40 protein-coding genes, 1 tRNA gene and 2 pseudogenes (1 of these 43 running past the window's edge) are annotated in these 57671 nt (G+C 50.9%); 9 read left to right on the forward strand and 34 right to left on the reverse strand.

Annotated features, from left to right (window positions below):
- Positions 1-133: 133 nt before the first annotated feature.
- From GCWU000342_RS02870 to GCWU000342_RS02880, 3 genes and pseudogenes are all read left to right on the forward strand, one after another.
- Entirely contained in the window at positions 134-1963 is a 1830-nt protein-coding gene (locus GCWU000342_RS02870; protein WP_006905730.1) for an ABC transporter ATP-binding protein, read from the forward strand.
- Complete coding sequence (locus tag GCWU000342_RS02875; RefSeq protein ID WP_242649966.1) at positions 1875-3812, forward strand: ABC transporter ATP-binding protein; 1938 nt, start codon at positions 1875-1877, stop codon at positions 3810-3812. Before GCWU000342_RS02870 ends, GCWU000342_RS02875 begins: the two co-directional genes overlap by 89 nt.
- Positions 3813-3928: 116 nt before the next feature.
- Positions 3929-5133, forward strand: a pseudogene (locus GCWU000342_RS02880) (IS256 family transposase).
- Between the two features lie 193 nt (positions 5134-5326).
- Here GCWU000342_RS02880 and GCWU000342_RS02885 read toward each other — a convergent pair.
- The 7 genes from GCWU000342_RS02885 to GCWU000342_RS02915 form a co-directional block, all read right to left on the reverse strand.
- Complete coding sequence (locus tag GCWU000342_RS02885; RefSeq protein ID WP_156784474.1) at positions 5327-5845, reverse strand: hypothetical protein; 519 nt, start codon at positions 5843-5845, stop codon at positions 5327-5329.
- A 151-nt stretch (positions 5846-5996) separates the two neighbouring features.
- Complete coding sequence (locus GCWU000342_RS02890) at positions 5997-7508, reverse strand: Y-family DNA polymerase (RefSeq protein WP_045000195.1); 1512 nt, start codon at positions 7506-7508, stop codon at positions 5997-5999.
- Positions 7509-7664: 156 nt separating this feature from the next.
- Positions 7665-8798: a tryptophan--tRNA ligase gene (gene trpS / locus GCWU000342_RS02895; protein WP_006905736.1), complete on the reverse strand. Its 1134-nt coding sequence runs from the start codon at positions 8796-8798 to the stop codon at positions 7665-7667.
- 88 nt (positions 8799-8886) lie between these two features.
- On the reverse strand, positions 8887-9618 hold the full coding sequence (locus GCWU000342_RS02900; protein WP_045000197.1) for an HAD family hydrolase: 732 nt from the start codon (positions 9616-9618) through the stop codon (positions 8887-8889).
- 225 nt (positions 9619-9843) lie between these two features.
- The gene (ttdB, locus tag GCWU000342_RS02905) at positions 9844-10473 is read right to left on the reverse strand and encodes a L(+)-tartrate dehydratase subunit beta (RefSeq protein ID WP_045000199.1); all 630 of its coding nucleotides are present in this window, start codon (positions 10471-10473) and stop codon (positions 9844-9846) included.
- 20 nt (positions 10474-10493) lie between these two features.
- The gene (gene ttdA, locus GCWU000342_RS02910; protein WP_045000599.1) at positions 10494-11402 is read right to left on the reverse strand and encodes a L(+)-tartrate dehydratase subunit alpha; all 909 of its coding nucleotides are present in this window, start codon (positions 11400-11402) and stop codon (positions 10494-10496) included.
- Positions 11403-11509: 107 nt separating this feature from the next.
- Positions 11510-12781: an SLC13 family permease gene (locus GCWU000342_RS02915; protein WP_006905741.1), complete on the reverse strand. Its 1272-nt coding sequence runs from the start codon at positions 12779-12781 to the stop codon at positions 11510-11512.
- Positions 12782-13033: 252 nt separating this feature from the next.
- On the opposite strand from GCWU000342_RS02915, the gene GCWU000342_RS02920 reads away from it, so the two are divergent.
- Positions 13034-13903 (forward strand): LysR family transcriptional regulator, encoded by an 870-nt coding sequence (locus tag GCWU000342_RS02920; RefSeq protein WP_006905742.1) that lies wholly within the window; start codon positions 13034-13036, stop codon positions 13901-13903.
- A gap of 9 nt (positions 13904-13912) precedes the next feature.
- Here the strand turns inward: GCWU000342_RS02920 and GCWU000342_RS02925 are convergent, their stop codons facing one another.
- From GCWU000342_RS02925 to GCWU000342_RS02965, 8 genes and pseudogenes are all read right to left on the reverse strand, one after another.
- A complete protein-coding gene (locus tag GCWU000342_RS02925) occupies positions 13913-15511 on the reverse strand; it encodes a DUF438 domain-containing protein (RefSeq protein WP_045000201.1) in 1599 nt (532 codons plus the stop codon).
- 332 nt (positions 15512-15843) lie between these two features.
- A pseudogene (lon, locus tag GCWU000342_RS02930) lies at positions 15844-18131 on the reverse strand (endopeptidase La).
- 662 nt (positions 18132-18793) lie between these two features.
- Complete coding sequence (locus GCWU000342_RS02935) at positions 18794-19033, reverse strand: glutaredoxin family protein (RefSeq protein WP_006905748.1); 240 nt, start codon at positions 19031-19033, stop codon at positions 18794-18796.
- Between the two features lie 155 nt (positions 19034-19188).
- A complete protein-coding gene (gene serS, locus GCWU000342_RS02940) occupies positions 19189-20493 on the reverse strand; it encodes a serine--tRNA ligase (protein ID WP_006905749.1) in 1305 nt (434 codons plus the stop codon).
- Between the two features lie 268 nt (positions 20494-20761).
- Entirely contained in the window at positions 20762-22009 is a 1248-nt protein-coding gene (locus GCWU000342_RS02945) for a serine hydroxymethyltransferase (protein WP_006905751.1), read from the reverse strand.
- A 192-nt stretch (positions 22010-22201) separates the two neighbouring features.
- Positions 22202-23293 carry an aspartate-semialdehyde dehydrogenase gene (gene asd / locus GCWU000342_RS02950; protein WP_006905752.1) on the reverse strand — a complete coding sequence of 364 codons (1092 nt, stop codon included), beginning with the start codon at positions 23291-23293 and terminating at the stop codon, positions 22202-22204.
- 236 nt (positions 23294-23529) lie between these two features.
- The gene (gene argH / locus GCWU000342_RS02960; protein ID WP_006905754.1) at positions 23530-24936 is read right to left on the reverse strand and encodes an argininosuccinate lyase; all 1407 of its coding nucleotides are present in this window, start codon (positions 24934-24936) and stop codon (positions 23530-23532) included.
- 167 nt (positions 24937-25103) lie between these two features.
- Entirely contained in the window at positions 25104-25796 is a 693-nt protein-coding gene (locus GCWU000342_RS02965; RefSeq protein WP_045000203.1) for an epoxyqueuosine reductase QueH, read from the reverse strand.
- An 81-nt stretch (positions 25797-25877) separates the two neighbouring features.
- Between GCWU000342_RS02965 and GCWU000342_RS02970 the strand changes: the two genes are divergently transcribed.
- The 3 genes from GCWU000342_RS02970 to GCWU000342_RS02985 all read left to right on the forward strand — a co-directional run bounded on the left by GCWU000342_RS02970 (position 25878) and on the right by GCWU000342_RS02985 (position 28329).
- Positions 25878-25950, forward strand: a tRNA-Thr gene (locus GCWU000342_RS02970).
- 413 nt (positions 25951-26363) lie between these two features.
- Positions 26364-26810 (forward strand): Hsp20/alpha crystallin family protein, encoded by a 447-nt coding sequence (locus tag GCWU000342_RS02975; RefSeq protein ID WP_045000205.1) that lies wholly within the window; start codon positions 26364-26366, stop codon positions 26808-26810.
- Between the two features lie 478 nt (positions 26811-27288).
- On the forward strand, positions 27289-28329 hold the full coding sequence (locus GCWU000342_RS02985) for a DUF5688 family protein (protein WP_006905758.1): 1041 nt from the start codon (positions 27289-27291) through the stop codon (positions 28327-28329).
- Positions 28330-28592: 263 nt separating this feature from the next.
- Here GCWU000342_RS02985 and GCWU000342_RS02990 read toward each other — a convergent pair whose 3' ends face one another.
- The 4 genes from GCWU000342_RS02990 to GCWU000342_RS09895 form a co-directional block, all read right to left on the reverse strand.
- Positions 28593-30935 (reverse strand): protein translocase subunit SecDF, encoded by a 2343-nt coding sequence (locus GCWU000342_RS02990; RefSeq protein ID WP_045000603.1) that lies wholly within the window; start codon positions 30933-30935, stop codon positions 28593-28595.
- A 184-nt stretch (positions 30936-31119) separates the two neighbouring features.
- Positions 31120-32550 (reverse strand): thioether cross-link-forming SCIFF peptide maturase, encoded by a 1431-nt coding sequence (gene scfB, locus GCWU000342_RS02995; RefSeq protein WP_006905760.1) that lies wholly within the window; start codon positions 32548-32550, stop codon positions 31120-31122.
- A 353-nt stretch (positions 32551-32903) separates the two neighbouring features.
- Positions 32904-33044, reverse strand: coding sequence for a six-cysteine ranthipeptide SCIFF (gene scfA, locus GCWU000342_RS03000; RefSeq protein WP_006905761.1), 141 nt, complete (start codon positions 33042-33044; stop codon positions 32904-32906).
- A 267-nt stretch (positions 33045-33311) separates the two neighbouring features.
- Complete coding sequence (locus tag GCWU000342_RS09895) at positions 33312-37283, reverse strand: Cna B-type domain-containing protein (RefSeq protein ID WP_169304662.1); 3972 nt, start codon at positions 37281-37283, stop codon at positions 33312-33314.
- A 443-nt stretch (positions 37284-37726) separates the two neighbouring features.
- Between GCWU000342_RS09895 and GCWU000342_RS03010 the strand changes: the two genes are divergently transcribed.
- The gene (locus tag GCWU000342_RS03010; RefSeq protein ID WP_006905763.1) at positions 37727-38197 is read left to right on the forward strand and encodes a hypothetical protein; all 471 of its coding nucleotides are present in this window, start codon (positions 37727-37729) and stop codon (positions 38195-38197) included.
- Positions 38198-39357: 1160 nt separating this feature from the next.
- Here GCWU000342_RS03010 and GCWU000342_RS03015 read toward each other — a convergent pair.
- The 4 genes from GCWU000342_RS03015 to GCWU000342_RS03030 all read right to left on the reverse strand — a co-directional run bounded on the left by GCWU000342_RS03015 (position 39358) and on the right by GCWU000342_RS03030 (position 44294).
- Complete coding sequence (locus tag GCWU000342_RS03015) at positions 39358-41235, reverse strand: InlB B-repeat-containing protein (RefSeq protein WP_006905767.1); 1878 nt, start codon at positions 41233-41235, stop codon at positions 39358-39360.
- A 244-nt stretch (positions 41236-41479) separates the two neighbouring features.
- A complete protein-coding gene (gene sdaAA, locus GCWU000342_RS03020) occupies positions 41480-42367 on the reverse strand; it encodes an L-serine ammonia-lyase, iron-sulfur-dependent, subunit alpha (RefSeq protein WP_045000211.1) in 888 nt (295 codons plus the stop codon).
- 11 nt (positions 42368-42378) lie between these two features.
- On the reverse strand, positions 42379-43047 hold the full coding sequence (gene sdaAB / locus GCWU000342_RS03025) for an L-serine ammonia-lyase, iron-sulfur-dependent subunit beta (protein WP_006905769.1): 669 nt from the start codon (positions 43045-43047) through the stop codon (positions 42379-42381).
- A gap of 17 nt (positions 43048-43064) precedes the next feature.
- Complete coding sequence (locus GCWU000342_RS03030) at positions 43065-44294, reverse strand: dicarboxylate/amino acid:cation symporter (RefSeq protein ID WP_006905770.1); 1230 nt, start codon at positions 44292-44294, stop codon at positions 43065-43067.
- A 410-nt stretch (positions 44295-44704) separates the two neighbouring features.
- On the opposite strand from GCWU000342_RS03030, the gene GCWU000342_RS03035 reads away from it, so the two are divergent.
- A complete protein-coding gene (locus GCWU000342_RS03035) occupies positions 44705-45577 on the forward strand; it encodes a LysR family transcriptional regulator (RefSeq protein WP_044959424.1) in 873 nt (290 codons plus the stop codon).
- 237 nt (positions 45578-45814) lie between these two features.
- Here the strand turns inward: GCWU000342_RS03035 and GCWU000342_RS03040 are convergent, their stop codons facing one another.
- The 11 genes from GCWU000342_RS03040 to GCWU000342_RS03090 form a co-directional block, all read right to left on the reverse strand.
- Positions 45815-46243, reverse strand: a complete 429-nt coding sequence (locus tag GCWU000342_RS03040) for a DUF1934 domain-containing protein (RefSeq protein WP_006905773.1) — start codon at positions 46241-46243, stop codon at positions 45815-45817.
- Positions 46243-46935 (reverse strand): GntR family transcriptional regulator, encoded by a 693-nt coding sequence (locus GCWU000342_RS03045; RefSeq protein WP_006905774.1) that lies wholly within the window; start codon positions 46933-46935, stop codon positions 46243-46245. The genes GCWU000342_RS03040 and GCWU000342_RS03045 overlap by 1 nt, the downstream gene beginning before the upstream one ends.
- 70 nt (positions 46936-47005) lie before the next feature.
- Entirely contained in the window at positions 47006-47902 is an 897-nt protein-coding gene (gene ispE, locus GCWU000342_RS03050) for a 4-(cytidine 5'-diphospho)-2-C-methyl-D-erythritol kinase (RefSeq protein WP_045000213.1), read from the reverse strand.
- A gap of 294 nt (positions 47903-48196) precedes the next feature.
- Complete coding sequence (locus GCWU000342_RS03055) at positions 48197-48451, reverse strand: Txe/YoeB family addiction module toxin (protein ID WP_006905776.1); 255 nt, start codon at positions 48449-48451, stop codon at positions 48197-48199.
- A gap of 3 nt (positions 48452-48454) precedes the next feature.
- Entirely contained in the window at positions 48455-48700 is a 246-nt protein-coding gene (locus GCWU000342_RS03060; protein ID WP_045000215.1) for a type II toxin-antitoxin system Phd/YefM family antitoxin, read from the reverse strand.
- Between the two features lie 213 nt (positions 48701-48913).
- Complete coding sequence (gene ileS / locus GCWU000342_RS03065; RefSeq protein WP_006905778.1) at positions 48914-52111, reverse strand: isoleucine--tRNA ligase; 3198 nt, start codon at positions 52109-52111, stop codon at positions 48914-48916.
- 642 nt (positions 52112-52753) lie between these two features.
- Positions 52754-53275 carry a DUF308 domain-containing protein gene (locus GCWU000342_RS03070; protein ID WP_006905780.1) on the reverse strand — a complete coding sequence of 174 codons (522 nt, stop codon included), beginning with the start codon at positions 53273-53275 and terminating at the stop codon, positions 52754-52756.
- Positions 53276-53309: 34 nt separating this feature from the next.
- Positions 53310-54326: a glycosyltransferase family 2 protein gene (locus GCWU000342_RS03075; protein ID WP_006905781.1), complete on the reverse strand. Its 1017-nt coding sequence runs from the start codon at positions 54324-54326 to the stop codon at positions 53310-53312.
- A 286-nt stretch (positions 54327-54612) separates the two neighbouring features.
- The gene (mutY, locus tag GCWU000342_RS03080) at positions 54613-55737 is read right to left on the reverse strand and encodes an A/G-specific adenine glycosylase (protein WP_006905783.1); all 1125 of its coding nucleotides are present in this window, start codon (positions 55735-55737) and stop codon (positions 54613-54615) included.
- Between the two features lie 373 nt (positions 55738-56110).
- Complete coding sequence (locus GCWU000342_RS03085; protein ID WP_045000217.1) at positions 56111-57199, reverse strand: PTS transporter subunit IIC; 1089 nt, start codon at positions 57197-57199, stop codon at positions 56111-56113.
- Positions 57200-57429: 230 nt separating this feature from the next.
- On the reverse strand, positions 57430-57671 hold the end of the coding sequence (locus GCWU000342_RS03090; protein ID WP_156784475.1) for a transcription repressor NadR. Its footprint extends 268 nt past the window's final position; only the last 242 of its 510 coding nucleotides appear in the window; its start codon lies off the right edge, out of view — the gene reads right to left on this strand; the stop codon is at positions 57430-57432.

Below are 57671 nucleotides of genomic sequence, written 5' to 3' on the forward strand. Positions count from 1 at the left end.
GCTTTGTTCAACTAGGAAAAATCGAAATTGATGCAAACAAAGGGCAGATATTAGAAGTTCAAATCTGCTTTTTCGTTTGCACCATCTTCGATTCTTTCCTTAAGGATTTTTTTAGGAAGGAAAATATACTCAGGTGAAAGATAAAAAGTATTCAATAATAGAAAATCTACAATACTGTATTAAAGCAACGATTGATAACTATCCCAGACTAATTGTACTTTGTATATTGGTAATAGTGTTGAATGCACTACTTCCGGTAGTCACAACTTTTCTGCCGAAAGTAGTTATTGATGAATTAACAAATGGAAAGACAATACGGCATTTGATGATCAGTACAGGAGCTTTTACTGGTGTTATTGCTCTGGGAACAGGATTACAGAAATTTTTGGGCAGACTAATATATTGGCACAAGTATAAAATGAATACTTATTTTTTGAAAATAGTTACACATAAATCACTTACAACTGATTATTGCAATCAGGAGGATGAACATTTTCGAAATCTTCAAAGTGAAGGATTTGTAAGTTGCAGTGGAAATTTTTCATATTATGCTCAAATTTATGATGCAACTGTTAAATTTTTTTCTAATTTAATTGGGTTTATTACCTTTTTGGGACTTTTGATAGGACTAAATCCAATACTAATTGTATTCTTGGTTATAACGACAATCATAAGCTTCATCCTAAATAAACAAATAATAAAATGGGAAGAAGAAAATAATGAACAAAAAATAAGATATGAGCAGAAAATGCAGTATATAACGAGAATGGCTGGTGATATAAAAGCCGCTAAAGACATAAGAGTTTACCATATGGCTGATTGGCTTAATCAGGTATATCAGAAGAATATTAACGGCTTAAATAAATGGTACAAAAGATACGCATCTAAACTATTTAAAGTATCTACGTCTGACAGTGTGTTTTCATTACTTCGTGAAAGCATTACATACTCATATCTGTTGTATCTAGTATTAAATGAAAATATGAGTGTCGCAGATTTTGTCTTGTATTTTAATGTGGTAACAGGATTTACTGTATTGCTCAATAGTATTCTGGGACAGGTGAATACAATGAATAGATTGAATATGTCTATTAACAGATTCAGAGCTTTTGTGGAATATCCGGAAAGTTATTGTAATCATAGTGATGTAGATATAAAAAATCCTACTATACCACATACTATTGAGCTTAGGGATGTAAGCTATAGATATAATAATGAAACAGAGAATATTTTAAATGATATAAATCTTGTTATTAATCCAGAGAGCCATCTCGCAGTTGTTGGATTAAATGGGGCAGGAAAGACAACTCTGGTAAAACTTATTTGCGGGCTTGTCGATCCAACTGAAGGAAGGGTTCTTTATGATGGTGTTGATATAAAAAAATATAATCGAAAAGAAGTATATAAATTATTTGGTGCAGTTTTCCAACAGTTTTCAATTTTGCCAGTGACAATTAGTGAGATAGTTGCTGAGGATACGATAGATCAAGTTGATTATGACAGATTGAATACATCCCTTGAACAGGCTGGATTAATGGACAAAGTCAACAGCTTAAGAGAAGGAGTAAATACTAAATATGACAAGACAATGTGGGATGATGGAATAGATTTGTCTGGAGGCGAAAAACAAAAATTGCTTTTAGCAAGAGCTCTTTATAAAAATTCACCAATTGTAATTTTAGATGAACCGACCGCGGCATTGGATCCTATTGCAGAACGGAATATGTACGAAATTTATAACGAGGTAATGAGGGATAAAACAACATTGTTTATTTCACACAGATTGGCATCCACTCGATTCTGTGACCGGATAATTCTTCTGGAGAATGGAAAAATTATTGAGGAGGGAAACCATGATGAGTTATTAAATAAACATGGCAGATATTATGATTTGTTTGAGACTCAGGCAAAATACTATAGGGAAGAAAAAAAATATGAAAATGACAATAAAACAACGGTATAAAATAACATTCCGTGGATATCGAATTCTTGGAAAATATTGTCCAGGCCTAATTGGCTTTAAGATAATTGGTTCAATTATAGAATCCATATCTCCTTTTATTAATATTTGGGTTTCAGCACAAATCATTAATGTGATTGCTAATGATAAAAGCATTAATAAGCTTTTTATGTACGTATTGTTAGCAGTTATAACCAATTTTATATTTGCAATAATTAAAAATGTTGTGGATAGGATAAGTGGAGTGAAAGAGGCAAGTATGTGGGACTGTTTTTCAAAAATTTTTTGTGATAAGCAGATGAGTGTGGATTTTGTCGATCTGGAAAATGTAGAATATCAACATCTTAAGCAGAAGGCAGAAGAGAATTTATTTATGTTTGGAAATGGTCTTGCCCAGCTAGTGTGGGACACACCAGGAATGATTAATGTCATAGTAAGTATATTAGCGTCAACAGCTTTGTCTATTTCTCTTTTTTTAGCTGATTCTAGCATTAAGTGGTTGAATTCTCCAGCCTGGATATTGGTAGTCTTTTTATTGATAGTAATTGAGGGGTATATTCTTGATAAGTCAAAGAAGAAAGAACAGGTAATATTTAGCAAGTGGAGTGATGGTTCGGTATGGTTCAATAGAGCTTTTGATTTTTATGGCCAGAATCTAGATCTGGATCTTCAGAGAGCTAAGGATGTAAGAATTTATAGACAAGATAAAATAGCAGAAAATGAAATCAATAAAATGATTATTCATAACATGCGAGAAGATGGATTAATTACAAAGATGAGCTATTATCAGGGCATTAGTTCGTTTTCAGCAGGTGTAATAAATGCCCTTTGTTACCTCTTTATTGTTCTGAAAACATATTTTGGCGCGTTTCCAGTTGGCAATATGGTTCAGTATGTGGGTACATTGGTGAAAATGACTGAAAATTTCGGAAATTTAACCAGCGCATTAGCTGAAAACAAAATATATTGTCAGCATCTTCAAAAGTTATATGAGTTTTTAGATATGTCTGGACAGGATGTAGCAGAGCATAAAACAAAGCTATTTGATAGTATGAATAATCCAATAAAAAAAGAATTACATATTGAGTTTAGAAATGTGTCTTTTAAATATCCGGGAAGTGATATATATGTTTTAAAAAATGTTAGCGCTAAATTTGATGAAGGTAATAAATATGCCATTGTAGGGCAGAATGGATCAGGTAAGACAACATTTGTCAAGCTATTGTGTAGGTTATATGAACCGACCGAGGGTGAAATTTTACTTAACGGGTATAACATTAATGAGTTTGACTTTAAAGAGTATCTAAGATATTTGGCAGTTGTGTTCCAAGATTTTCAACTGTTTTCATTTGGAATTGGGCAGAATGTTGCAGCTGGTATTGATTATGATCCTGAAAAGGTCGAGCTAAGCATTAGAAAAGCAGGAATATCTGATAGGGTAAAGAACATGCCTGAAGGACTTGAAACATGTCTGTATAGAGATTTTTCTGAGAACGGAGTGGAGATTTCAGGTGGTGAAGCACAGAAGATTGCTTTGGCAAGAGCTATTTATAAAAATGCTCCACTGATGATTTTAGATGAACCAACTTCAGCACTCGATCCTATTGCAGAGGCTGAAGTTTATTCTAGTTTTGATAATATCGCTAATAGTTTAATTACAATATATATAAGTCATAGATTATCATCGTGCAAATTCTGTGATGTTGTGACAGTGTTTGATAAAGGTATGATTGTACAAAGGGGCGCACATAATGATTTGCTCCTAGATGTTGAAGGAAAGTACTATGAGCTTTGGAACGCCCAAGCGAAGTATTACCATACAAAACATAAAAAATCCTTAAGGAAAGAATGAGAGTATGAAAAAAAGTCTGTAAATAGCATATGATCCTATGCGGGGTCTCCTGTGATACACTAATCCACAGGAGGCCTTTACTATGGCAAGAAAAGCAACCAATCCACAAGGTAGTGATGACCGACGGGAAACGTCAGATCATCCAGCAACTGCTCCAAGAGTATGACATCGAATCCTTGAGGACATCCAGGATGCCCTCAAGGATCTGCTCGGCGGAACTATTAAGGAGATGATGGAAGCCGAAATGGATCACCATCTTGGCTACGAGAAGTCCGAGCGCTCCGACTCCGACGACTACCGCAACGGCTACAAAGAAAAAACTGTCAACTCCAGCTACGGTTCTATGCGGATCGATGTCCCACAGGACCGCAAGTCCACATTTGATCCCAAAGTTGTCAAAAAGCGACAGAAAAACATCTCTGACATTGACCAGAAAATTATCTCCATGTATGCCAAGGGGATGACCACCCGCCAGATTTCCGACACACTCATAGATATCTATGGGTTTGAAACCTCTGAGGGTTTCATATCGGACGTAACGGATAAGATCCTGCCCCAGATTGAGGACTGGCAGAACCGGCCTCTCGATGACGTCTATCCGGTTCTCTACATCGACGCGATCCACTACTCCGTCCGGGACAATGGGGCCATTCGGAAGATGGCGGCTTACGTCATCCTTGGAATCAGCTGCGAAGGAAAGAAAGAGGTCCTGACAATCGAGGTCGGCGATAACGAGAGCGCCAAGTACTGGCTGGCCGTTCTCAACAGCCTTAAGAATCGCGGGGTCAAGGACATCCTGATCATCTGCGCTGACGGGCTGACCGGGATCCGGGAGGCGATTCAGGCGGCTTTCCCGAAGACAGAATACCAGCGCTGCATCGTCCACCAGGTCCGGAACACCTTAAAATACGTGGCAGACAAAGACCGCAAAGCCTTCGCCAACGACCTCAAGACAATCTACAATGCGCCCAACGAAGAGCAGGGCCGAGCTAACCGGGACAGGATCACGGAGAAATGGTCAGAGAAATATCCGAACGCCATGAAACGGTGGGAACGCGACTGGGATGTCATCACTCCAATCTTCAAGTTTTCCGCAAATGTGAGGATCGTCATCTACACGACGAACGCGATCGAGAGTTTGAACGCCACATACCGCAAGCTGAACCGCCAGAGAAGCGTCTTTCCGAGCGATCGGGCACTTCTGAAAGCCTTATACCTGGCCACCTTCGAAGCCACGAAAAAATGGAGCATGGCGATCCGGAACTGGGGGCAGGTGTACGGCGAGTTGTCGATCATGTACGAAGACCGGCTTCCTCTGTAAGGCTGAGAGCAGCAAAAACGGGCGGAAAGGTCCGCCCGCTGTTGACATGCCAACTGGCATCCGTTATAAAATAAGCAACCATCTGATAGCCGATAGCACTGCTTTTTCGGACTGTCAGGCATAAATCTTATCACAGGAAATCTTATTTACAGAAATCTTTTCACACGCTCGCCGCCAATCGGATTTTCACCGATTATAAGATCTCTACTCGTCGAATTTCTCCCATGGAAATCCGCAGACCATCCTCCATGCAGAGGCTTCTTTCATTCAAATCCAATTCCTTCAGATACCCCCGGTATTTCCGATATGTCCCTCCCTTCTTACAGGGATCTGCCTGGAAATATTCGATTTCTATCTCTTCCTGTCCCGGGCTTTCCAGGATCATACGAAGCTTCTGATCCAGCTCCAGACGGGCACTCTCTGTCAGATCCGTCCTCTCTTCTACCGGACGGGCTGTCCTGGCAAGCTCATCATCATAGCCTGACAGGGCGGAAAAGGGGGCGAATTGCGCCGCCCGGATTCTGTAGTCCGCATGTGGATGTCTGCGCACCCCCTTCCAGTCCGTGTGAATGATATCTCCATATTTCTCCAGGACAATCTGATCTTCTCTCATCTCAGATTCCAGGGGATCAATCCCATCGGTGTGGCAGCGGGACTTCCCGGAATTTGCTCTTATTTTTGGGCCACTGTCCCCTGCTCCTTCTCTTGCCATCTCCATCCCCTCTCTTGTCGGAATTTGCTCTTATTTTTGGGCCTATATCCCCTGTTCCTTCTCTTGTCATCTCCTGACTGGCCCTTGTCCTTTCAGCCCGGCGGGGTTTGGGATCTGCTGTTGGATCCGTGGAGGAGGCCGACTCTGTGCTTTAAGCCCGGTGTCCCCCGATCTGCGCATTGCGCTCTCTTGCGTTAGCTCCTTCCTGCAGATCTGTCCCCCGCAGAACGGCATTCTTGCCAAAGCGCTTCTTTAAGGCGAGAACCGCCTCCTGCGCTTTCTTTTCCCTTGCCTCCTCTTCCCTGTCCGTATCCCTCCTGTCCTCTTCGCTTCCCATACCCGCGAAAAGCTCCAGCTGCTCATACTCCATCTGCCTCTCCTGCCCCTCCGGCAGGATGTGGGCCGCCTCCAAAGTCAGCCTGCGTATCAAGAGTCCGGGATCTGTGATCTGATCATACAGGTCTAAGAGGTAACGACTGATCAGGCGCTGAGAGGACGTATGGCGGGGCAGACAGCTGGAAGCGTGAGCGGACTTGGGCACCTTGCGCCCATAAAAATCCGTCTGAACCTCTCCCCGATAGCGGTCTCTGATGAAGGAGGACTCCAGATTGCTGCGGTCATAGCCCACCGTCAGAACTATCTGATCCGTCAGGCATTTCCTGTCGATCAGGTCTAAGACCAGACTGTCACACATCTCCCGCAGCAGAACGCGGGCCCTTTCATTCGATGTCGCCTCCTGGAGAATCTGCCCGATTCCCAGGGACTTGCTCTTGGGATGATAGGCGCGGTAATCCGCGATGGTGACCGGCTCCCTGCCCCAGGCATGGTCGATCAGATACTCCGCATTGACGCCAAAAGCCCGAAATAATACGTCCTCATCAGACAGGGAGAGGCGGGCGATGTCTCCCTGGGTGTAAATGCCCATGGAGGCCAGCCTGCGCGCCGTCCCCCTCCCAATCCTCCAGAAATCTGTGAGAGGAGTGTGATTCCAGAGCATGCGCCGGTAACTGAGCTCATCCAATTCGGCGACCCGAACCCCGTCCCCATCCGCGGGCACGTGCTTGGCCACAATGTCCATAGCCACCTTGCAGAGATACATGTTAGGAGCAATGCCTGCCGTCGCCGTAATTCCCGTCTTGGCAAGAACATTCCGGATGATTTTCGTCGCCAGCTGATGCGCCGTCAGCCCATAGGCCCTCAGATAATGGGTCACATCTAAAAAGACCTCGTCGATGGAATAGACATGAATATCCTCCGCCGCCAGGTAGTTCAGATAAATCTGATAAATATCGGCAGAGACCTCCTCATACCGTCTCATCTGCGGCCTGGCTACAATATAATCCAGCTCCAGTCCCGGATTGGCCGCGAGCTCCGGGGCCAGACAGGAACTCCCCTCGAAGGCTCTGCCGCCGATTGCGTGGCGTCTGGCCGCATTGACCTGCTCTACCGCCTGTATCACTTCAAAAAGTCTGGCCCTGCCGGCAATGCCACAGGCCTTGAGGGAGGGGGAAACCGCGAGGCAGATGGTCTTTTGGCTGCGGCAGAGATCTGCGACCACCAGATTCGTCGTCAGAGGATCCAGCCCCCGCTCCCAGCACTCCACAGAGGCATAGAAGCTTTTCAGGTCGATCGCGATGTAGGTGTGCTCCTGTCCTTCTGACATCTCTTTTCCCCTCTTAACAACTCCTGCCAACCTTATCCGCCAATGATCCATGGATCAGAAGAGGGCGACCTTCGGCCGCCCTCTTTCTTCTCTTTTCCTCTTGTTCGCTTATCATACAATTGAATAGGCGCTCCGCGCATATTCAATTGTCATGAATCACTGCCGAATCCACTTCTCCCAGTCCTGAATGATCGACCTGTCATCAAAGTAATTGATCCGCATGGCGTCCCTCACCTGGGCCAGGGTCTCATTGGTGCATGCGACTGCATTGGCCGTGCCCCGGGCCAGGATGTCATAGACCGCGGGAATGTCCGCTTCCCATCTGGCGCGCTCGGCGCGGATGGGAGCCAGGCGCTCCTCCATCACCTTGATCAGGAACTTCTTGCACTTGACGTCTCCCAGTCCGCCCCTGGCATAGTGATCTTTCATCTCCTGCAGATTCTTATAGTCGGGCAGATACTCCGCAAAGTGGTCGTCATGGCAGAAGGCGTCCAGATAGGTAAATACCATGTTGCCCTCAATGTGACCGGGATCCTCGATGTTCACATGCTCCGGATCGGTGTACATGCTCATGATCTTCTTCTTGACGGTTCCCGCGTCATCCGACAGATAGATACAGTTACCGAGGGACTTGGACATCTTGGCCTTGCCGTCGATCCCGGGCAGGCGGCGCTGGGCCTCCGTCTCCGGGAGAAGAATATCCGGCTCTACCAGGACATCCCTCTGATAGGTCTGATTGAAGCGGCGGACAATCTCTCTGGTCTGCTCGATCATGGGTTCCTGATCCTCTCCGACCGGGACCATCGTCGCCTTAAAGGCAGTGATATCCGCCGCCTGAGAGACGGGGTAGGTAAAGAAACCGACCGGCAGGCCCTGGGCATTATCATTCTCCCCCTCCGCGGAGGAGAAACCCCGCATCCCCATCTCCGCCTTGACCGTCGGATTCCTGGACAGGCGCTGGGTGGTAACCAGATTCATATAATAAAAGGTCAAAGCGTGCAGGGCGGGGATCCCGGACTGCACACAGATATTGGACTTGTCCGGATCAATTCCAATGGACAGATAATCCAGCGTCACCTCGATGATATTATCCCGGATCTTCTGGGGATTGTCCCAGTTGTCTGTCAGGGCCTGGTCATCGGCGATCAGAATATAAATCTGATCAAAGGCGCCGGAATTCTGCAGCTCGACCCTCCGCTGCAGAGATCCCACATAGTGACCCAGGTGAAGCTTCCCGGTCGGTCTGTCCCCGGTCAGGATGATTTTCTTCTCGCTGTCTTTCGCTAACATCGCTCTCTCCTATCGAATCTATGTTCTATATACTAACATTTTCTTTCCATCTCCGCCAGAGAAATCTGTGCTCAAGTCCGATATGGTATCAGGAGATCTCCAGCAGCTCCAGGACCATCGGATCCCGATAATCCCTGATAACGGGAATCTGCTCTCTGACTACCTGCTCGGCCACCTCCTCTGACATGCGCCTGCGATCCGGTGCATAGAGAACTCCCTTCATTCCAAGAGCCCGGGATCCCGTCACATCGTGAAGGAAATTGTCCCCAATGAAGACGCAGTCCCTGGGATCCACATCCGCCTCCCTGGCACAGTAGGCAAAAAACCCTGCTGACGGCTTCTCGAAGCCGGCCAGCTCCGACGGAATGATCTGGCTGATCAGGTCGGACAGACCCAGACGGGCGATTTTCTGGTACTGGGGAAAGGCGGTCAGATTCGTCCCGATCCCCACATAGACGCCCGCCTTCTTCAGCTCCTTTAGAAGCCCAATGATCCCCGGCTCCGGCGCTAAATATCGGAAGGTCACCTCCCAGTAGATCTCCTCCAGACGTCCGGCGTGCGGACTGGCGGAATACCCCTCTTCCTCTAAAAACATGGCGTTGCGCAAGGTCCTGGAATGGCAGGCCAGGTTATCGCTGCCCAGACGCTCCTGGATGGCGTCCATATAGCGGTAAATGCTCTTATGATAGGCTCTCCTGTCCCCCTGATAGCCCAGCTGCTCCCGCAAATATGCCACAGAGGCTTCTTCTGCCGCCTGATTACAGACGCCAAAATCATACAGGGTATCATCCAGGTCGAAAAATACGGCGCGATCTCGCATGGCCTCTCCCTTCATTCATGACTGCATCGCAATGAATCCCTGCCATTATAACGCAAGAAGCTGTGAAAAAACGAATGGAGCCATCATATTCTCCCGCGCGCAAAAGCAGGCGCGCGATTTGTGATGGCTGTCTTCGTATTTCACAGCTGATGGACTCTTTTCCTATCCCCGAAAGGGGCCTCTTTTCTCCCGCTCACAGGTCGGCGACAATCAAACCCCTGCCCGTCACTTTATGAAGCCAACCTGCTTGCTGATGAGGGCGACCTGGTCATCCTTCTTCCTGTTATACTCCACCTTCTTCTCTTCAAAGTAATTCCTTCCATAGGAATCAATGGAGACAATCAGGGGGCCAAACTCCTTGACATGACAGTGCCAGAGCGTCTCCGGCATGCCAAGATCCTTCCACTGAGCCTCCACGATTTCCTCAACCTCCGTCGCCGCGACAACCGCGTTCCCCGCGGGAAAGACACAGTGAATCGCTCCGAATTCCTCACAGGCCCTCTGCGTGTTCTCTTTCATTCCTCCCTTTCCCAGAATGACGCGAACACCGGTCCTCTTTACAAATTCATACTCAAACTTCTCCATCCGCATTGAAGTCGTCGGTCCCACCGATACCATCTGGTAATGGTCTTCGTCCAGGGGACGAATGATAGGTCCGGCATGAAGAATCGCGGCGTCCCGGACATCTACCGGAATCTCTCTTCCCTCTTCTACGACACGGCGGTGAGCCACATCCCTGCAGGTCGTGAGATCGCCTGTGAGATAAATGATATCGCCGATATGAATGTCCTTCAGGTCCTCCGCGCTGACCGGAGTCCGAAGAATCTTTTTCCCATCTCTTATTTCAACAGCCATGATCCTGTTCTCCTTTCTGATCAATTCTCTCTGTATTCAAATCCCGTATGCGTATCAATTGAGAAATTCAGATCCCTGTCAAAGACAATGTGACCTCTCCTGTGGCTCCAGCATCCCACATTGACGGCCACTCCGATCGCGGACGGATGACGGGCTGTATTTTCAATGTTCACACCCATCACAGAATAATTGCCTCCCATTCCCTGGGGTCCGAGGCCGATCGCGTTAATGCCGTCTTCCAGAAGTCTCTCCATCTTGGCTGCGTTCGCGTTATCATTGTGGGTGCCGATCGGGCGCATCAGGGCCTTCTTGGAGTTCATCGCCGCCGTCTCGACAGATGTCGCAACGCCAACGCCGACCAAAAGCGGCGGGCAGGCATTCAGACCATAGGAGGTCATCCGGTCAAGAACGAATCTGGTGACGCCCTCGTATCCCTCTCCGGGCATCAGAACCGTCGCGTTTCCCGGGAGCGTACAGCCGCCCCCCGCCATATAGGTGTATATTTCGCACTGATCAGAATAGGGTACAATGTCCCACCACACGGTCGGCGTCCCCTTTCCTACATTTTTCCCGGTATTATACTCGTCAAAGGTCTCTACGGAGTTATGACGAAGGGGGGTATTGACCGTCGCCTGGATGACGGCCTGCTTCAAAAGCCCTTCCAGCTCGTCGATCAGAGGGAACTTGCTTCCGCATTTCACCCAGAACTGAAGGACGCCCGTGTCCTGGCAGGATGGCCTGTCTAAAGCCACCGCGAGCTCCTGATTCCGAAACATGGTGTCGTAAATCACCCTTGCCATCGGACTGTCTTCCTTGTCCCGAAGCTCCTCAAGCTTGCCGATCACATCATCCGGCAATTTCTTGGCGGTGAAGCCCACAAACTGCGCCATGATATCAGTCAATTTTCTAACCTGTAATTCATTCGACATTTTTTCCTCCTCTGTATTGAAAATCACTCGGATGCCATGAACCGTCTTCCGCATGTCATCCATAAGGTCATCCTGTTGTCAACCGCGATCCGTCTTTGCGGCCCTTCTCATGGGAAGAAGGGGAAGGCGATCGGAAGAATGATCATGCTGACCACCGTCGCAATCGCAATCAGCGGAAGTCCTGCCTTCACATAATCGTTAAAGCGATATCCACCCGCGCCTAGGACCATCGTATTCGCCGGCATTCCGATCGGCGTCGCGTACGCGCAGGAACCGCCGATGACGCACGCCATCAGTACGGCCTTCGGATCCGCCCCCATCCCCTGGGCGATGGAGAGACAAATCGGAGCCATCAGGGCAGTTGTGGCCGTATTGGACATAAAATTGGTCAGCGCGCAGCAGATGATGAAGACGACAAAGGTGAGCAGATAGGGCGAGGGATTGGATCCCAAAAGGCCGATCACACGGTCCGCCAGCATCTCGCCGGCTCCGCTTTTCTGAAGGGCGGACGCAAGGGACAGGGTGCCGCCGAAGAGGAAAATCGTCTTCAGATCAATGGATTTCAATGCGTCCTTCTCGGAAATCACTCTCGTTACCATCAGAAGAATCGCCCCGATGCAGCCCGTAATACAGAGCTTGATCCCAATCTGATCCTCAAATATCATTCCGAGCAAGGTCGCGAGCAAAATGACCAGAGACAGGACCTTCTTCCACTTGGGGACATGGTCAAAATCCCTCTTGTCATCAAACAGCGACCCCTCATCCGTCACATCGTGATTCGGCAGGAGCTTGTAACCGATGGTCGCATAGAAGATAATTCCCGCCGCAAGAATCGGAATCCCCGCGATCGCGTACTCGAAAAAGCCGAATTTCGTGCCCAGCGATTTCTCGAGAACGCTCTGGGCGATCATATTCCCCGGCGCCCCGATCAGAGAAAGATTGCCTCCCATGGCCGCCGCAAAGACCAAGGGCATCAGAAGCCTAGACCTCTTAAAGCCGGATTTCGCGGCAATTCCGATCACGACCGGTATCAGAATGGCGGCTGTTCCTGTATTGGAGAGAAAACCGCTCATCAGGCCGACAATCACCATAATTGCGACGATCAAGCTTCTCTCTGTCCTGGCGAACTTTGTGACCACCCCTCCGATGGCATTTGCCATTCCCGTCTCGAACAGAGCGCCTCCGACAATAAACATCGCCACAAACAAAATCACGTTGCTGTCGATAAAACCCGAAAAAGCGGTTTTTACATCGAGGACGCCCGTCACCGTAAGGCCGATGCATACGATCATCGACGTCAGCCCGAGCGGGATGACCTCTGTGACAAACATGATGATCGCAAAGGCCAAAAAAAGTAGCGTAATAACTGCTGGACTCATAGATCCCCTCCCTGAAACCTGTTTGATGCCTCAAAAGCTCTTTGATGGTCCCATCTTAAGCCGCGTGTATTCTTTTGTATATTTGCTTAAAATGAGCCTGGTATAAAGAAATTTAATGTTGTCAAAAACAGAGCGTGAAATTTGTGCACACCTCATAAAAAACAGGCTATACTGTCTGTAAGACCCAGCTGCCACTTGCGCAATCCGGGCCAAGACAAGCGCTTTCCTATACCGGAGAACAGGAGCCCTGCCATGACCTTAAATCAACTGGAATATTTCTGCGCTGTGTGCCGTTATCACAGTATCACCAGAGCCGCAAATGAGCTCTACGTCTCCCAGCCGACCATTTCTGTCGCGATCCGAAATCTGGAAAACGAATTTCATATCCGTCTCTTTAACCACGGAAAAAATCAGCTCGCTCTCACTCCCGAGGGCGAGGCCTTCTACAAAAAGGCCGACCAGCTCCTGCACTACAGTCAGGACCTCTATTCTGAGTTTTCTCTGACCGCAAGAGGAAATGAATCCATCCGGCTGGGGATTCCGCCAATCCTGAGTACGGTCTTTTTCCCAGAGATCATGCTTGCCTTTCAGGAGAAGACTCACATTCCCCTGCAGCTCTTCGAATACGGTTCGGTCCGTGCCTGCAAAATGGTTGAGAGCGAGGAATTAGACCTCGCCATCGCCAATCTCGATTTCTATAACGTGGACAAATTTCATTACCAGGTCATGAAGACGGACAGTCATGTATACTGCGTCTCCAAAACAAATCCTCTGGCCAAAAGAGACTCGATTACTTTTGAAATGTTGGCGGACCAGCCCAGCATTCTCTTCAATACCGACTCCGTACAAAACCGCACGATCATGTCCCGCTTTCACGCCGCGGAGATAACCCCCAATATCATCATGTACAGCAGTCAGATCAGCACTGCCAGAAAATACATCCTGGAAGACATTGCCGGGGCCTTCTTCTACTCCTCTGTCCCCCTCTCCTGTGACGACATCATAAAAATTCCTATCGAGCCTGAAATCACAAGCAGGATAGGAATCATATGGAAAAAAGGGGTCTATGTGAGAGACAGCGTGACCCGTTTTATTGAATTCGCGAAAACATATCAGCTCTAGTCCGCCTGCTCAGCGAAAATGCCTGAGCTCCTTCTTGATCTTGCTAAAATCCTGAACAAGCTCCAGGGTCCCCAGGAATTTTCCCTCCCGGTCACGGACTGCCAGGTACTGGATCTTGACCGGCTTGAGGGGGTTTGGAATCCAGCGCTCATAGGAGTCTCTGCTTCCCTCCTTGAACTCACTGATCAGCTGCTCGACAACGGGACGGATGCGGACCGGATGGCAGTCATAGACCTTGCGACCCAGAGCGGACCTGGGTCTGGCAAAAACCTTGCCCTGGTTCGAGAAGAACTGATTAACATCATCGGCGTCGATGAAGGTGATGTCAATGGGAAGCAGGTCAAACATGGCCTGCAGCTGAGCGAGAGACATCTTTCCCTGCTCGAACATAATCATGCCCTCAGAGTCAATCGAGGCTCTGGCAGCGGCTCTCTTCTCCTCCAGGAGCCTGTCTCCCTCCTCCCAGTGGGGGATGGAATCAATGAAAACCGGACCCATTTCAAAGAGATCTTCATAGACCAGAAGCCACTCCTCCCGGGTGAAGTGCTCCATAGCCATGGGCAGAAGGATCTTCTCCTCCTTGTAGATCATCTCCTCCATGCGCTGGTAGACAGCGGCAATGTCCTCTTTGACGGCATCAAACATGGCCTGGACGCGGTCATTTTCCAGAGCGGAGGCAAGAGAGGAAGACAGACGCCCCAGCTCCGCCTTGATCTCATCGTCCACTCCCCACATGACGTTGCTGGGGCCGGAAATCCCGTATCGCTCCAGGGGGGGCATGATGGATTCTTCCTTTTTGCCATAGAGGACGCGCACCCGCTTTAAGTCGGCCAGCTCCTCCTGGATCTTCTTTAAATCTGTCCCGAAGCCCAGATCCAGCCTGGCCCTCTTGAGCTTCTTCTCCAGGGCGGCGTTCTCCCTGTGGAAGTAGTCCACCGGATGTCCCTGAGGGATTTCATGTCCGGCCTCAGCGCTCTTAGCCTCCTCTTCCGCCCAGACCTCCGCCTCGGTCTTGCCGTGGAAGAGGGCGGAGTGGAGATCACAGAGCTTCTGTACCTCTCTGGGATCCATCCCGTCACTGATCAGTGACTGCTCCGCCTCCGCGATCTCGTGGACAGAGACGGACTCAAAATTCCGGATGAAATCTCTGCGGACTGACTCCAGATCCTCTCCCTGTCCCACACGACTGATATAGTCCTTGAGGAGGCTGACCCTCTCCTCTTCTTTCCGCTCTTCGGGCATCTTCCCGTCGGCGGCCGGACCGGACACAGTCTGCGCTTCCTCTGAGACCTGATCCCCGCGACGCTTGTCCCCGGGATCCGCGGCTTTTTGGCTGGCTGACTCTTTCCCCTTTTCCCGCTCTCTCGAGAAAGTCTCCGGCAGGCCGATCACACGAAATCCGGCCTCTTCAAAGCGGTTTACAATCCGCTCCAGGGGAATCCCCTTGACTGCCGCCCCCTTGGGCACCGTCATCACCTTCCCCATCAGCTTTAGGGCCGTCGGAGAGGTGATCTCCTTAAAGCCTAAATCTGCCATGATCTCAATAAAATCCGGATCCTCTTTTGCCAGATCAGCCACCTTCTTGTTGAAATCCAATACGCGAACCATATGCACACCTCCCGGCTCTTCTCTCTTGATTCGTTCGTGGTTACTTTCTGTTGACGGTCCAATCATAGCCTGGCAGATTTTCTATTTCTGTTGTAACTCCAACGATTATAATTTTTATACAACTATTTGCTCCATCCTACATGATCCAAGCGGATTCCACTATCGCAAACCGTAGCATATGCCCTCCATGGCACTCCATATCCGTAAAAATGCCGCGGCCCGAGCGCATCCGCCCTGCCGCAGCATTCTGATTCATGACAGGAAAAAGCATGCTTAACACATGCTTTCCTGTCTCTTTATAACGATAAATCCCCTGTGAAAGATCATATCAGTCAAGCGGATTCCACGAGCAGATCCAGCTGTCTGAGCACATCCGAGATCTTCTCCACAGGAATGATCTGAAGCTGGTCTTTGACCTCATCGGCCACATCACGCAGGTCCTGCTCATTATCCCTGGGGATAAAGACCGTTTCCACACCCGCCCTTTGGGCTGCCATCAGCTTCTCCGGCAGTCCTCCGATCGGATTGACATTCCCCTGCAGAGATACCTCCCCTGTCATAGCATAGTGGGGAGAGACTGATCTTCCGGTCAAAAGAGAAGACAGGGCCGTCACCAGGGTAATACCTGCGGAGGGACCATCCTTTGGCGTCGCTCCGTCGGGAACATGAATGTGAAGATCATTTTCCTCAAAGAGCCTGGACTGCTTGGGATAGAGGTTTTTGACCAGGCTGACGGCGATCTGGGCGGACTCCTTCATAACGTCCCCAAGCTGCCCGGTCACCTGTACCTTGCCGCTGCCCTTGGTAAACATGGTCTCAATGTAGAGAATGGTTCCGCCCACCGGTGTCCAGGCCAGGCCTGTAATAACGCCTGGATTGGCCGAATCCCTGACCCTGTTATGAATCATGGGGTTCATGTCCAGAAAATCAGGCAGATTCTCTCCCGTCACCTCAACCAGCTGATCCGGCTCCTCCAGATGCCTGACCGCCGCCGCCCGGCATATGGTATCCATATGCTTCTTGAGACCGCGGACGCCCCCTCTCTGGTATAGTCCTCAATCAGAGCATGGATGGCATCGTCACTGATCGAAATCTGGTCGCAGCTCAGTCCCACCTTATCCAGGCTCTTGGCGAAGAGATGCTCTCTGGCAATCGCGTACTTCTCGATGGGCGTATAGCCCTGAAAAGAGATCACTTCCATGCGGTTTAAGAGGGGACCCGGAATCGTATCAAGGGAGTTGGCTGTGCAGATGAAGAAGACGTCCGACAGGTCATAGGGGACATTCATGTAATGGTCGGTGAAGGTATTGTTCTGCTCCGGATCCAGCACCTCCAAAAGAGCGCTGGCGGGGTCTCCGTTGTAGGACTGGCCCAGCTTGTCAATCTCATCTAAGACCATGACCGGATTGGAGACGCCGGACTTGCTGATCCCGTCCATAATGCGGCCCGGCATGGCTCCCAGATAAGTTCTCCTGTGACCGCGGATATCCGCCTCATCGCGAACCCCTCCCAGAGAGACACGCACATATTCCCGATCCAGCGCCCTGGCGATCGATTTGCCGATGGAGGTCTTACCGGTCCCGGGAGCGCCGACAAAGAGAAGGATCGAACCGGCCTGCTGCTTCTTTAGGTTCATGACCGCGATCTGCTGGATGATACGCTCCTTGACCTTCTTTAGGCCATAGTGATCCTCGTCCAGAATCCTTCTCGCCTTGTTCAGGTCAATGTCAGCCGCCTTCTCCCTCTTCCACGAGAGCGAAGTAACAAAATCCAGGTAATCATAGAGCATACCGGATTCCTGAGAGTTCTGTCCCTCCTGCTTCAGGCGATTTAAGACCTTTTTCGCCTCCTTTTGGGCATCTCCCTGCATTCCGGACCGATCAATGGCAAGCTCCAGGCGGCGAAGATCAGACACACTGTCCGGGTGCATCTGATCCAGCTCCTTCTGCAGATAGTCGATCTGCTTCTTGATGGCCTGCTCCCGGTAAAGCTTCTGATAGTCCTCCTCCTGGGCATTTTTCGCCTCGGTGTTGATCCGGTTCATCTCCACATTCTGGTAGGCGATCTTCTCCGCCAGCTCCATGCGTTCCCGGTTGGAGTCGGCTGCCAGGAGCTCATAGCGCTCCTTAGCCCCCTCCATAATCCAGGGGCTCATCATGGCGATGGCCTCATTCATACTATTGATCTGCGCCAGATAGGTGCGGATTCCGCTCTCCCAGGGCTGGCCGGCCGCGGCGCGAATCATCTCCTGCTTGAGCTTCATCAGATGTTCCTTCTCCAGCTCCGGATCAAGATCATCGATCGCTTCCCGCCTACTGACCCCCAGTTCAATGCTGTGATCGCTGTAGACGGTCACCTGGTCCAGATTGCGGCGCTCGCCGGTGTGGATCACCAGAAAACCGTTCTCCGGGCTGTGCTCAATCACCTCTCCGGTCACCCCGATAGGGTAGAAGGAATCCTCCGCAAACTGGTCCCGGGTCTTTCTCTCCCTCAGGGCGATCATCATCACCCGCTCCCCGATCTTAGGAGATTTGCCGGTCATATTCTGATAGGTCTCGGTGCGCAGGTACATGTTGGCATCCGGCACCAGGACGATATTATATACTGGAACAACTGTCATTCTATTCTCCTATCTCTCACAGATCCGATACTCTTCGTCAGAGACTGATATGTGAGGCCGTTTGATTTTATTGTTCAAAATGTAATTAGCACTCTGTCTGTTCTGTTGCTAATTTATTGCTCCATCATACGCCCTTGGAAAAAACAAGTCAAGAGCGCTCTTTGTCTCGAGTCCTACTTTTCTGCAAAATGACTTGTTCAATTCGAAATTTAGTAATTTTGAACAATAAATCTCTTTTATCAGTTTATACCCTTATGTTTTTTCTCTGTTTTCTATAATTGAATAGTAACTTCGATTTATTTATTATAAAAGTGTGAGATATTGTCTCTTATTAATCTTTAAGTTAATAGACAGTATGTCTGTTTTGTATAAAAACTGAACTTTCCCTTTGGAGGTGATGCTCTATGAAGAAACTTCTCCCCTTGCTCCTCGCAGCTGCCTGCATCCTCTCCTCCTGCAGCTTCCTTCCACCTGGCAAGGGCTGGACGAAAGAGCTCGCGGATGGTTTTTGTCCTGTACGCCTGAGCTAAGACTGATATAGCAAATCCCCCTCCTCGCGGATGGCGAGAAGGGGGATTTGTCAACACTCTTTATTCAATCATTCGATTTGGCATAAACCCTTTATTCTACAATTCGATTTGGATACATAAGCCGGTTTGAATTCAGGCCTGAGGATGCTCCTTCAAGAACCTGATGATCTCAGCGCTCTCATAGAGGGGTTTGTCATCAACAAAGAGACAGGGGCACTGCTCCTTACCGCCAACAGTAATCAGGCGATTGTAGGCCTCGTCATCCTTATAGATATCATACTCTGTGACATCGGTGCGTCCCTGGGCGGCAATCTCTGCGCGGACAACCTTGCAGAAGGGACAGGTCTCAAAACCAAATAATTCTAATTTCATGGGGACTCCTTTCCGGCGAACAATACTTCATGCCAGCGCATAAAGTACACGCCCTCTCCTCGTCACAGAACACACCGCGCATACCTGTGACCGCTTTTTTGCGACGTCCTGAAAAATGACATCCGCTCTCCTTCCGGCAGTGTCTGGGAAACAGATCAGCTCTCCTTCATCGGATGCTTGGGAAGAAGTACCTTCGTACCTCCCATATAGGGCTGCAAAACCTCCGGGATCCTGACCGAGCCGTCCGCCTGCAGGTTATTCTCCAAAAAGGCGATCAGCATACGGGGTGGTGCCACGCAGGTGTTATTCAAGGTAGTGGCGAAGTACTTATTACCATCCTTATCCTTAACGCGGATCTTCAGGCGTCTTGCCTGGGCATCACCCAGGTTGGAGCAGGAACCGACTTCGAAATACTTCTTCTGCCGGGGGGACCAGGCCTCGACGTCACAGGATTTGACCTTGAGGTCAGCCAGATCGCCGGAGCAGCACTCCAAAGTCCGCACGGGGATATCCATGGATCGAAAGAGTTCTACCGTATTGGACCAGAGCTTATTGTACCAGTCCCAGGCCTCCTCCGGCCTGCAGACGACGATCATCTCCTGCTTCTCGAACTGGTGGATCCGATAGACCCCTCTCTCTTCAATGCCGTGGGCTCCCTTCTCCTTGCGGAAGCAGGGAGAATAGGATGTATAGGTATAAGGAAGCTTCTCCTCATCATTTAAGGTATCGATGAACTTGCCGATCATGGAGTGCTCGGACGTACCGATCAGATAGAGGTCTTCTCCCTCTATCTTATACATCATGGAGTCCATCTCATCGAAGGACATGACGCCGGACACCACATTGCCATGAATCATGTAGGGGGGAATGACGTAGGTAAAGCCCTTGTTGATCATAAAGTCACGGGCATAGGACAGGCAGGCGGAATGCAGCCGTGCGATATCCCCCATCAGATAATAGAAGCCGTTGCCCGCAACCCTGCCGGCTGCGTCCATATCAATGCCGTCAAAGGCCTCCATGATATCCGTGTGATAGGGAATCGGATAGTCGGGCACAAGGGGCTCGCCGAACTTCTCGATCTCCACATTGCAGGTGTCATCGGGACCAATGGGGACAGAATCGTCGATGATATTGGGAATGACCATCATGTCCTTCGTCAGCTTCTCAGAGAGCTCTCTCTCCTCTTCCTCAATGACCTTGAGACGGTCAGCGTTGGCAGTTACCTGGGCCTTGACTTCTTCCGCTTCCTGGCGTTTTCCCTCCTTCATCAGAGATCCGATCTGCCTGGACAGTTCGTTCCTCCTGGCGCGAAGGTCGTCCCCCTCGCCCTTCAGAGTCCGAACCTTCTCATCTAATTCGATCACCTCGTCGACCAGGGCAAGCTTGTGCTCCTGGAACTTCTTCCTGATGTTCTCCTTTACAAGTTCCGGATTCTCTCTTAAGAGCTTAATATCGATCATGGATCACTCCTCTTTTCTCCCGGCCCACCGTATCCGATAAGCGCTGACAACATACGTCAATTATAGTAATCGGCACTTAAAAAAGCAATTGCACGGCCTCCCTGCCGTCTGCCAAAGAAAATGCGCTATATCTTTACCTGACCGTATGTACTCTGCTTTTCCAATGCCATCGGCTGCGGGTTCCCTCCAGCCCGATGCACAGCAAAATGGCAGAGCTCATTCGAAAACAACCTGCATTTTTGCCATGCTGCACACTCCAACAGCCCTCTCAAAAGGCCGCAGACAGGGGATATTTCTTCGTCAGACTGTCCACAATCGCTCTGGCTCTCGGGATCCCGGCCTCCTTGTCCCTGACAATGATGGCAATGGCCTCTGCCAGCTGGTCGAAATCCTCTTCTCTTAAGCCGCGGCTGGTCGCCGCGGGAGTCCCCAGGCGGACGCCGGAGGTGGTAAAGGGGGACTGGGGATCATTGGGGATGGTGTTCTTGTTGGCTGTGATATGAGCCTGATCCAGCCACTGCTCCACATTCTTGCCCGTCTCCTGGAAGGGAGTCAGATCCAGCAGCATCAGGTGGTTGTCCGTACCACCGGAAACAATGCTTAATCCCCTCTTTTTCAAGCCTTCGGCCAGAGCCCTGGCATTTTTTGCAACCTGCTTCATATAGACCTTGAAGGACGGATCCAGTGCCTCCCTGAAGCAGACCGCCTTGGCTGCAATGACATGCATGAGAGGGCCTCCCTGGACACCGGGGAAGACATAGCGGTTGAGCTTATACTCTTTCGCAAAGTCTTCGGTAGCAAGAATCAGTCCGCCGCGGGGCCCGCGCAGGGTCTTATGGGTCGTCGAGGTCACGACATGGGCATAGGGAACCGGGTTCTGGTGCAGGCCTGCCGCCACCAGGCCTGCTATATGGGCCATATCCACCATGAGGATGGCTCCGACCTGGTCCGCGATCTCTCTGAACTTCTGAAAATCAATCGCTCTGGAATAGGCGGAAGCGCCGGCAATGATCATCTTTGGCCTGCACTCTTTGGCGATGCGAAGGACCTCCCCGTAGTCAATCAGGCCGTCCTCATTGACCCCATAGGGCACGACGTGAAAGTAGAGTCCGGAGAAGTTGACGGCGGATCCGTGGGTCAAATGTCCGCCCTGATCTAAAGCCATCCCCATCAGGGTATCGCCCGGCTTTAAGACCGCCATTTCAACCGCCATATTGGCCTGGGCCCCGGAGTGAGGCTGGACATTGACATACTCCGCGCCAAAGAGCTCTCTGGCGCGGTCAATCGCCAGCTGCTCGACCACATCGACATTCTGACAGCCTCCGTAGTAACGGTGTCCCGGATAGCCCTCGGCATACTTGTTGGTCAAAACAGATCCCATGGCTGACATAACGGCGGGGGATACCCAGTTCTCTGAAGCAATCAGTTCTATGTGATCGGACTGTCTGTCATACTCCGCCCGAATCGCATCCGCTACCTGTGGATCTTCCCTGTAAATGTCCTCCCATGTATACATATTTTTCTCCTCTTTTCTATTCTCACCGCAGTTGAGCTTCCGTCTGATCTTTCACTCGGCCTGCTCACTTTGCTCTTTCACAAGAACCCCCGCAAGCATTCCACTGTCATAAATCCCTGTCTCCTGCGGCTTTGTCCGCCTCACAGCTTCTTTCCTTGGGCGGACATGGCAAATACGGCAGAATCTCCGCAATTACTTGGCTGTGATGTATTTCTGCGCAGTCAAAAGCTCTGCGCAGAGTACAGCTCCGCCCGCGGCGCCGCGGACGGTGTTATGCGACAGGCCGACGAACTTCCAGTCAAAGATCGAATCCTCGCGAAGGCGACCGACGGAGACGCCAAAGCCTCTCTCATAGTTCACATCCAGGGCAACCTGAGGGCGGTTGTCCTCCGTCAGGTACTGAATGAACTGCTTCGGCGCAGAGGGAAGCGCAAGTTCCTGGGGCAGGCCCCTGAAAGATTCCATAGCCTCAATCAGCTGATCCCTGGTTGGATTCTGCCTGAAATTGACAAAGACAGTCGCCGTATGTCCATACAAAACAGGAACACGGATACACTGGGAAGTAATCTTCATGTCCTCTGAGGGGACAATACACTTCTTTATATCATCCACATGACCCCAGATGCGCAGGGGTTCCTTCTCGGACTTCTCCTCCTCCCCGGAGATAAAGGGAATGATATTACCCATCATTTCCGGCCAGTCCTTAAAGTTCTTGCCGGCGCCGGAGATGGCCTGATAGGTGGACACCACCGCTTCTGTCGGCTCAAACTTCTTCCAGGCGGACAGAACCGGAGCGTAGGACTGAATGGAACAATTTGGCTTCACAGCAATGAAGCCCCGCCTGGTTCCCAGACGTTCCTTCTGGTACTTGATCACTGCAAAGTGTTCCGGATTAATCTCGGGAACAACCATGGGAACATCCGGTGTCCAGCGATGTGCGGAGTTATTGGAGACAACTGGTGTCTCCGTCTTGGCGTAGGCCTCTTCAATCTCCCGAATCTGATCCTTGGACATATCGACAGCGGAGAAGACGAAATCCACTTCAGAAGCAACCGCCTCCACTTCATTGACATTTTTCAAGACCAGCTTGGCAACATCCGCGGGAATGGGTGTATCCATCTTCCAGCGACCCTCAACTGCCTGCTCATAAGTCTTGCCTGCAGACCTGGGAGAAGCCGCCACAAGGGCAACATGAAACCAGGGATGATTCTCCAGCAGAGCAATAAACCGCTGTCCCACCATTCCGGTTGCGCCTAAGATACCAACTCTTAATTTTTCACTCATATTCAGCTCCTTTATTCAGCTCCTTGTCTTTACCAGACGGACATTTGTTTTTGCATGGTTATCATCATAGAAGAGGGGCTCTGCAAATGCAAGGAAGATCCCTATTTCCCACGTTTTGACGAATATGCGCAAATTCGAATGGGACTTCTTGGCGATTTTTTCAACGTTCCAAATCAAGTTGGGCATTCTTCCGACCCTCGCAGACTTTTTATATTTCTCGGTATGGAGCAAATGCTTCAAGCTCTGCTGGGATCACTCATAGCCGGATGCTTTTCCAGATAGCTCTTTGCAAGGGCGATCTCTCTTGCCATTGCCTCAGGCCCCGGCGCTCCGATGGTCAGCCTCTTGGCAACGCAGGTCTGCATGGAAATCGCCTGATAGATATCCCCGTCAAATGCCGGCGAGAACTGGCGCAGCTCCTCCAGCTTCATATCATCAATGGCAATTCCCCTGTCCAGACAATATAAAACCACACGGCCGATAATCCCGTGGGCATCGCGGAAGGGAACTCCCTTACGGACCAGATAGTCGGCGGCGTCCGTCGCATTGGTAAAGCCATGCCGGGCCGAGGCAAGCATAACTTCCCTGTTAAAACGCATGGTTCTCAGCATGCCCGCAAAGAGACGGACACATCCCTTCGTTGTGTCCATGGCATCGAAGGCCATCTCCTTGTCCTCCTGCATATCCTTGTTGTAGGCCAGCGGAATCCCCTTCATCGTAGTCAGGATCTGCATAAGAGCCCCATAGACACGGCCGGTCTTGCCGCGCACCAGCTCGGCGATATCAGGGTTCTTCTTCTGTGGCATAATAGAAGATCCTGTCGAATAGGCGTCATCAATCTCGACAAAGCGGTACTCGTTGGAGTTCCAGATGATGATCTCCTCGGAGAAACGGGACAGGTGCATCATAACGGTAGACATGGCGGAGAGAAACTCGATCAGATAATCCCGGTCAGAGACCCCATCCATGGAGTTCTCTGTGGGGCCGTCAAATCCCAGAAGTTCTGCCGTGTACTCCCGGTCCAGGGGATAGGTGGTCCCCGCCAGAGCCCCGCTTCCGAGGGGGCAGTAGTTCATGCGCTTATAAATGTCTTGCAGCCGCAGACGATCCCTCTGAAACATCTCAAAATAGGCCCCCATGTGGTGAGCCAGACTGATGGGCTGAGCCTTCTGCAGGTGGGTGAATCCCGGCATAATGGTCTTTATGTTCTCCTCCATAATATGAAGAATCACCTCCAAAAGCTCGCGCAGCTCCGCGTCAAGCTCACAGAGATTCCTGCGAGTAAAGAGACGCATATCCAAAGCCACCTGGTCATTACGGCTTCTTCCGGTGTGCAGCTTCTTGCCTGCATCGCCGATGCGGTCGATCAGGTTGGCCTCGACGAAGGAATGGATGTCCTCATAGCGGTCCGTGATTTCCAGGACTCCGGACGCTACATCGCGCTCAATTCCGTCCAGGCCCTCTAAGATCTGATCCCTCTCCTCCCGGGTCAGGATGCCCTGCCTTGCCAGCATCCTGACATGGGCCCGGGACCCCTGCAAATCTTCCGCCAGAAATTTCTGATCAAAGGAAATGGAGGCATTGAATGCGTATACCAGCTTATCTGTCTCCTTGGTGAAACGTCCACCCCATAATTGCGCCATCGTTACCTCCTGTCTTTTCTCTGTCCCTTTTCTTCGTCTGTTTCTCTTCGTTTCTTTCTCTTCGTTTCTTTTTCTTCGTCTATTTCTCTTCGTTTCTTTTTCCTGATTTTTTCCACGAGGATCAACTCAGGTCGATCTGCTCTTTTCTGTCATCTGATCTCTTCCTCTCACACACGGGAAAGACACAATTCCTCCGGCAGGGATTCCTCTGAAGTCTGCTTTTGAGGTCGCAGCTCCTCACGCTCCCGCATAGAGAAGACACAGCCGCAATAGTCCTGTCGATAGAGCCCGTATTCTCTGGACAGCTGAGTCGAACGCAGGTAACCGCCCTTCTTCTTGAAATCTGAGTAGAGATAGCTGACCCCATATTTCTCTCCCATCTCAGCTCCGATCTCGTTTAAGAGCTGCTCATCCTTCATAGGCGAAATCGAAAGAGTGGTTGTGAAGTAATCCATCCTAAGCTCCCCGGCCTTCCTCGCCGCCTCCTCCAGGCGCAGGCGAAAGCAGACCTCGCAGCGCTTGCCCCTCTCGGGCTCATGTTCCAGGCCTCGGACAGCCTCGTAGTATTTCTCATCCTCATAGTCGCCGGCCAGAAAAGAAATGGGATGCTCGGACGGCATTTGCTCAATGAAGTGATTCAACTCCCGAATCCTGTGTTCATGCTCCTCAGCCGGATAGATATTGGGATTATAGAAATAGTCTGTAATATCGAAATACCGGGACAGATACTCCAGAACATAGGAAGAGCAGGGAGCGCAGCAGGAGTGAATGAGCAGGCGGGGAACTCTCCCCTCCTCCTGTAGCTGCGCAAGCGTCTGATCCAGTACTTTCTGATAATTCACCTTATTCATGTCTGCCATTATAGCAGTGAGACCCCGCTTGTTCCAATCAGTAAGCTTTTCTTGCAAAATGCCTCTCACTCCCGTATAATCGCTTCATACGCTTCTATAGCACAGTTGGTAGTGCACTTCACTCGTAATGAAGGGGTCATCGGTTCGAGTCCGATTAGAAGCTTTTCGATCAGGAGCTGTGAGGAAGGGACATTCCTTTCTTCACGGCTCTTTTTTATTGGCCATAGAGTCCTCTTTTTATGACCATGCACTCCACAAAGCGCGTATTCCATTGTCCGATTCTGTCCCGTTGGCTGGACTAATCGATTGCCTGTAAGGACATCATAAAAAATGGAGAGAAATGCTCGATACCAATATCATCGTCCCATCCATCAGACCTAAAAATGTTTTTAGAAAAAATTAGCACTCACCTATTGACAGTGCTAACAAATCGGTGTATAACATAGTCAAAAGGAAATCAGAGAAGCGGCCGGAGCCCAAAGAAGGTTCTTGCATCAAGCTTTCTCGAAGCGCGGATTGCAAATCCCAATCGTAATTCGCCAAAATGTGATTTCTGCAAAAAGAAAGGAGTTTCATATGTTTATGACACCTAGTATTCTATCCGACAATGTATTCGATCACTTCTTCAATGATGATTTCTTCTGGCCCACAGGTAAGATGGCTTCCCAACAGAATGGTGTTGCCAACTTAAGAGCTGACATCAAAGATCTCGAGGGCGCATATGAGTTGACAATGGATCTGCCCGGCTTCAGCAAGGACGATGTCAATGTTGACCTCAAGCAGGGTTATCTGACTATCTCAGCCAAGAGAGAACAGAACAATGACCAAAAGGATGATGAAGGACATTATATCCGCCGTGAGCGCTACTCCGGATCCTTCCAGAGAAGCTTCTACGTCGGTGAACACCTGGATGCTTCCGATATCAAGGCATCTTTCAAGGACGGAGTTCTCACGCTCAACGTTCCCAAGGAAGAGACCAAGCAGGTTGAAGAGAAGCCTTCGCAGGTACTGATTGAAGGCTAATCCCTGACCCACTGCTGTGATGGAGAACTGCCTATGGAGCAGTTCTCCGACCAGCTTCTTATTTCTGATTTTTCTCCTTGTCCCCGGCCTCGCGGCTATCTTCGCGAGACCGGGGATTTTTCATACAATACCCGCGCATGCGCTCTTGCTCCCCCAACTTCACCAGACTATGGGTTCTTCTGTACCCGCGCATACGATCTCGCTCCCTCAACTTCACCAGACTATGGGTTCTTCTGTACCCGCGCATACGATCTCGCTCCCTCTTTCCCCGGCTTCACGAAGCTGGGGATTTTGCGCAGTCAACCACCTGCGGTTTCTTACCCGACACAATCACCTCAGAGGTCTTCGGGCAACTTGCCTGAATTACAGGCGCGAACTTTGTCGCTTTCGCCCGATAGGAGACCTCTTCCTCCCATGCTATAATGGATTTGTGGTCTCCCGCCGCCTTCTTATCCTGTCATGTCTATGAGGAAAATTCATGACAGCAAATCACATGTCCTATCCGGACTTCAAAAACAAACTCTTGACGCAGATCCGCCGGGAATTTTCCCCGGACTATGATATTCGTATCAGCAGTATTTTAAAGACCAACGCAGTCACTCTGGATTCTCTGATGATTTACGCGCCGGATTGCAATCTCACCCCCAATATCTATCTGAATTATTATTACGGGCGCTATGAGAAGGGGCTTTCTTTTGATGCCATCTTCAAGGAAATCCTGGACTGCTACCAGAAGCGCAGGACAGACCCTCCCTTCGATGTCGAGCGCTTTGCGGATTTTGCTTATATTCGGCATCATTTGGTCTTTCGTCTTCTGAAGCAGTCGGATAATCAAAATCTCCTGCTCGACATCCCGCATATTGATTTTCTGGATCTGGCGATTGTCTTCGCCATTCTCTTAGAAGATCAGGAAGGACATCATGCCAGCGTTCTGATTCACAAGAGTCACCTGAAGGCCTGGGGCAATCCCACAATGCAAGACCTTCTTGCAATCGCAGAATTCAATACGCCGCGCCTTCTCCCCTATACCTTTCAGCCCATGGAAGAGCTTCTGGACCAGGCGCCTGCTCCTGAAGAGAAGGGACAGGCAGATTTGCTTTCGTCTTCTTGTCCTGATGATCCTCTCGCGCCTTCCTGTCCGGACAGCGATCAGCTTGCGAGTCCTCCCCTCTTTGTCCTCGGCAACCAGGCCAGGCTGTACGGGGCCGCCACAATCCTCTACCCCGAGCTTCTGTCCGATATCGCGGGTAAGCTGTCCTGTGACCTGATTGTCATTCCCTCATCCATCCACGAGGTCCTGATCACACCCTACACATCCCTGATGTGTCAGAAGAGCCTGGATGACATGGTCGTTCAGGTTAATACAGCGCAGGTCCCCAGGGAGGACATTCTCTCCGACCATGTCTATTTCTTCAGCCGCGAGCAGGGGCATCTCTGCCTGGCCTTTCCCGACGGGAACCGGGAGGAGAGTGAGGCCCTCCGGCAGGAGGCGGAAAGGATGACAATTGTGCCTGCGTGAAGCTCTCAGGAGAAAGTTCAGAGGACATTTTACAGGAGGACTCTGTATCTAAAGTTCCGCTTTCGCCAGCAAATAAACAATAGTATGCACGCTCCACAGGCATTCTATTACCATGAATATGGCGGATTTTTCCACAGAGCCCTACGAGCTATTTGACACACAATAAAAAGCCGACCGCCGGGCATCGCTCATGCAAAGCAGGGGCGAAGTCCGGCGGTCGGCCTTCATTTTCTACAGAACCAATACTTTTTCTTACGCCAGCACTATCTGCGCGTCTTGGCCATCTGCGCCTTCTTCTTCTTTCTAACGGCCTTTTCCTCATTCGCCGTAACCCTGGCAGAACCGTCTGCAGACTTGATCTTGCTGTGAGACCGCATCATATACCAGAGGGGGGTCGCGATAAAGATCGAGGAATATGTTCCCGAAATGACACCGACCAGGAGCGGGAAAGCAAATTCTCTCATGGTAGATGTCCCGAGAATCAGAAGCATCAGCACCATCACTGCCGTCGTAAAGGAAGTGGACAAAGACCGGCCCAGAGTCTCACGAACGCCTTCATTGGCCATCTCCGCCAAGGCCTCATTGCTCGTATCAGTCAGGGTCTTCAGATTATCCCTGTGACGGTCAAAGATAACAATGGTGTCGTTCACGGAATATCCGACAACTGTCAGAATACATGCGATAAAAGCGGATCCGACAGACATACGGAAAATCGCGTACATGGTCAGAACGATCAGAACATCATGTACCAGGGCAATAATCGCGGATGAGGCAAAGCGGAAATCCCTAAATCGCAGCCAGATGTAGATCAGCATGAAAAAGACTGCCACAATCACCGCGATCAGAGCTGCCCTTCGCATCTCGCCGCCAATGGTAGATGAGATGTTCTCTGAGCTGATCTCAGACTCGGCTACTCCGAACTTCTGGTTCAGGGCCTCATTCAGGCTCTTGCGCTCCTCCAGATTCAGAGTCCTGGTCTTGAAAATAATCTGCTTTGAATTCTGCACTGTCTGCACCTGAACATCATGGTCACCGGTGACAGATTCGAAGACAGGTACGATCTGACTCTGCGCCTCCTGCAGGTTATAGGCCTGGTCGAAGCTTACGGTTGTGGATGTGCCGCCGGAGAACTCCAGGCTGTAATTGAGGGCTTTGCCTGCAGACAGCTGATGAAAGCCAAGTCCAATCACACCCGCGCAGATGACAGCCAGAGAAATACCGATAAAGAGCCATCTTCTCCCGATAAAGTTAATCTTCGGCCACTCTCTGGACTTGCCATAAGCCTTTGGATCGCGAGCCCCCAGGGCCATGAAGATGCTAATAATCAGTCTGGTAATCAAGAGGGCCGTAAACATAGACAGTACGACGCCGATCGCCAGAGTGATGGCAAATCCCTTGACTGTTCCGGAGCCCAGAAGACCCAGAACCGCGGCCGCGATCAGGGTGGTTACGTTTCCGTCAATAATGGCTCCGAGGGCCTTGTGGAAACCGGCCGCAACAGCATTGCGGACATTTGCTCCCGCGGAAATCTCCTCGCGGATACGGGCAAAGATAATGGCGTTGGCGTCAACCGCCATACCTAGGGACAGAATGACACCGGCCACACCGGGCAGGGTCAGGGTTACATTGAAGGCATAGAGGATGGCTACCGTCATCACCGTGTAGAGGGCCAGAGCAATCGCAGCTGCCAGGCCCGGGAGCAGGTAGAGGGCGATCATGAAGACCATGACGATGGCAAGACCGACTCCGGCCGCCAGAAGGGCTGTGGATACGGCATTGCTTCCCAGCTGAGCGCCGACAACCTCAGACTGCAATTCCTCCAGCTCGATGTCCAGACCCCCAATGCGGATATAGGTGGCCAGCTTGTCTGCCTCTTCGTAGCTGCTCATTCCGTTGATGACAGCGCTGCCATCCGTGATTGCCGCGTCTACCCTGGGAACAGAGACAAACTTGCCATCATAATAGATACCGATGGACTGCCCCTTCGCCTTGGCCTGTGTGGTTGCGTCGGCAAAGGCCCTGGTTCCGTTCTCATTCAGAGAGATCTGAACGACCGGCTTCTGAGCACCGGTCTGCTGCGTCTCGTATCCGGCCTTTGAGGATGTGACGTCAGATCCGGTCAGGACGATCGATCCATCCGACTGCAGCTGTTCGATCGACTTGGTCAGTTCATACTGGCCCGTTTGCTGACTGACCTGATAATTGGCGGAGCCGTCGGATCCGGTCTGCTTGATGAAATAGAGCTTTCCCGGAGTCCCCAGCTGGGCCAGCATCGCGTTAGCGTCCTTGACGCCGGGAATTTCGACGGTGATGCGGTTATCCCCCACCTGGTAGACATTGGCCTCCGTGGTGGTCTGTCCCTCTCCCAGGTCATTCTCAATACGGGACTGGAGTTTGGCAATGGTGTCCTTCATCTGCTGGGAGGAAGGGGTATCCCCCTTGGCCTGGTAGGTAATAGACACACCTCCCGCCAGATCAAGGCCCAACTTCAAGCCCTTGCTGTCCGTGGCCCTGGTCTGTCGGATGACATTGAAGCTCATCACCCCCAGGGATCCCAGCACCAGGATCAGGATGACAAGCCACAGAACCGCCGTCCTCTTTTTCATACGATTCATACTTAACTCTCCTTCATTCCCTACGCGTGACAATAGAATACTCGCGGTGTGTTCCTTCTATTGTCTCAACTTCCGGCAGCCCCGGCTGCAGGAAGGCAAACATCTGAACTATTTTAGCACATCCACAGGTTCGCAGGCAAAAAGCTCTTCCCAGCAGACCACTCTTGGACTTTTTTCAGCAGACCGCGCTGGGAGCATCGGGCAGGCGGACAGATTCCTCGTAATTCTCCTCCATGTCGGCCTGAGCCGCCTTGATCATGATGGAGCACTCGATTCGCTTCTGCTGCAGGGCACATCCCAGATCATAAGTCTCGTTGATTTTTCCCTTGAAGTTATAGGCATTGGCTGCGCAGCCGCCGGAGCAGTAGAATTTGGCGAAGCAGTCCCTGCACTTGTCCTTGGCGTAGACATTGCAGAGCTTGAATTCATCGCGGATATCCGTCCGGACCAGGCCGCTTCCGTCATTGACGTTGCCCATAACAAAGTCCCTGTTTCCGGCAAACTGATGGCAGGGATAGATGTCTCCGTTCGGCGTGATGCAGACGTACTCGGTGCCTGAGCCGCAGCCAGCCAGGCGCTTGGCCACACAGGGACCTCCCTCCAGGTCGATCATAAAGTGAAAGAAATTAAAATCCTCATCCGTTCCCATCCGGCGGACCATCTCCGCGGCCAGCCGGTCGTACTCGGCGAAGAGCTTGGGCAGGTCTTCTTCACGGAGCGCGTAATCATCCGTGGGCTGAGCCACAACGGGTTCCACCGAGATCTGCTTGAAACCAAGGTCCGCAATGTGCAGAACGTCCTGGGAGAAATCCAGGTTATTTCTGGTAAAGGTTCCTCTTGCGTAATATCTCTGCTGCCCTCTGGACTCCGCCAGTCTCTGGAATTTGGGGACAATCCTGTCGTAGGAATCCTGTCCGCCGCGGAAGGGGCGCATTTGATTGTGGATTTTCTTCCTGCCGTCAATCGAGAGAACGACATTGCTCATCTCCCGGTTAAGGAAGTCCTGAATCTCATCATTTAAAAGAACGCCGTTGGTCGTCAGTGTGAAGCGGAATTTCTTGTCGTAAAGCTTCTCCTCCTGTCTTCCGTAAGCCACCAGCTTCTTGACCACCTCCCAGTTCATCAGGGGTTCTCCGCCAAAGAAGTCCACCTCCAGATTCCTTCGATTCCCGGAATTAGCAATGAGAAAGTCGAAGGCATTCTTCCCGGTCTCGAAGCTCATGAGCTCTCTGGGGCCTCCGCAGTAGGTGCCCTCATCCGCGAAGCAGTATTTGCAGGCCAGGTTGCAGTCGTGAGCCACATTGAGACAGAGCGCCTTTACTACCGTGGGACGTCGTTTTAAGACATCATCCATATAGGTCTCATAGTGATCCGGGGTAAAGAGAGACTGATCGTCAATGAGGGCCTTGATCTCGGCGAAGACCTCCTCGATGTCTGCTTCGCTGACTTTGGGATATTTCTCCGCCATCCGCTCCCGGATCCGATCCTGATCCTCCTCTTCATACATGCCGATGATGTCATAGGTCAGGTCATCCACCACATGGATGGCTCCGGAATTAACGTCTAAGACAATATTGTAACCATTATTTTTAAACTGATGAATCAAGTCTTTTCTCCAATCCAGGGATATTTAAGGACGACTCATGGCTCGCCCGGGGCGGAATCTCACGGATACGCCTTGGCGCCCGGGTCGTGATCGGGGACATCTCGGATGCGCCTTTACGTCCTCTTACCGGGCAAACTGTACCCCGCCTTGGCGCATAAGAAGGGAGCTCACAGATATTCATCTGTTTCCCTTGCAGGGCGACCCATAGCCTGCCCGGCGCACGAAGCGTAAAAGAAAGACCGCAGAGACTCCGATTTGTCCCCGCGGTCTTCCCTTATTCGCAACAAGTACACATTTACGAAACCAGCCTGTCGCCGCCGCACTCGCCGGGCCTCAACCGCAGCGATACAGCCTTACTGGTTCTCGCAGCTCTGATTCCCTACTGTACATGAGGTCTTGCAGGCAGACTGACAAGAAGTCTGGCACTCGCCGCATCCGCCCTTCTTCAGGGTCTTCTGTAATCTTCTGGTTTTAAGGGTCTTAATATGCGTCATTGTACTCCTCCTTGACCGGGCTGCAGAAAAATCACCCGATCCTGTCCTCGTTGAATGTCCTCATCGAAATCGAGAAAAGTATAACACAGTGATCCGAGAAGGGAAAGTCATACTTTCCCTTCTCGGATCCTTTCGCGCATCCTGTCAATGAGCCGTCTTGTCAATGAACTGTCTTGTCAATAAGCCATCGCATCAGCTCCCGAATCCACGCCCTCCCTCAAAAAAGCGGGTTCACAGGCAGACGCATCAGCTTTCACTGTATATCTCTTACTGTCTTCTGCGCCTTCTGACAACAACCAGTCCAACGATCGCCGCCAGTGCAATAGCCAAAACAGCCAGATAGATCATCAGCTGGTTTGTATCTCCCGTCCTGGGTCTTCCGACGGTAGAGATCTTGGGCGTATGACTGTTGGTGATAATGATATTCCCATGATCCTTATCATCTACACTCGTTGTGTAGCCGGGAACCTGGTCAAGCTCCTTGACCGTATAGGCGACATCCTTCCCGTTTTCCTTCTGGGGAAGATCCTTCCAGCTATAGGTCCACTGGTCTGCCGCTTTCAGCTCGACCGGCTCGCCCTTCTTCTGTCCGTTGGCATAGAGCTGTACCTTGATGCCTGCCGGTCTGATCTTGTCCTTGTCATTGCTGTCATTCCACTGCTTGGTCACAGTCACAGATGTCTTGGCAGGAGTATAGCTGTTTTTAATATTGTAGCCGTCCAGCTCCGTGCTGTAGCCCTCTACCGTGTTCTCTGTTACGCTGTATGAAATCTCCTGCCCATTCTCATACTTGGCAAGACCTGTGAAGGCATACTTCCAGTTCCCGTCGCTGTCAGCCCTGACAGTCATTTCCTTGAATTTGGCTCCATTTTTCAGCAGGTTGACCGTAATCTCTTCTGGTCTCTTGCCGTCCTGATTGTTGGCGTCATCCCAGGTCTTCTGACCCTGAACTTCTATGATCTCCGGCGTATGACTGTTGGTGATCTTGATATTGCCCATATCACTGTCGTCTACCGTCGCCCTGTAAGCTGCAAGCTCTGTCGTCTCCCTGACGGTATAGCTGATCTCATTGCCTGCCGACTTCTTCGGAAGTTTGGTCCAGGTATAAGACCAGCCATTGCCGGCATTGAGCTCCATCTCGGATCCCTGCTTCTGTCCGTTTGCGTATAGCTGCACCTTCACGCTGTTTGGTCTCTTGCCGTCCTGATTGTTGGCGTCATCCCAGCTCTTGGTGACCGTCACGCTTCTCTCTTCCGGCGTATAGCTGTTTTTGATATTAAATCCGTCTCTGCTGAAGCTGTATCCGTCTACCGTATCCTCCGTCAAGCTGTAACTGATCTCCTGTCCGTTCTCATATTTGGGGAGATCGGTAAAGCTGTACTTCCATTGACCGGCGGCAGTAACCTTCAACTTCTGCTTCTGCACTCCGTTGGCAAGAAGATTCACCGTGATTTCAGACGGGCGCTTCCCGTCCTGATTGTTCCTGTCGCTCCAGGTCTTCTGTCCCTCAACTTTGGTCTTTTCTGGAAGATGCTTGTTGGTAATCGTGATCTTCTGCGGATTCTGATCATCATAGGATGTGGTGTATCCGTTGATTGTCCCCACTTCCTTTACCGTGTATTTAATGGTATTTCCGGCCTTTTTCTCAGGGAGATTATTCCAGGTATAGGTCCAGTTTGCGCCGGTAAGTTCTACTTCTGCGCCGACCTTTTCCGTGCCTGCGTATAACTGCACCTTGATACTGTTCGGGCGCTTGCCATCCTGATTATTGGCATCATCCCAGATCTTCGTCACTGCTACAGATGTCTTCTTCGGCGCGTAGGTATTTTTGATATTAAATCCTCTAACCTCTGTCGCATACTCTGCCACCGGATCTTCCGTCACAGAATACGAAATCTCCTGTCCCCGGTTATCATATTTAGGCAGGTCCTTAAAGCTGTAGAGCCATTTGCCGTTCGGATCAGGTCTTACTTCCTTATTCTGAATAGGATTCCCGTTGGCAAGAAGGTTCACCTTAATTACACTGGGACGCTTGCCATCCTGATTGTTGGCATCATCCCAGGTCTTCTCACCTGAGATCTCAGTCGTGTTCCTGGTCCAGTAGCCTACGAGTTCAACATCAGCCTTCGGCATGGTAAAGGAAGTGTCACTGTCCTTGACCGTGACCTTCTGACCGTTCTCGGTATGCCAACCGGTAAAGATATATCCCGTCATCGTCAAATCCGGCTTAACATCCACAATCGAATTGAAATTGTAGGTCTTGGCATCCACAGGCGCCGCGGGACTTCCTGCCGGGATTCCCTCACCATTCGGATTCTTGACGATCTTATATGTTACCTTGTATTCAGACTTCTTATTAGTCAGGCTGAAATCCTTATTGTCGCCCGCTGCATCCTTGTCAGTGAAACTGATGGCGAATTCCTTGGACACGGCAGGATTGCTGTTGTCATACCCTTCCGGAGCCCTGGTCTCCACCAGGCGATAGATTTTACCGTTTAAAAGGCCTCGAATATTAAGAATACCATTTGCATTGGTATAGAAACGATCGCCGTTTTTACTGCCCCCATTGCTGCCTACAATCGTAATATTGTCCTTGACATACTGGGAATCCGAATCAATCCAATTACCGGCAGGATCTTTCTCCTGAAGCTTGAACTCCGCCTTCTCAATCCCCTGTCCTGTCTTGGCATCTGTCTTTAAAATCGCCGCGCCGTCCTTGTAAGTATACAGACTGATTTCACCTACCACAAAGAAATTCTTTCCAGAAATTGTTTGATCTGAGGCAGTTGCCGTATTCTCAATAGATGCCCCGGTTCTCATCACAGGCTTCTTCAAGTCAGCATCAAAATCAAAACTGCACCCCGTAATCGGCCAGTCCTTAATCTTCTGATAGAGCTCTTCTATCATTTCCTGGGAAAGAGTCACTCTATTTATGTCATGATCTGCGGTAACCTCGTATGCAGGGAACGCGAGTCTGATGAGTTTTTCCTTGCCCAGCTTATTGCAGAAATCTCCCCAGGTATACATACTGTTCGGATCCTTGGAACCAATCTTTCCAAGGCTTGCCACAAGTCTCATATCTCCGTTCGCACTCTTGTATATACCGTATTCGCCCGGCTTAAGAGAGGCCTTGAACTGCTCGTAGGATTGACCGGAAGCAGCCTCTTTCTTCGTGAAAACATCATCAAACTTGAATGACATCGAATTCTCCGGATTGAAACAGTCCCCAAGCTTGCCATCTCTGTAATTCTGCCTCATCAAAAGGGTTTTGCCATCTTCGCATAAATTCACTCCGAGAATGGTTGCACTTTTCAGTGTCAGATTTGTATACGTGTCAGCAGGAAGCATATCCTCCATATAAGACGTCTCAGTGGCTGAAAATGATCCGAAGGCCTTGTCGTAGCCAAAGAGAAATGCAGCTACAACAGATGCATTCGCCGTTGTTTTATTTGTCTTGCCGTTAAGCGGAGACGTCAGGTTATATGTGTAATTTGTCCTGTTCCACTGAATGTTCCAATAGGTACTCATGTTTGTTGGCGAAGTCCGTCCACCTTTCAAACTGCCCTTCGAAAAGAAGGCATCTTGATCGACGCCGGGCGTCGGATAAATTTTGAAGAACTTTGCAGAAGTATTCACCCAGTAATTCGACTTAACATTCACATTGACATTTTTGTCGAGGATTTTAACCTTGACAATTCCTGTCGGATGCGCAGCATAAGCCGCATCTACCTCTGCTTGCGTAGGAAAAGAGCCGACAAAATCCGACGTGACAGATTTCAATGTTGTCAGGATAGAAAGCTTAGCCGCCGTCTTGGTATGGTTCTGCTGTGTGATTTTGATCCGAATCTTATCTTTGGTGATCGTTGCCTCTCCGAGGAGAGAGCCGTCTTCCGAATCTAAAACTGAGAGTCCATGGCTCTCGTACAAATTCCCATGATCGGCTTTTACCGGGATTTCAATGATATCCCCTGCCTGAATCGGCGTCCCCTTGTTGACGGTCAGATCGATCTTGTAATCCACATCCGCCCCCCAGTTAAGGGAGCTGGTGAAGTCATTGACATTCGTGGAATCCTTGATTTCCGCGTTCGACGAGGTAATAGAATCAATCGTCACCTTATCTGTAATGTCAGTCTCCGTCTCCTCCGCGAAGGCCGGTATGGCTGTCTGAAAGAGTGTTCCAAGCACAAGAAACAAGGCCATCATACCCGTAATCATTCGTCTTCCCAATATTCGGTTCATACAGCTCCTTTCTTCCCTATGTGAAGCGGCAAACCTGCTTCCTTCACCATAGCTTGACATAAGTGGGAAGCCGACATTCGATCAGGACAAACGAATATCCCCCGTCCGAGGCCTGCTTGTAGCCCCGTCTCCTCGTGCAAGTCTCCCCTTACAAATTACTGCTATTTCCAGCATAACATATATGTCTAAAAAATGTATATCTTTTTCCCTACAAGTGTACTGCAGGTGTATATTTTGTGTTTCTGTGGATCCCCTGAATTTTTCAAATTCCCCGCTTCTTCTACCCCTCCGCCAAATCCTCACTATCCTCGCCTGCCCGGTTCGACAGACTCTCACCCGACCCACATTTGGCTGCTCTCCTGCCGGGTCCTTACATTGCAATGGCCTGTCTCAAATGTTAGAATTTACTCACTGCGAATTTATCATTCAGAAGGAGTTTATCTATGTTCTCAGCTATTCCCACCGTCTGGATTGTCCTGATCATTATCCTGATCATCCTGATCGGTCTTACTGTCGCTCTCTATTTTTTCGGCAAGCGCATGGAGAAGCGTCAAGCCGAGCAAGAGGAGCAACTTGAGGCAGCCAAGCAATCCATCAGTATGCTGATCATTGACAAGAAACGGCTCAAGCTCAAGGAGTCCGGTCTTCCCGAACAGATCATTGCACAAACTCCCTGGTACGCCAAGCGCTCCAGAGTCCCCATTGTCAAGGCCAAGGTCGGCCCCCGCATCATGACCCTGATTGCGGATGAACGGCTCTTCGATGACATTCCCGTCAAAAAGGAAGTCAAGGCCACCGTATCTGGCCTCTATATCACCGGTGTCCGCGGATTACATGGCCGTATCGAGCGCAATGTGGAGAAGAAGAAGGGTCTGCGCGCCTGGCTCTTGAGAAGGGCCAATCGCAATCGCTGATACATTACGCCCCTTTCTATAATAGGGGTAGAGGGCGGGGCAGGCTACTATGTTGAAAGATGAGCAGCTCGAGGTGATCGAAAAGAGGTATTAACGGCAAAAGAGGTTGAAGATGTTAAGGGTGAGAAAACGATCTTAGGCGGGTTGAAAGGAGTGCCTTATAAGGATTTTGAAGCTGTGAAGCGTACCGCAATGAAAGTCGATCAGATTTCTGCAGAGCGTGATCGAGCTTTAGCCAGGGTAAAAAATCAGATCAGAGGGCTGATGCTGCAGAAGCAAAGGCAGAGCAGGTCTATGCAGAAGCTAACAGACAGCTTAAAATAAAAATAGCTGAAGTAGAGCAGGATAGACCTAGCATAAAGTTGCAGATGGAGAATAGTCATCTCCGGAAGGAAAATCAAAGTTTGAAAGAAAGGATCGTAGGTCTGGAGGAACTGGTTCATAAGCTAAAAGAGATTATTAAGGAAAAATTGCCGGAAATTTACAAGTCAATTGTGCAATCAAAGCAAAAAACGAAAAAAAGAGGTTTGGAACGATAGAAAAGAGATTGATGGTCCTCGAAAGGATCCCTCAATCTCTTGATATGCTCATTTTATTAATTTAAGTGCAAATTCAAGATCATCCTTTTGAACCATTATTGTATATCGAACATCATAACTTTTAGATGTTCTGCCTATGCCAGCTATTTTAGATGAGTTAAATGAATGCATCCGAAATGGCATTTTAGCCTTTATTTTGTAGTCAATATGGTTTTGACTAAGAATGTCTATAATGCAATTTTTCCTTTCCGAGTTAATATTTGAGCATAGTGAAGAATATTTGAAAAGCATAATATCACCTTATTGATTATTTTGTTGCTGTTACAAAAACTTCTATTGTGTGTGGCGTCATCCCCGTAACTGAAACGGTGGCAGATGTAAATGCTCTGGCACCGGTCATGGCATCTTGAGAAGCGGGATACCAATTTACCCAACCCCAGCCAGTAGTATAGCTAAAGTAATTAGAGGTTGGGTACTTGTGTGCACTGTGTGAGAAGGGGGCTCCATCGCCATACTTCGGAGGGGTTTTCATCAACACGTTTTGTCCTATAACTCTAAATTCATGAAACAGAATCTTGCAGAGCGTGCTCTATCGTCTTGAAAAAGTTCGATTCAGACAGCTTATTTTTTCACGCTCTTCTTTTTACGGACAGCAAGGAAAAGAACACATATACCGGCGGCACCTGACAGCCCGGCATAAAGCGGTATTCCTGCCAGGTCACTCGTTTTTACAGCGCCGCTTTTCACGCTCCTTGTAACAGCGGGCTTCTTTGTATCACTCGCACCGTCAAGTCCCTTAGCTACCGTCTTATTGTCTGTTACCGTGTTTGCCCGATAAATCGCATAGACGGTAATATCTTCCCTGACTACCGTGTCGCCTGTAAAGGCAATGCCCGTTCCATCCTTTTTCGTATTCCATTCTTTGAATACAAAGCCCTCTTTGACCGGATCAGCCGGCATGGACTGGCTGGTCAATCGATCCATATTGATCGCTTTATTCTCTTCTACACTGACTACCGCGTGCGTTGCCGCATCATTGACAAATGTAACTTTGTTTATCACTTTTTTGACCGCAGGCACAGGGAAAATCATCTCTTGACCCGCAACTCCATTCCCATCCACCGGGTGCAACACAGCGCTCTCATTTGTCTGCAGCTCATGAACTCCGGGGGTGACTGGAGTGGAAACCAGTTTCACATGATAGCTCAAGGTAACTGGCGCCTGCGGATAAATTGCCTCCCCGAAATGAAGAACAAATTTTTCACTGACCCCTGGCTGATAGGACAATGTGAAACGGTATGTCCCATCCGCTTTTTTCCCGAATCCATACTGGTTATCACTGATTTTCTCAATCGCCAGCTGCTCCGTTCCAACACGCAAGCTGATCTTGTCTGCTTCATTGACAAAATCAAACGCCTGCCCGATCACATCTTCTACATACGAATCGGCAGCGATTTTATCCAGAAGATTCTTTTGAAGTTCTGAAAAATCTGTATTTAACTCGCCGTTATTGGAATGACGCGCCAGGTATTTCAAGAAGTTCGAACCGTCAAAATCGGCGGCATTCTTAAAATAAACATTCATGTCATACCCTTTGGAATACATGTTTTGAAATGTCTGATCCGCGCTCCACATGGCGACTTCTATATTGGCCGGCGCCTCATGATTGATTGGTGTCATTTTTCTGCCCATCCCCAGGTAAGCAGAACTGATATCATAGACATACTCATATTGAGACCAGTTCTTTGCCGGATCCTGATCATTTTTATAATAATAGGTCAGGAGCTCACCCAGCTTGGCCGGACTCGTCATCGCCTGCGAAAACACAAAATTGCTCCCGTCGCCAAATGTCTTGAAATTATTGGGCAGGTTATACTCCCGGCTCTGCCATTCCCATATGCCGCCTTTTTTATCACTACTGTTGGTAAAGGGACGTCCCGTATTGGGGTTCGTCTGATTTGCGGGATTTCCAAATGAACGCGTATATGCCGAGGTATAATCTCCGCCTTTTGAATACAGATACGTTGCGCCGTCACTGATTAAAACGACATGCTTATTGGAAGACAGCACCTCTGTATCGTCATCCAGCATTTTCTGAGCCGCCAGAAGACCCGCATGCATATTGGTTCCCATGGAAACTCTGGAATTCATCGCGTCAATAATAGCTGTATAACCTGTGACAACATCTGTGAGCGGCTGCTTGACATTCCCGATTCGATTGAACAGAACAACGCCCACCTTAATGTTTAGTCCTTTCTCCTGCGCTGTACTCTTGATGTTTTCCAGAAATTTCCTGGCCTGGGCATAAATGTCTTCCTGCGCGGAAGCCCCTGATTTATCCAACACAAACACAACATCCGACGCCAGGGCATCCTGCTTGCCGGGGAAGGATAAGGTGACTTTTGACTCGTCACTTTCATCCAGTTCTTCAGCTGTTTTCTGTAGCTTATCTGACTCACCGGCTCTGGCAATCCTGGCCGGCATAAGTGACAAGAGCATCAAGATACACAAGGCAAAAGATAATAAATAACCACTTCGTCTCTTCACAAAAACCCTCCTTATCGTCTAATCGTCTGCCACAATGCGCATGCGCGCCGTATACACATATCATAAATGCGGCCATAATAAAATACAATTCCCACCATAACAACGCAACGAAAGGGACTGCAGGGAATGAATCCTCCTTTCCCCGCAGCCCCTCAACCCATGATGAGTGCAGCTTTTCCTTTCCTGTTCCGGTCTCTTACTCTTTCCCGAAGACCTGCTCTCTTAATTTCTTTCCGGTCGGCGTCGTCGCCAGACCTCCTCCGGCTGTCTCCCTGAGCGCTTCCGGCATACTGTCTCCGACAGCTTTCATTGCAGAAATACACTCATCGACAGGAATCTTTAAGTCGATCCCGGACAGGGCCATGTCCGCTGCCGTAAAGGCGATCATGACACCGGAGGCATTGCGCTTGATGCAGGGGATCTCGACCAGACCGGCCACCGGATCACAGACCAGCCCCATCTGGTTGACAATCGCGATTCCCATAGCTGTAGCCGCCTGCTGGGGACTTCCGCCCCTGAGCTCTACCAGAGCCGCGGCCGCCATACCGGAGGCGGAACCGCACTCAGCCTGGCAACCGCCCTCCGCTCCCGCAATGGACGCCACACTGGCTACCACCAGGCCGAAGGCGCCAGCCGTAAAGAGAGCTCTGACACAGGCCTCCCGGTCCATACCCCGATCCTCATAGGCGCTGACCAGACAGCCCGGGAGAATTCCGCAGGAGCCGGCTGTCGGGGCCGCGACAATCTTGCCCATAGCGGCATTCGAGACAGAGGCCGACAGGGCCCGTCCAACCGCCTTGGTCATGTAAGAGCCCATCCATCCGCCCTCCGGGGCATCCGCCGCGTAGCTGAGCATCTTGTAGCCCTCTCCCCCGGTCAGACCGGAGTGAGAGCGCAGATCCTTGTCGGCTCCGCGCACCGTACAGTCAATCATGACCTGAAAGGCCTCATCCATCCTGGCAATGATCTCCTCCGGACTGGTCTCCATAGCTTTCGCCTGATCTTCAATGAAGATGTCGCTGATCTTTTTGCCAGACGTCTGCGCAGCATCGACCAGTTCCTGAATTGTCTCATACTTAAACATGGCGACCTCCATCAGACAGCCCGGATCAGAAGGGCTCTTTCCACATTGTCAAGACTCTCAATCTCCTCTGTCATTCCCAGAGGGGGCATCTGGTCAATCTCAATGGTCATCAGCGCCGTCGATCCCTTCTCCTTGCGGGAGAGCTTGAAATTGCCGATATTGACGTCAGAATATTTCACCCGCATGAGGTTGGTGACGTCAGCGATGACACCCGGCCGATCCCTGTGCAGAACCAGAATGGTATTGTTCTCTCCGGTGAAGTTGACCTCCATCCCGTTGACGAAGTCGACCCGGATATTGCCGCCGCCAATGCTGGCTCCCTGGACACAGCCTTCTTCTCCGCTGACCGTCCGGTAATGAATGCAGGCGGTATTGGGATGGGCTCCGGGGATGTCTCTGGGAATGAATTCGTAGGAAATCCCCCTCTGGCTGGCGATCTCCAGAGCATCCCTTATCTCCTCAGAATAGGAATGGTAGCCCATGATCCCCGCCAGAAGGGCCCGATCCGTGCCATGCCCCTGATAGGTCCTGGCGAAGGATCCCGACAGTTCAATCCTGACCGAGGCCAGGGGCTGGTCATTGGAAACCTTGTTCACCACCCTGCCCAGGCGCACTGCCCCGGCCGTATGGGAGCTGGATGGACCAATCATGACCGGCCCGATGATGTGAAATACATTCATGAAAATGCCTCCGCGGCTTATGCCTGGGCGCTCTTTTCGCCACCCTGGGCAAGGAACTTATTGTAGATGGCATTGACGATCACGCCAATGGCATTGTCTCCGGATACGTTACAAGCGGTTCCGAAGGAATCCTGGGTCAGATAGAGGGCAACCATGATGGCGCAGATCGGTCCATTGGGATCGCCGGCCTCCTTGCCGAAGATCAGATAGAGGAAGGGCAGGGCCGTCATAATGGAACCGCCCGGCGCTCCGGGAGAGGCAACCATGGCCACGCCGAGAGTCATGATGAAGGGAACAACCGTGCCAAGAGAGATGGGCAGGTTGTTCATCAGGCAGACGGCTGTCGCGCAGGCAGTGATGGTAATCATGGATCCGCACATGTGGATGTTGGCGCAGAGCGGAACGACGAAGTTCCTGATCTGTTCGCTGACTCCATCCTTCTCGGCACACTGCAGATTGACCGGAATGGTCGCCGCGGAGGACTGGGTTCCGATCGCCGTGGTGTATCCCGGGATCTGGTTCTTCATCAGCTGGAAAGGATTCTGGTGAGAGATGCTTCCCGCCAGAGTAAACTGCGCCAGCAGATAGATCAGGTGCATGATGATAACAACCAGGAATACCTTCCAGAGGATTCCAAGGATCACATAGGTCTTGCCGGACACGGTCATATCAACGAAGGTACCGCAGATATAGAGGGGCAGAAGAGGGATGATAGCCACGTGAAGAACACGGTCGATGATGGAGGAGAAGTCCTTCATTCCATTGTAGAGAGTGTCTCCGATCTCCTTCTTGCCTCTCATGGAGGACAGGCACAGGCCCAGCATAAAGGCCAGAACCACTGCGGAAATGGTATCCAGAAGGGGCGGGATTTTAATTGAGAAGTAGGCGTCTACTGAGTTGCCTGCTGTCGCCTGAATCTGGCTCAGAGCGTCGGGCGACATAAAAGCCGGGAAGAGGGCCGCAGACACCAGATAGGACAGGGTACCTGCGATCAGGGTGGAACCGTATGCCATGGCCACCGTGATCAGCAAGAGCTTTCCGGCTGACTGGGTCAGGTCCGCAATTCCCATGGTGACATATGCCAGAATCATGAGCGGAATCACGAACTTGAGCACCGTGGAGAAAATGCCGGACAGCGTCACAACGGTTCTCGAGAACCAGAGCGGCATGAACTGACCGATCAGAATACCAAGGATAATGGCAATGATGAGACGCGGGACAAGGCCCAATTTCTTTTTTTCTTTCATTTCTTTCCCCTTTTCTTGAAACGAAACTGCCTGACCACTCTGATGGTCTCAACATCAGAAATGATCAGAATCTAACCACAGATATAGTATAACTTGAATGTACTATTTGTGGATTTAATCTTTTTGATAAAGTCTATGAAAATCTTTAATCGTTTTCTCTTAATCTTTATAATAAGAGTATCTGATTCGTTTGCGAAATCTACAAGATGCACGGAGTATCTGATCCGTTCATCAAATGTCCAAAATACATGGGCATCTGATTCGCTTCTCAAATGTACAAGATACAGGAAGCACCTGATTCACTCCGAACATGCAAGGGATGTATGAACATCTCATGCATCCTCTGGCAGGGCTTCCGCAAATATTCTGTATTCAGAAGAATCAAAAGTAAAAAAGGGCGGGGAAAATCTATGGAAATCCGACAACTGGTAACCTTTGAGCGCGTGGCGGAGTGTCTGAGCTTCTCCAGAGCGGCCGAACAGCTGGGCTACTCCCAGTCCACAGTCACCATCCAGATCAAGCAGCTGGAAGAGGAATACCACACCCAGCTCTTTGACCGCATTGGCCGACACGTGCGTTTGACCTCGGAGGGCGAGCGCTTTCTGGCCTTCGCCAACGACATCTTAAACCGGATCTATGAGATGCGCAGTGATATGGGCAATGAAAATTTCAAGAAGCATCAGCTCCGCCTGGGGGTCATCGATTCTCTCATGGAATACCATCTGTCGGATGTCCTGCTCCGTCTCTATGAGCAGCACCCCAACTATCAGATCACCATCAAGTCGGCCCCGCCATCGGAGCTGGTTCAGGAGATGACCCACAATGAACTGGATATTATCTATCTCCTGGATCAGCCCATCTACGACAAGAACTGGATCAAAGCTCTGGAGGCGAAAGAATCCATTGTCTTCGTCACCTCCGCGGCATCCCCTCTGGCCAGACGCGAGAATGTCAGCATGGAGGAAGTGATTCACCAGCCCTTCTTCTCCACGGAGGCCGGCGAGAACTACCGCAAGGCCCTGGACCAGTATCTGGCTGCCCGCGGCATGGCTCTCTCATGCTTTCTCGAAATTCAGGACCCCGCCATCATTATCCGCATGCTCAAAGAGCACGGGGGCGTCTCCTTCCTCCCCTACTTCTGCGTCGTTGACCAGGTGACCGCGGGGCAGCTGGCCATCGTTCAGGTCGAGGACTTTCACATGCATATGCAGCGTCAGTGTATCTACCACCGGGACAAGTGGGTGACCGAGGAGATGCGGGCATTTCTCAAACTGATTCACTAAAAATCCGGGGCGCCTTCTGTCGCTCCCCGGATCCTCATTCCAAACGCCTTAATCGCTCTAATATTCTATAAAGATTTTTTGCAGGCATTTTTACAAATCTGTCCCTGAAAAAGAGGCTCTTACGACTGGTCTGAAATCACTCTTGAATCTGATCTGAACACATTCTCGAAGCTGTCCTGAAAGCTTCGAAAATCCGGCCTAAAAACTCTCCTGAGACTGGTCTTGCACCAAATTCTCCTACCGCATAACTATCTCTATCGACAGCTCCCGACGTCCGGCCTCCTGTCCATTCAGCTCCAGCTGATAGGAAAGGATAAGACGCATCTTCCGATCTGAGAGCTTTAAGAACTGAAACCGCTCGGTGAAGACCCTCAAGTCCAAAATCCCCATCGGCGTCTGATAGTGACAGCTGGTCCACTCTCCCGGGATATAGATCAAACGATTGCTGACGGAGCCCCTGCGGACGATCTCCGCCTGTCCCTCACGGATATGGATGCTTGTCGAGGCCGGTCCCTCTTCTCCTTCCGGCCCGTCCTCATAGCGCAAAAGAATACTCCTCTCCCTCTCCAGGAGCCTTCCCCTGTAATCGCTTTGGCTCTCATTCACAAGGCCGTCCAGCGTCTCTTTGGTCAGAATCCTGATGTGAGCCTCTCTGGCGATGGGCATCAATACCGGCTCTGATCGCGGATCACTCCTCGAACAGCCTCGATCTGATTGGCCAGGTGGGTATGCATGATGGCCTTGACATAGTCCTTGTCCTTGCGGCGCAGTCCGTCCAAAATGGCGGCATGCTCCTGGATCAGACGGGAATAGGTTCCCGCGTCCTTGATATACTCGTAGCGGTAGCGGTACATCTGTTCACGCAGGTTAGTGACGATGCTCTCAAGCTTGGGATTATCCGCCGCCTGGTAGATCACAGCGTGAAAGGCCTCGTCCGCCTCCGTGATCTTGCGGTAATTCCCGCTTCTTGTGGCCAGCTCGAAATCCTTCATGGCTGTCTCCAAATGCCTGAGGAAGTCCGGATCATCGCACATACAGGCGCGGGTAACCGCCAGTTCATCCAGGGCGTCCCGAATTTCAAGCACATCCTGCAGGTCCTTCTCGGTCATCTTGGCGACCTGGGCTCCCTTCCTGGGAATGGTCACCGCCAGCCCCTCCTGCTCCAGCATGCGAATGGCCTCGCGAATCGGGGTGCGGCTGACCCCCAGACGATTGGCCAGATGCATCTCCATCAGACGCTCGCCGGGCTTTAAATCCCCCCGCAGAATCGCATTGCGCAGGGTATTAAAAACCACGTCCCGCAGGGGAAGATAGGCATCCATATCCAGCTTTAAATCCATATGTTCCGACTGTACCATCCAAATCCTCCAGTTGATATTCGATCTGCATGAGATTGTTTTCCGAGCCAATCCCCAGATCATGACAGGATCAGACTCCTCCTCGGGTATGACTTAAAAATACGCCTTCCAGACTCAGGTCTTCCCGCTGCTCCAACAGCTTCCTCCGACAATCCCGCATTTTCCCTTCCTCTGAGAAGAGGGCAAAGACCGTAGGCCCGGAGCCGGACATCATCGCCGCGTCAGCGCCATGATCTCGCAGAACGTTCTTTAACTGCCGGATCTCGGGATGAAGAGGAATCGTCACATCTTCTAAAATATTGCCCAGCAAATGGCAGATATCGGTGTATGCCTCTCTGCGGACAGCGTCGAGAAGTCCGTCAATATCGGGGTGATGGCAATCAGTACAGGAGTCGAAAGCCCGATAGACCTCTCCCGTAGAGACACTGGCTGCGGGCTTGACAATCAGGGTCGGGATCTCCCGCAGAGCCGGTCTGACCGGCGTCAGGATCTGACCAATCCCCTCCGCCAGCGCGGTCCCCCCCATGAGACAATAGGGGATATCCGCCCCCAGCTGCAGGGCGAGATGCATCAGCTCTCTTCGCATAGCCTCACTGTCATCCTGAGCAAGTCCAAAGAGCTCCGCCATTCCCAGCATCACTGCGGCTGCGTCCGCGGAGCCGCCCGCAAGACCGGCCGCCAGGGGAATACGCTTGGTCAGCTCAATGTGCAGACCGCCTGACAGGCCGTACTGCCTTCGCATCAATTCCGCCGCCCTGACGCAGAGATTAGTCTCGTCGCAGGGCAGATCCTCCCTGTCACACTCCATGGAGATCCGCCCGTCTTCTCTTTTTTGCAGAATCAGATCATCGTGCAGATCCACCTGCTGCATCAGCATACGGACCTCGTGATATCCATCTTCTCTTCGCCCCAGGACGTCAAGCCCCAGATTGATTTTGGCGCAGGCCCTGCGTGAAATCCTCTTCATTGCCATTCCTCTGATCAGCGTCTTCTGTATTGTATACAAAAACCATTATACTGGATTTCCCGGATTTTCCGCAATGTAATCGTCTTGTAGCTGTTAGCCATACATAACTTCTGCTTCGCTCCTAATTAGATCACTTTTTTTAGTTTTATGCAACCAAAACAGCAGAGCCCCTGCCCATATATCCCCTAAAACCCATGCTATATCTTAAAAGAATATATACAATCAACAAAAAAGGACCGAACAAATGCCGATCCTTTTGCTCTCGTCTCTAAAAGACAATATCTGAATGATCGGTTACTTCGCGTAATGACCACGACAGGAAACAATTAATAATTGTCCCTCAACGATATCAAAAACCAGTCTATTTTCCTTATCAATCCTCCTGCTCCAACCGGACCGATACCTCAGAGGTTCTGCCTTTCCGATTCCCTGCAGCCCATTTCTCTCAATATCCTTTATAAGCGCATTTATCTTCTTCAATGTTTTTCTATCTTGTATCTGCCAATACAAGTAGTCGTTCCAGGCGTCATCCGACCACAGCTTGTCCATTCCTCAGTCCTCAATCAACTCGTGAATTTGCCCCTGTCCCGCCTCAAGCTGTCTGAAGCTACGGTCCAGTTTCGCCAGATATTGAGCGTTACGTATTTCCTTCTCCATCGCGTTATACTGCTCAAGACTAAGAACAACAACATTGCGGTCGGCCTTTCTTGTGACAATAATGGTCTCTCCCTGATCCGTCACAAGGTCACAGTAGTCCTTTAACTTATTCCTCATGGTTGTATAATTAACAGCTAACATGGCGCACCTCCTTATGTACTTATTACTGTACAATATCCTGTTCTTGTTTTCAATCGTCGAATGTATGGCCATAGACAAGTGAGCCTTCCAGAAGCGGACCATAATCATTCACCAGATCTTTATCGGGGAAGTCAAAATTCCCCAAAAAGGAAAACGACATAATCAGAAGCGCCTGATTATGCCGTCATACTCTTTAGAAAAAATCTCTTGTTGTCAACCAAGCCTGGCGACCGACAGGGTCACCTTCTCTCCGTTGATATCCCACTCCTTGGAGTAGCCGTCCACAGAGCCCTCGGCGATGGAGTCCGCCATGGTCTCCGCAGTGATCTCCTCACCATGTGCCGCGCAGATCGCGCCGATCTTCTCGTTGCCGCGGTAGGCAATGGCGATGTGATCCATGACCTCGAAGCCCGCCTCCTTGCGCATGGTCTGCAGCTTGGAGATGATCTCACGGACCATTCCCTCTTCCCGCAGAGCGTCGGTCAGGTTGGTATTCAGGACAACGGTCACATTGTTGTCCCCGTCCGTCACATAGCCTTCCTTCTGGGTCATGGTAATCAAAAGGTCATCCTCAGTCAGCTCGATAGAGGCGTCAACCTCAGGCAGAGTGATCTTGCCCTTCTCCTGAAGCTGGGCGTAGGCGGCATTTCCGTCCAGGCCGGACAGGGCCTTCTGAATCCGGCCCAGGAACCTGCCGTACTTGGGGCCGACGGTTCTTAACTGCGGCTTGAAGATATAGGTCGTAAAGGCGGTGACATCTGTCACAAACTCAGCCTTCTTCACATTCAGCTCATCCTCAATGATGGCCGCATAGAAGTCATTCAGATGATTCTCCGCCTTGATGTACATCTGGGCCAGTGGCTGGCGATTCTTGATGTTGGAGGCATTGCGGCAGGCGCGGCCGAAGACAACGATCTTCAGCAGCTCCTTCATGTCGGATTCCAGCTTCTCATCAATCAGGCTCTCATCGCAGGCAGGGAAGTCACACAAATGAACGGACTCGGGCGCATCCGCATCCAGGCTGCAGACCAGGTTGCGGTAGATCTCATCGGTCATGAAGGGAATCATGGGAGCGGCGAGCTTAACGAAGGTCACCAGACAGGTATAGAGAGTCAGATAGGCATTGATCTTGTCCTGCTCTAACCCCTTCGCCCAGTAACGCTGGCGGCTCCTCCTGACATACCAGTTAGACAGGTCGTCAATGAAATCCTGCAGGGCTCTTCCGGCCTCGGGGATCCGGTAGGCTCCCAGATTCTCGTCGACTGCCTTAACCGTGGAGTTCAGGCGGCTGAGTGCCCAGCGATCCATGACGGACAGCTGATCCGTCTGCAAGCGGTACTTCGTGGGATCAAAGGCGTCAATGTTGGCGTAGAGTACATAGAAGGCATAGGTGTTCCAGAGGGTGTTGAGGAACTTGCGCTGTCCCTCCTCCACCGCCTTGCCATGGAACTTATTGGGCAGCCAGGGGTTGGAGTTGGTGTAGAAGTACCAGCGAATGGCGTCCGCCCCGTAGGTGGACAGGGCCTCCATGGGGTCGACGGCATTTCCCTTGGACTTGGACATCTTCTGTCCCTTGCCGTCCAGGACATGGCCCAATACAATGACGTTCTTATAGGGGGCCCTGCCGAAGAGAATGGTGGACTCCGCCATCAGGGAGTAGAACCAGCCGCGGGTCTGATCAACCGCCTCCGAGATGAAGTCCGCGGGGAACTGCTGCTCGAACTTGTCCTGATTCTCGAAGGGATAGTGATGCTGGGCATATGGCATGGCGCCGGAGTCGAACCAGACATCTACAACCTCGGGGACACGGTGCATGGGTTTCCCGCAGTGAGGGCAGGGGAAGGTCACCCAGTCGATATAGGGCCGATGCAGCTCAATGTCCGCCATGGCGGCATCTCCTGTCCTCTCGACCAGCTCGGCGCGAGACCCGATGCATTCCTGGTGACCGCAATCATCGCACTCCCAGATATTGAGGGGAGTTCCCCAATAGCGGTTGCGGGAAATGCCCCAATCCTGAATATTCTCCAGCCAGTTGCCGAATCTCCCCTCACCGATTGACGGTGGAATCCAGTTGACCGACTTGTTGTTCTTGACCAGGTCGTCCTTGACAGCGGTCATCTTGATAAACCAGGACTCTCTCGCGAAGTAGAGCAGGGGGGTATCGCATCTCCAGCAGTGGGGATAGTCATGCTCAAAGCTGGGCGCGTCAAAGAGGAGGCCTCTCTCCTCCAGATCGGTCAAAACCGCCGGATCAGCGGACTTGGCCCCATTTGCCATTTCCTCCTCTGTGGGCTTGCAGCGCATCCCGGCAAAGGGGGTCTCAGCCTTCATACAGCCCTTCTCGTCCACCATCTGAACGAAGGGGAGATCATATTTGCGGCCGACACGGGCATCGTCCTCACCAAAGGCGGGAGCCTCGTGGACGATACCGGTACCATCGGACATGGTGACATAGTCATCGACCTCAATGAAGAAGGCCTTCTTGTGTGACTTTTCAACCGCCTTCGCCGCGCAGTCATAGAGGGGCTCATACTCACGGTACTCAAGATCCGCGCCCTGCATGGTCTCAATGATCTGATAGGCGGGCTGATCATCTTTGGCCAGGGGCCCAAGGACCTTATCCAGGAGTGCCTTGGCCATATAGTAGGTGAACCCGTCAACGCATTTAACCTTGGCATAGATCTCAAGGGGATTCACGCAGAGGGCAATGTTGGAGGGCAGGGTCCAGGGCGTCGTAGTCCAGGCCAGGAAATACGCGTCTTCTCCCTTGGCCTTAAAGCGAACGACTGCCGACCGTTCCCTGACCGTCTTATAGCCCTGCGCCACCTCCTGCGAGGACAGGGGAGTCCCGCAGCGGGGGCAGTAGGGAACAACCTTAAATCCCTTGTAGAGCAGCTTCTTGTCCCAGATCTGCTTGAGTCCCCACCACTCGGACTCGATGAAGTTGTTGTCATAGGTAATGTAAGGGTGATCCATGTCAGCCCAGAAACCAACGGCACCGGAGAAATCCTCCCACATGCCCTTGTACTCCCAGACTGACTCCTTGCACTGCTCGACAAAGGGCTGGATGCCGTACTCCTCGATCTGGTCTTTGCCGTCCAGTCCAAGCTTCTTCTCAACACCGATCTCAACGGGAAGTCCGTGGGTGTCCCAGCCGGCCTTGCGAGGAACGAAATTGCCCTTCATGGTCTGGTACCTGGGGATCATGTCCTTGATCACACGGGTTAAGACATGGCCGATATGGGGCTTCCCGTTCGCCGTCGGAGGACCGTCATAAAAGGTAAAGGTTGACTGCTTTTTGGAGGGATCCATCGACTTCTCGAAGATATGATGATCCTCCCAGAATTTCCTGGTCTCTCTCTCCCTCTGAACGAAGTTGAGGTCATTTGTCACTTTCCTGTAAGTAGACATGCTCTATCCTTTCTCTGGTATAAAAAAATCCCTCGCCCGCACAGGACAAGAGACTCTTGCTAACCACCCATACGAAGTACTTGATTCCTCCCGCTCGATTTCAGCTCGCTCCGTCAAACCACACCTTTTCGTCGGTCGACCTCGCGTCTGTACGATACCGGGATTCCCGCATACACGCTCTCCATAACGGGGAGATACCGTCCTTCCTACACAGGCACACGACAAATTCCCTTCTCCTGATCCGCTTCTCCCCATTAAAAATCAAGGGAAGAGAAGATCCTCTCAAATCAGAAAATGTCCGCGCCCTTCAGTCGGCTGCCAGGAAGTGATTTTCATGGAGCTGCTAAGGTCCGATCTCTCACCAACATCGGCTCGCTCATCCGTCGCCTGCTCGACTACTCTCTTCCTCATCGCTTTGAAATATAAAAGACGCTCCTATTATAGAGAGGGAAGCCCTCTGCGTCAATCACTTCCCCTCAGCGCTGCTCTGCGTTCTGCAGATCTCCGTTATTGATGTCTGGTGTGACTGGTGCAATTTACGATTTTGATATTTCAACAAAAATTGCTCTATGATCCGATTCACCTAGCTTTAATACATCTACTTTTTTTACACGACAAGTATCTTTCGGTATTAGAACATGATCAATTGAGGTTCCCCTCCAGCGCCGTTTGCACATTCACATTCGGCCTGCTCGCCTCCTGCCCCTGCTCGAAAAGGATATTCTGCCCGGGTTGATTCGTCAGCATTTTCAAAAAGTTCGGATTGCCCGCAATTCTGACATAGGAGCCGATCAGAAGGGTCAGGGAGGCAAGCGCCATGGCAATTCCCATAATTGCCTGCCAGCGACCCGCCTTGCTCGAATAGCGAACCAGCTGAATCACCCCAAAGGCGATCGCCGCCATAGCCACTAAGACATTGAGTCCCGTCGCAAAAAAAGCCAATGCGAAGACTCCCATCCAAAGAGCCCTCATTCCATTGGTTCGGTCAATAATCCTCCCATAGGAATCCCTCGGTCTGGGGTCATAGGGAACCTGATAGCGCTTCATACCCTGCTGCTGACCGTCCCGCGGACGATCACCCCAATCCTCTGGCCCCTGCTGCCAGGGATGATTTGTCTCCTTCTGGTCCGATTCATAAGAATCAAATTGCCGGTTCTGATCCATCTCAGACCTCCTCTTCTTCCTGAAAATCTCCCCATCAATTGAACTTCATAATCTTTCTGGTCAACTGATAGGCCTTGACCGAGAGTCTGCGGCCGGTGGGGCCGGGCAGGTTCATGGCACTTCCCATAATGCCGTAGCGCACCTTCATATAGGTGCGGCGGTCCTTCTGCTTCATGTAGCGCCAGAGGGCCCTGACCTTCTCCAGATTCTCCTTGTCATGGGAGAGGTAGGCCATAGATGTGGTGACCACTGTAATCATCTCCAGATAGCCCAGCATATACTTGCGCAGGTGCTTCTCCGTCACCTTCCAGGGATCCACGGAGTCGATCATGAGATAGTTGACCCGCAGCTGCTGGTCAATGCGCTTAATCATGGTCTGTTCGGCAACGGACTGTCCCTCCCTGCCGATAAAGTAGCGATAGAAATTCACATTCAGGTAGTAGAGGGTCTTCACGTGCGGCAGGGGAACATAGACAAAGAGATTGTCCACATAGAAGGTATGCTTAGGCAGCTCCAGACCGCAGTCGCGAAGCATCTGGGTCCGATAGGTCACAGAGTGCATCAGAATGGTAAAGCCCTTGATGTTGTGCTTCATCTCACTCCAGCCGATCACCTTGTTCTGGGGAAAGAGCAGGCTGTAGACCATGCGGCGTCTGGTGTTCTCATGGACCTTCTCATAGACGTAGTTGGTCAGCAGCATATCCACCGGAGTCCCCTGGCGAACTAGGCGCTTTAAGGTACTCAACACCTGCACATAGGCCTCGGGATCGACCCAGTCGTCGGAGTCAACCACCTTATAGTAGATGCCCTGCGCGTTTCTGAGTCCCGCGTTGACCGCCTCCCCGTGGCCGCCGTTGGGCTGATGAATGGCCCGACAAATTCCGGGGTACCGGGCCGCGTAGTCGTCCGCGATCTCTCCGGTCCGATCCGTCGATCCGTCGTCCACAATCAAAATCTCCACGTCCTCTCCGCCGGGCAGGAGGGAGTTGATGCACTTCTCCATGTAGTCCTGCGAATTATAAGAGGGAATGGCAAATGTAATAATCTTCATACGATCTCCATCTCGCGAATCGACTTCGCATACAGAAATTCCTGTCTTTGGTTCCGGGAAAACCCCTGCCGCGTCCTTCCTCTCCCGGATACCTCCATTGTAACGCTTCCGGTCGATATGAAGCGGGTTTTCAACTGCCCTTTTCGTCTGCCGATGATCCTATTGTAGCAGTCCGTCAGAACCCTGACCCTTAATCTTTCCTGATATTTTCTCTTCGCGGTCGTTGGTCTTTGTCGTCTTAGGCTGCGAATTTTACGGTCCTTGCCGATATGCCTTTTACAGCGACTCAAAGTCCCATTACTCTATCTTCTCTTTTTGGCCCCCGCTCCAATTGAATGGCTTTCGCATAGGCCGCAAACGCGGACGGAATGGCATATTTCCTGGAAATCTCCCCTATGTCCACGGGCCAGGATATCTTGTCAGCGGGCACATTTTCAACCATCTCTTTTGCCAGCTCGGCATCCGACACCCGGATCTCATAACCGATCATACGCCACTCGACGTGGCTGAAGATGTGCCTGGCCTCCTCTAGTCTCCTGATCCGCAGGGGCTCATAGCCCATCTGCTCGGCATAGGCCAAGGCGGCCTCCTCGCTCAAATGCTCTCTGACATTGGGAAACTCATAGAGTCCCGCCAGGAGCCCCCTGTCCGGTCTTCGGTCGATGACCACCCTTGACCCGTTTCGAACAATGAAAACCGTCCTCTCCTCAATGCGCCTGGGCTTCCCCTTTGACCGCACCGGCAGATGATCCCAGCTTCCATGTCTGTTCGCCAGGCAATACTTTTTCCAGGGACACTGCCCGCAGAGGGGATCCCCATTCGGCAAGCAGGCGGTAGCTCCGATCTCCATCATCGCCTGATTAAAGATCCCTGATCCGGACGCGGGCATCACACCCTCTAAAGCAGCCTGGGCCCGTTTTTTGGCCAGATCACTCTTGATGTCGATATCATCCTCCGAGACCCTGGCCAGAATGCGGAGCACATTCCCGTCCACCGCTGGTGCAGGTAGGTCAAAGGCAATGGAAGAAATCGCCCCCGCCGTGTAGGGGCCGATTCCGGGCAGAGAGAGAATGGCGTCATAATCGGAGGGCATCTGTCCCCCGAACTTCTCCATAATGACCTCGGCCGCCTTTTGCATATTGCGGACTCTGGAATAATAGCCGAGGCCCTCCCAGAGCTTATTGAGCTGGTCCTGCGGACAGGCCGCCAGATCCGCGATGGAGGGAAGAGCTGCAAGGAAGCCCTGATAATATGGCTTGACCGCCTCCACCCGGGTCTGCTGCAGCATGATCTCTGAGACCCAGATATGATAGGGATCTCTGTCACGCCGCCAGGGCAGATCTCTCTTATTTACTTGAAACCAGTCCATGGCCGGGGTGACCAGGGGCGACAGATCAAACTGATCCAGCATTATTTCCTCCCAAATTTATCTTTCATGCATTTATTTCAAAATAAATTGCCCTGCGCATTGGAATCTTGCTGAGCTATACCATAATATAGCCTTGCCTCTTTTAAAACACAAACTGCCCTGTATGGTCCACCTATGATCCCTCAAACAGTCTCAAAGACTTGTTATATCGTCACAATAACCTATCACATGATCACAATAAAGGGTTATAAGACAAAATATAAGTGAAATATACCGATAATCTATCCTGCAATCACAAGGATCTCTCGGACATAACAAAAAAGGTGACTCTCCCAAAAAGAAGTCACCTCATTCTGCCACAGCCTTTGTTCCGGCTGATCTAGTCTCTTTAAGCTTCCTTTCTGTAAGCAAGCTTCTACAGCTTCTGATCCCCGAGCTTAACCCAGCCAGCCTTCTTGACAGCCATATGAATCAGCAGGGTCAAAACCGCTGGTAAGACCAGAGAAATAAGGACCAGACCAATCCAGTCTCCGGCAGAGATCCCCGCCTTAAGTCCCTTATCAATATCACTGATCCAACCGGAATAGACTCCCAGAGGGCCTACCAGGCCGCAGGTTCCCATCCCGCTGGAAATAGCCGGTCCGTCCATCTTCAGCTGAAAGATGCAGGTGGCAATCGGGCCCGTGATTGCGGAGGCGAGGGTCGGAGCGATCCAGATCCGGGGATTTTTGACAATGTTGCCCATCTGGAGCATAGAGGTGCCGATTCCCTGAGATACAAGGCCGCCGACCCCGTTTTCCCTGTAGGAGGCAACCGCAAAACCGACCATCTGCGCGCAGCAGCCCGCCAGGGCCGCCCCTCCTGCCAGTCCGGTCAAACCGAGTGCGGCGCAGATAGCCGCCGAGGAGATGGGCAGAGTGAGCGCAATCCCGACGACAACCGAGACGATAATTCCCATGAAAAAGGGCTGAAGCTCTGTGGCCCACACAATAATGCTTCCCAGCTGCATCGCCGCGGAACCCAGGAGTGGGGCAATGGCCCAGGATAAGGCCACACCGATTCCGATGGTAACTGCCGGCGTGACCAGAATATCAACCTTGGTCTCCTTGGACACGGCCTTGCCGCATTCTGCAGCAATAATTGCGACAAACAGGACGGCGAGAGGGCCGCCCGCACCGCCCAGGGCATTGGAGGCGAAGCCGACGGTGATCAGCGAAAAGAGAACCAGGGGCGGGGCGGACAGAGCATAGCCGATGGCGCACGCCATGGCAGGACCGCTCATGGCCATGGCCATGCCGCCCACGGTATAGTCGATTCCCGCGATGGTGGCGATGGTTCTGGAGAGAGCGGCGATATGAAACTGCGTCCCCAGAGTATTAATAATAGTTCCGACCAGAAGCGAACAGAACAGGCCCTGGGCCATTGCCCCAAGGGCATCGATCCCGTAGCGCTTCCCGGAAATAACAATATTCTTTCTCTTGAGAAAGGATTGAAAAGTGGACATGAGAGCCTCCTTGCGCATATATGTCATGACACCTGCATATACACTATGGAAAGCCCTCTGAAAAGTCAATCTTTTTTTACACCCTGCCCTTCCAGCCGCATGGTATTTTTTGTTTCCGGCCGCATGATTGCCACTTAATATCTCTTTTGACTCCGGCTGCATGGTAAAAATACCGTGGCAAAAGCTTATTCCCTTCTTCCGCAGGCAATATTACAACTCACCTCCCTGCCTTATGACAGAAGAATACCAAGCTCCCGAAGCTTCTCCCGGATCCGGTCGAATGACTCCGGTTTTTTACAGCTGATTGTGTGAAGGTGAATCCCGTCGGTGAGCATAGACAGGGGAGCGGCCTTACTGTCCCTGACCCGGTTGACGAAATCCTCGGCCTCCATCCGGTTTGAAATCTGCAGATTGCCAACCAGTTCTCCATAGAGGGGATGCTCGACAATCACGTCCACGAGACTGCCGCCGC

The organism is Shuttleworthella satelles DSM 14600 (genome assembly GCF_000160115.1).
Lineage (GTDB): Bacteria > Bacillota > Clostridia > Lachnospirales > Lachnospiraceae > Shuttleworthia > Shuttleworthia satelles.

Bases quoted from the DNA above. Each gene is read 5' to 3' on its own strand.
- GCWU000342_RS03010 (WP_006905763.1), top strand. From the start codon at position 37,727: ATGTTCTCAGCTATTCCCACCGTCTGGATTGTCCTGATCATTATCCTG.
- GCWU000342_RS03060 (WP_045000215.1), bottom strand. From the start codon at position 48,700: ATGTTAGCTGTTAATTATACAACCATGAGGAATAAGTTAAAGGACTAC.
- GCWU000342_RS02975 (WP_045000205.1), top strand. From the start codon at position 26,364: ATGTTTATGACACCTAGTATTCTATCCGACAATGTATTCGATCACTTC.
- GCWU000342_RS02920 (WP_006905742.1), top strand. From the start codon at position 13,034: ATGACCTTAAATCAACTGGAATATTTCTGCGCTGTGTGCCGTTATCAC.
- GCWU000342_RS02985 (WP_006905758.1), top strand. From the start codon at position 27,289: ATGACAGCAAATCACATGTCCTATCCGGACTTCAAAAACAAACTCTTG.
- ispE (WP_045000213.1), bottom strand. From the start codon at position 47,902: ATGAAGAGGATTTCACGCAGGGCCTGCGCCAAAATCAATCTGGGGCTT.
- sdaAA (WP_045000211.1), bottom strand. From the start codon at position 42,367: ATGTTTAAGTATGAGACAATTCAGGAACTGGTCGATGCTGCGCAGACG.
- GCWU000342_RS03070 (WP_006905780.1), bottom strand. From the start codon at position 53,275: ATGGATCAGAACCGGCAATTTGATTCTTATGAATCGGACCAGAAGGAG.
- argH (WP_006905754.1), bottom strand. From the start codon at position 24,936: ATGGCGCAATTATGGGGTGGACGTTTCACCAAGGAGACAGATAAGCTG.
- GCWU000342_RS03030 (WP_006905770.1), bottom strand. From the start codon at position 44,294: ATGAAAGAAAAAAAGAAATTGGGCCTTGTCCCGCGTCTCATCATTGCC.
- GCWU000342_RS03045 (WP_006905774.1), bottom strand. From the start codon at position 46,935: ATGGTACAGTCGGAACATATGGATTTAAAGCTGGATATGGATGCCTAT.
- GCWU000342_RS02935 (WP_006905748.1), bottom strand. From the start codon at position 19,033: ATGAAATTAGAATTATTTGGTTTTGAGACCTGTCCCTTCTGCAAGGTT.
- GCWU000342_RS03040 (WP_006905773.1), bottom strand. From the start codon at position 46,243: ATGCCCATCGCCAGAGAGGCTCACATCAGGATTCTGACCAAAGAGACG.
- GCWU000342_RS03015 (WP_006905767.1), bottom strand. From the start codon at position 41,235: ATGCTCTTGTCACTTATGCCGGCCAGGATTGCCAGAGCCGGTGAGTCA.
- mutY (WP_006905783.1), bottom strand. From the start codon at position 55,737: ATGCTGGATCAGTTTGATCTGTCGCCCCTGGTCACCCCGGCCATGGAC.
- sdaAB (WP_006905769.1), bottom strand. From the start codon at position 43,047: ATGAATGTATTTCACATCATCGGGCCGGTCATGATTGGTCCATCCAGC.
- ttdA (WP_045000599.1), bottom strand. From the start codon at position 11,402: ATGTCGAATGAATTACAGGTTAGAAAATTGACTGATATCATGGCGCAG.
- GCWU000342_RS02990 (WP_045000603.1), bottom strand. From the start codon at position 30,935: ATGAAAAAGAGGACGGCGGTTCTGTGGCTTGTCATCCTGATCCTGGTG.
- ttdB (WP_045000199.1), bottom strand. From the start codon at position 10,473: ATGGCTGTTGAAATAAGAGATGGGAAAAAGATTCTTCGGACTCCGGTC.
- asd (WP_006905752.1), bottom strand. From the start codon at position 23,293: ATGAGTGAAAAATTAAGAGTTGGTATCTTAGGCGCAACCGGAATGGTG.
- GCWU000342_RS02915 (WP_006905741.1), bottom strand. From the start codon at position 12,781: ATGAGTCCAGCAGTTATTACGCTACTTTTTTTGGCCTTTGCGATCATC.
- GCWU000342_RS02900 (WP_045000197.1), bottom strand. From the start codon at position 9,618: ATGCGAGATCGCGCCGTATTTTTCGACCTGGATGATACCCTGTATGAT.
- GCWU000342_RS03055 (WP_006905776.1), bottom strand. From the start codon at position 48,451: ATGGACAAGCTGTGGTCGGATGACGCCTGGAACGACTACTTGTATTGG.
- GCWU000342_RS03075 (WP_006905781.1), bottom strand. From the start codon at position 54,326: ATGAAGATTATTACATTTGCCATTCCCTCTTATAATTCGCAGGACTAC.
- serS (WP_006905749.1), bottom strand. From the start codon at position 20,493: ATGATCGATATTAAGCTCTTAAGAGAGAATCCGGAACTTGTAAAGGAG.
- GCWU000342_RS03085 (WP_045000217.1), bottom strand. From the start codon at position 57,199: ATGTCCACTTTTCAATCCTTTCTCAAGAGAAAGAATATTGTTATTTCC.
- GCWU000342_RS02890 (WP_045000195.1), bottom strand. From the start codon at position 7,508: ATGTCAGAAGGACAGGAGCACACCTACATCGCGATCGACCTGAAAAGC.
- GCWU000342_RS03035 (WP_044959424.1), top strand. From the start codon at position 44,705: ATGGAAATCCGACAACTGGTAACCTTTGAGCGCGTGGCGGAGTGTCTG.
- GCWU000342_RS02965 (WP_045000203.1), bottom strand. From the start codon at position 25,796: ATGGCAGACATGAATAAGGTGAATTATCAGAAAGTACTGGATCAGACG.
- trpS (WP_006905736.1), bottom strand. From the start codon at position 8,798: ATGTTAGCGAAAGACAGCGAGAAGAAAATCATCCTGACCGGGGACAGA.
- scfA (WP_006905761.1), bottom strand. From the start codon at position 33,044: ATGACGCATATTAAGACCCTTAAAACCAGAAGATTACAGAAGACCCTG.
- GCWU000342_RS02945 (WP_006905751.1), bottom strand. From the start codon at position 22,009: ATGTATACATGGGAGGACATTTACAGGGAAGATCCACAGGTAGCGGAT.
- ileS (WP_006905778.1), bottom strand. From the start codon at position 52,111: ATGTCTACTTACAGGAAAGTGACAAATGACCTCAACTTCGTTCAGAGG.
- GCWU000342_RS02925 (WP_045000201.1), bottom strand. From the start codon at position 15,511: ATGGTTCGCGTATTGGATTTCAACAAGAAGGTGGCTGATCTGGCAAAA.
- GCWU000342_RS09895 (WP_169304662.1), bottom strand. From the start codon at position 37,283: ATGAACCGAATATTGGGAAGACGAATGATTACGGGTATGATGGCCTTG.
- GCWU000342_RS02885 (WP_156784474.1), bottom strand. From the start codon at position 5,845: ATGGCAAGAGAAGGAGCAGGGGACAGTGGCCCAAAAATAAGAGCAAAT.
- GCWU000342_RS02875 (WP_242649966.1), top strand. From the start codon at position 1,875: ATGGCAGATATTATGATTTGTTTGAGACTCAGGCAAAATACTATAGGG.